Source organism: Streptomyces sp. 8N706 (assembly GCF_052245415.1).
Taxonomy (GTDB): Bacteria; Actinomycetota; Actinomycetes; order Streptomycetales; family Streptomycetaceae; genus Streptomyces.
The window spans coordinates 1-56,142 of record NZ_JBQQBW010000033.1; the positions used below are offsets into that span (position 1 = coordinate 1).

A 56,142-nucleotide genomic window follows, 5' to 3' on the forward strand; every position below is an offset into this window, starting at 1 on the left:
CCGTTCAGCCGTAGCTCCAGCCGTGCGATGGCGGCCCGGACGCCGTCCCCGTACTCGTCGTCCCCGAGCACTCCGGCGCTGTCCCGTGCCCGGTGGAGCTCGCGCCGGGCCGCGTCGGGCCGGCGCAGCTTCACATAGTCCGCGGCCAGGCTCAGATGGAGCGACGGGTAGAAGGCGCGCACCACCGGGGGCGCGTCACCCGCGGCGGCCGGAGGACCGCCGACGCTGTCGGCCGCATCGAGCGCGCGGACGTCCCAGGCCAGCTCGTCGGCCGGGTCGTCCTGGGTGTCGGCCATGTAGTGCGCCAGCGTGCAGCGGTGGTACGGATCGCCGCAGTCCCCGATCTCCTCCCACAGCTCCGCGAAACGGTTTCTCGCCTCTTCCCGGTCCCCCGCCCGGTGCAGCATGATCGCTTGGCCGATCCTGGTCATGACGGCGTCCTGCACCGCCTCCCCCTGCCGCTCCTCAGCCATCCGGCCTCCCGCGCTCTGGCGCCACCCGCCGGATGACGCCGGCCGCCACCGGCCGCCACCGGCCGTCGCGCTCAGACTCTCAGGGCCCGGGCCCGGCCGCCCGTGGAGAGATGCCAGTTCGGTGACCGCGCCCCCGGCCCGGGCGTCAGCCGAGAGCCGGGATCCGCCAGTCGACCGGCGCATGGCCCTGAGCCGCGATCGCCGCGTCGATCCGGGTGAAGGGACGGCTGCCGAAGAACTTCTTGGCGGACAGCGGCGAGGGGTGTGCGCCCTGGACGACGGTGTGCCGCTCGGTGTCGATCAGCGGGAGCTTCTTCTTGGCGTAGTTGCCCCACAGGACGAAGACCGCCGGATCCGGCCGGGCCGCGACGGCGCGGATCACCGCGTCGGTGAACTTCTCCCAGCCCTTGCCCTTGTGGGAGTTGGCCTCCCCGGCCCGGACCGTCAGCACGGCGTTGAGCAGCAGCACCCCCTGCTCGGCCCACGGCATCAGATACCCGTTGTCCGGCACCGGGTGCCCGAGCTCCTCCTGCATCTCCTTGTAGATGTTCCGGAGCGAGGGCGGAGTCTTCACCCCGGGCCGCACCGAGAAGCACAGACCGTGGCCCTGCCCTTCGCCGTGATAGGGGTCCTGCCCGAGGACCAGCACCTTCACCCGGTCGTACGGAGTCGCCTCCAGCGCCGCGAAGACCTCCGCGCGCGGCGGGTAGACCGGGCCGTTCGCCCGCTCCTTCTCGACGAACTCCCAGAGCTCCGTGAAGTAGGGCTTCGCCAACTCCTCGCCGAGGACACCGCGCCAGGACTCGGGCAGCATGTCGGTCACGTCAACAACCTCCGGGGTGCGATCCGTTCTTCTCCGCAGAACCTACCGGCGGCGACTGACAACGCCCCTCCCGGATGACCGGGAGGGGCGTTCTCGGCGGGTTCTGCCGTGCTCGGGCGTATCCTCAGCCGCCTCCGGCGTTGAGGAAGATACCGCCGTCGACGACGAGCGTCTGCCCGGTGATCCACGCGGAGCGGTCGGAGAGCAGGAACTCCGTGGCGCCGCCGATGTCCTCGGGAAGGCCGAGCCGGCCGAGCGGGTAGGAGGCCGCGACCTCCTCCTCACGGTTCTCGTAGAGCGCCTGGGCGAACTTGGTCTTGATCACCGCCGGGGCGATGGCGTTGACCCGTACGCCCGGCGCCAGCTCGTGCGCGAGCTGCACCGTGAGGTTGATCATGGCGGCCTTGCTGACACCGTACGCCCCGATGAAGGGCGAGGGCGAGAGACCGGCGACCGACGCGATGTTGACGATCGCGCCGCCGTTCTCCTTCTGCCACGCCTTCCACGTCTGCTGGGCGAAGCCCAGGGCCGAGATCACATTGGTCTCGTACACCTTGCGTGCCACCCCGAGGTCGAGCTCGGTGAGCGGCCCGTAAACGGGGTTGGTGCCGGCGTTGTTGACCAGGTAGTCGACCCGGCCGAAGGCCTCGACCGTCTGCTCGACGGCGGCCGCCTGGTGAGCCTCGTCGTGAGCCTTGCCCGCGATGCCGATCACTCGGTCCGCGCCGAGCTGTTCGACGGCCTCCTTGAGGGCCTCCTCGTTGCGGCCGGTGATGGCCACCCGGTCACCGCGGGCGACCAGCGCCTCCGCGATGCCGTACCCGATGCCGCGGCTCGCTCCGGTGACGAGCGCGACCTTTCCGCTGTCCTGCGCCTGTGCAGTCATCTGGTCCTTCTTCTGGGTCGGGCGGTGGGGCGTCAGTCGAGCGGGCCGCCGGCGACGTACAGGACCTGGCCGGAGACGAACCCGGCCTGGTCGCCCGTGAAGAAGGCGATGGCGTTGGCGACATCGTCCGGCACACCCGCGCGCTGCACCGGGATCTGGCCGGCCATGGCGGTCTGGAACTCGTCGAAGTCCGCCCCGATGCGGGCCGCGGTGGCGGCGGTCATGTCGGTCACGATGAACCCGGGGGCCACGGCGTTGGCGGTGACTCCGAACTTGCCCAGCTCGATGGCGAGGGTCTTGGTGAAGCCCTGCAGACCGGCCTTGGCCGCGGAGTAGTTGACCTGCCCGCGGTTGCCGAGCGCCGAGCTGCTGGAGAGGTTCACGACCCGGCCGAACTTCGCCTCGACCATGTACTTCTGGCAGGCGCGGGTCACCAGGAACGCGCCACGCAGATGCACGTTCATGACGGTGTCCCAGTCGGCGTCGCTCATCTTGAACAGCAGGTTGTCCCGGAGGACACCCGCGTTGTTGACGACGATGGTGGGAGCGCCGAGCTCCTCGGCGACCCGCGCGATCGCGGCCTCGACCTGGGCGGAGTCGGAGACGTCGCAGCCGACGGCGAGGGCCTTGCCACCCGCCGTCGTGATCTTCTCCACAGTGTCCTTGCAGGCGGCCTCGTCGAGGTCCAGGACAGCGACGGCGCGGCCTTCCTCGGCCAGGCGTACAGCCGTGGCGGCGCCGATGCCTCGGGCACCGCCCGTGACAACGGCGACACGCTGCTCGGTGGTGGACATGTGGGTTCTCCTCGCGTTCGGGATGCGGGTCCGTCCGGGTGCGGCTAAATTGAGCAACCGCTTAGTAGGTCGGTCGACGAAACGCTAGAAGCCGGAGAACCCCGTGTCAACGGTCCGTGACCGGGGGCGCCGCATGTCACAGGGCCGAAACAGCTGTTCAGCGTACGAGCACATCGAGCAGCCGCTCGGCCTCCGCCTCCGGGTCGGCGGTCAGACCCGTGTGCACCGGCCCCGGCTGGACGACGGTACTGCGCGGTGCGATCAACCAGCGGAAGCGCCGCCCCGCGTCGTCCGCGGAGGCCGGGCCCGCCTGCTCCCCGCCCCGGCAGACGCCCTCGACGGCGCGCAGGGCCGCGCGTACGCCGTCCACGTCCGCCGTCGGATCGAGGGCGCGCAGCCGCGCCTCGTCGAGATGCGTACGGGCGATCACCAGGGACCGGGCGCGGCAGTAGACCACCACGCCCGCGTTGATCAGCTCACCGCGCTCGACCCGTGGGACCACGCGCAGCAGGGCGTACTCGAAGACATCGCGCCCGTGGTGGAGCCCGGTCACGTCGCGGCCTTTCCGTCGACACGGACGCGCAGCCAGTCCGGAGCCTGCGAGGGCTTGTCGTCCCGGCGGGGGCCCAGGGTGATACGCGTGTGGATCGTGGCGGCCCGCTCCGCCAACGTCTCGACGTAGGCCCGGCGCAGGGCGTCCGGGGTGTCGAAGCCGGGCTCGTCGGCGAGCCACTCGTCGGGGACATCGGCCGCCGCCTCGGCGAGCAGCTCCTCGGTGACGCGCGGCGCGAGATCCGCGGTGGCCGCGGCCAGGTCCGGGCCGAAGGAGGCGAGAACGTGGTCGGAGGCGTCGTACGGCTTGCCGGCCGCGGCCGGTGCGGTCGGCCAGTTGTGGTGCCAGATCATGGTGGCGCCGTGGTCGATGAGCCACAGCCGTCCGTGCCAGACCAGCAGATTCGGATTGCGCCAGGAGCGGTCGACGTTGTTGATCAGTGCGTCGAACCAGACCACCCGCCCGGCCTCCTCCGGGCCCACCTCGAAGGCGAGGGGGTCGAAGCCGAGCGACCCGGGGAGGTAGTCCATCCCGAGGTTGAGGCCGCTGCTGGCCTTGAGCAGCTCCTGCACCTCCTGATCCGGTTCGCCCAGCCCGATCACCGGGTCGAGCTGCATCCGCACCAGCTCGGGCACCCGCAGTCCGAGCCGGTGGCCCAGCCGTCCGCAGATCACCTCGGCGACGAGCGTCTTGCGGCCCTGTCCGGCGCCGGTGAACTTCATGACATAAGTACCCAGGTCGTCGCCTTCAACGATCCCAGGAAGTGATCCACCCTCCCTGAGGGGTGTCACATATCGAGTCGCAATGACTTCTGTAAGCATTTGCCCAGGCTATCCGCCCCTCTGACCTGAGCAATCACGCCGGACCGACAAGCCCCTCCGACCCGCCGATCCGCCCTGAAACCCCCTTGGGGAGGCTCTGGGGCTCTGGGGAGTAGCTGGGGAGTTTCGGCCGCTGACGACGACGCCACTCTCCCCATCACCGAACAGAGCGTCGATGGCACCCCGCCCCCTATTTCCGGCCTCCGGCATGAAGTGCGCATAGTGGGCCCACGTAATGGTCGGCGACGAGTGCCCCAGCCACCGCGCGAGCGTAACCACCGACTCCCCCGCCTCCAGCATCACCGAGGAGTACGTGTGCCGCAGCACATGGAAGCCGTCCTTGGGCGCCGCCGCCCACTGCCAGGGCTTCGCCCCTTCGGCCTGCGGCGGGATGACGCCGGCCTTCGCGAGGGCGGGCTTCCACACGTAGGAGTTCCACGTGTTCACCGCGACAGCATTGCCGTAGCGAGAGGTCAGCAGAAGCGGAAACTTCTTGCGCTCCATGTCCTCGCCCGGCCCTCCCCACGGGAGCTCCACCTCGACCGGCGGGAAGCGCGCGATGTGCTGCCTCAGCTCTGCAGCCACCGAGGCGGGCATGTCCACACTGCGGGTCTTCCCACCCTTCGGAAGGGCGTAGTACAGCTTCCCGCCCAGAGGTCCCGGACGCGGAGTGCGGTCTCCAGCGACCATGCCTCGCGACGCTCCTTCGACGCCTTCGGCCATCGCACCGACTTCGACCGCATCGAATTCCTGACGATCCGCCGGTCGTCCACGGCGGTCTCCAGAATCGCGGACAGCTCGCCCAGAATCGCTCGCCGATAGTCGACCGACAAGACTGTCGCGCCAAACTCCGTTACGAACGCGCGCAGTTCGGCTGCCGTCACCTGCCTGGGAGGCAGATGCCCCAGGTGCGGAACGATATGGAGCCGAACCCGCCGCTCCTGACCCTGCCGAGTCTTCGGAGCCGCTCCCGCAGCCAGCGCCCAGTACTTGGCGATGTAGTCGGCGAGCGCAATGGACCCATCGCGCGGATCCACGAACTCGCCCCGCTCCTCATCCGTGGAAGACCGACGAAGCCACGCCTTGGCATCCTCCAAGGTCTCGAACGACCGATCGCGGACACCAGGGATGCCGGCGACCCCTTACGCCGCCGAGCACCTGATCCGCGACGCGCTCTACCTTTATCCCGAGCACGTGCTGATCGCCACGAAGGTCGGCATGGCCCGGCCGTCCCCCAACGTCTGGGGCCCTCATGGCCACCCCGCGTATCTACGAGCCAGCGTCGAAGCAGGCCTGCGCCGCCTCGGCGCGGAGCGGTTGGAGCTGTGCTACCTCCATCGCATCGACCCCGAGGTCCCGGCCGCCGACCAGCTCGGCACGCTTCGACCTCTGCAGGACGAGGGCAAGATCGGACACATCGGACTGTCCAAGGTCGCCTGCGAGGACATCCGGCTGGCGGGCAAGGAAGTCACCATCGCCGCCGTTCAGAACGTCCTCAACATGACCGACAGCTTCGACCCGGCACTGGAACTCTGCCGGGAACGGGGCATCCCCTACGTGCCCTACCGGCCGCTCGACGCCGGATACCTGGCCCGCGCAGCGGGAGTCCAGGCGCCGCTGCGCTGGCTGCTCGATCGGAGTGATCGCGTCGCCCCCATCCCGAGTACGAGCCGTCCGCAACACCTCGAACAGATCGTCGCGGCTGTGGCAGGCGAAGCCTGATGCCCACAACCACGGCACCAGCTCCCACCGCTCCGGTGCCAGCCCGGAAGGCAGCCCGCTACGAGGGCTGGCGGCCGCCGATCACCGGGGTGTCCTCGTCCCGGTGGGTGCGGTTCCGAGCTCGCGATGGAGATGCCGAGCCAGGGCACCGCCGGCTCACGCCTCGTTCCGGTTTCCGGGGTGTGGCCTGGCCGTGGCGATCGGCTCGCCGGCGGGAGGAGGGAGATTCGAGTGATCCTCCAGCCCCGTGGGCGAGGCTCGGTGCCACGGTACATAACCGCAGCTCAGGCACGTGCGGTCACCTCATTCCGGCGACCGTGTCGGGAGCGACGTGCCACGCCGGGTTCCTCGCCGGCCCGCTGACCAGGAGGACAGTTATGGGGGAAAGTCGATGAGACGGGTCGTCATTACCGGTATCGGAGTCGTTGCTCCAGGCGGTGTGGGCACCAAGGCGTTCTGGGAGCTGCTCACGGCGGGCCGGACGGCCACCCGCGACATCACCCTGTTCGATGCCTCCCCGTTCCGTTCCCGCATCGCCGCTGAGGTCGACTTCGACCCGGCCGCACACGGATTCACCGCTGAGGAGGCCGAGCGCCTCGACCGTGCTGCGCAGTTCGCCGTCGTCAGTGCCCGCGAGGCAGTCGCGGACAGCGGCGTCGCAGACGGGCTCGATCCGCTGCGTACCGGGGTCAGCCTCGGCAGCGCGGTCGGCTGCACCACCGGCCTGGACACCGAGTACGCGACCGTCAGTGACCACGGCCGCAAGTGGAACGTCGACCACACGCGGGCCGTCGCGCACCTCTTCGACTACTTCGTCCCCAGCTCACTGGCGGCCGAAGTGGCCAGGAGCACCGGTGCCCAGGGCCCGGTCTCGCTGGTTTCCAATGGCTGCACCTCCGGCCTGGACTCGATAGGCCACGCCGTCGACCTGATCCGCGAGGGCAACGCCGACGTCATGGTGGCCGGTGCCACCGATGCGCCGATTTCCCCGATCACGGTCGCGTGTTTCGACGCCATCAAGGCGACCAGCTCACGCAACGACGACCCGGCGACCGCCTCCCGCCCCTTCGACCGGACCCGTAACGGGTTCGTTCTGGGCGAGGGGTCTGCCGTCCTGATCCTGGAGGAGTTCGAGCGGGCCCGCCGTCGCGACGCACCGATGTACGCCGAGATCTCCGGCTTCGCCAGTCGGAGCAACGCCTACCACATGACCGGTCTGCGTGCCGGTGGCGACGAAATGGCCGAGGCGATCCGGGTCTGCCTCGACGAGGCGCGGCTCGCCCCCACTGCCGTCGACTACATCAACGCGCACGGCTCCGGCACGAAGCAGAACGACCGGCATGAGACAGCCGCCTTCAAGCGCAGTCTCGGCAGCCACGCCCACGAGGTGCCGGTGAGTTCCATCAAGTCGATGATCGGCCATTCGCTCGGCGCGATCGGCTCGTTGGAGGTGGCTGCCAGTGCGCTGGCCATCACCCACAACACCGTGCCGCCGACGGCCAACCTGCACGAACCCGACCCCGATTGCGACCTGGACTACACCCCGCTCACCGCACGCGAGCAGGACACCGGCACGGTGCTCAGCGTCGGCAGTGGTTTCGGCGGCTTCCAGAGCGCCATGATCCTCACCCGCCCGCGACTTGTGGAGGCAGTATGACCACCGTCATGTCGACAGGACGGGTACCGGGCGGAGCCCGTGCCGCCACGGCAGTCGTCACCGGGATCGGTGTCGCCGCTCCGAACGGCCTCGGTACCGCGGCGTGGTGGGCCACCGTACTTCGCGGCGAGAGCGGCATCCGCCCCCTCACCCGCTTCGAAGCTGCCGGCTACCCGGTCCGGCTCGCGGGCGAGGTGCCGGGGTTCGTCGCCGAGGACCACGTCCCCAGCCGGCTGCTGCCGCAGACGGACCAGGTGACCCGGTTGTCGCTGGCCGTGGCCAAGGAAGCCCTCGACGACGCCGGCGCCGATCCGGCGGATTTCCCCGCCTACGGCGCGGGGGTGGTCACCGCCAGCTCTGCGGGCGGCTTCGAGTTCGGGCAGCGCGAGCTGCAGGCGCTGTGGAGCAAGGGCGGCCAGCACGTCAGCGCGTACCAATCGTTCGCCTGGTTCTACGCCGTCAACACCGGTCAGATCTCCATCCGGCACGGCATGCGCGGCTCCAGCGGTGCCGTCGTCACCGAGCAGGCGGGCGGCCTCGATGCAGTCGCCCAGGCCCGGCGGCAGATCCGCAAGGGCGCCGGTCTCGTGATCAGCGGAGGCGTCGACTCGGCGTTGTGCCCCTGGGGTTGGACGGCGCATCTGGCGGGCGGGGGGCTGAGCACCGCCGACGACCCGGCGCGCGCCTATCTCCCCTTCGACCACGAGGCGTCCGGCCATGTGATCGGTGAGGGCGGCGCGCTGCTGGTCCTGGAGGACGCGGCCGCGGCCCGGGAGCGCGGTGCCCGCGTGTACGGCTCGTTCGCCGGTTATGCGGCCACCTTCGACGGACCCGGCACGCCGCGTCTCGGTGACGCGGCCGGGCTCGCCCTGGCCGATGCCGGTATGACGCCCGACGAGGTCGACGTGGTGTTCGCGGACGCCGCGGCCGATCGCGCCGCTGACCGCGCCGAGGCCGAGGTGATCACCCGCCTGTTCGGTGCCCACGGAGTGCCGGTCACCGCGCCCAAGTCCATGACGGGCCGCTTGCTGGCGGGTGGCGCCTCCCTCGACCTGGCGGCGGCGCTGCTGGCCCTGAGCGAGCAGGTCATCCCGCCGACCACCGGCACGGTGCGCCCCGCCGACGACTGCCCCATCGATCTGGTGACCGGCACCCCGCGCCGCGGCGTCCGGCTGCGCAACGCACTGGTCCTTGCGCGCGGCCGCGGTGGGTTCAACGCCGCAGCCGTGATCCGCGCCGCGGCCTGAGCCCCAGTGCACGTTCCCATGACACCCGTCCGACGATGCGCGTGCCCGGCACGCGGAGGAGACAGACCCATGAAGCACCTGGAACTGAGCGACCTGACCGCCCTGCTGCGCGAGTGTGCAGGCCAGGATGAGGACGTCGACCTGGAGGGCGATGTCCTGGACGCCCGCTTCTCCGATCTCGGCTACGACTCGCTGGCGATTCTCCAGACCACCGGGCGTATCGAGCGCGATTACGAGCTGAAGTTGGACGAGGTCATCGACGCGGCCGAGACGCCGCGGGAGTACCTCAGGCTGGTCAACCAGGCACTGTCGGCCCGGGAACGGGTCTGACCGACGTCCGTGCGCAACGGAGCGCTCACCTCATCCACCGAGAAAGGTGCATGATGACAGTACCAAGTCGTCGGTTCTCCGCAGCCGACGCGACAGCGGCCGGCGCCGCCGGGCACACCGCCAGTACCGAGGCTGCCGACATCACTCCGGGAGACCCCCGCTACGAGGACCTGGCGGTGCGCGGCAGTAATCAGCGATTCACCGCGCGACCTGCGGCCTTCCGGGTGGCCACCACCACCCAGCAGGTCGTCGCGGCCGTCGGTGAGGCTGCCCGGTCGGGCCGACGCATCGCGGTGCGCAGTGGTGGTCACTGTTACGAGGACTTCATGGGCGATCCGGCCGGGCGGCTCGTCATCGAGCTCGGGGAGATGAATGCCGTCTCCTACGACCCTCAGATGCGCGCCTTCATGATCGAGCCCGGTGCCCGGCTGATGGACGCCTACCGGAAGCTGTACTACGGCTGGGGTGTCACGCTGTCCGGTGGCGCCAACGCGGGTGTCGGGTTCGGCGGGCATGTGGCCGGTGGTGGGTACGGACCGCTGTCCCGCAGCTTCGGAATCGCGGCCGACCACCTCTACGCGGTCGAGGTGGTCATCGCCGAGGCGTCCGGTCAGGCCCGCGCCGTGGTGGCCACCCGCGAGCCGTCGGATCCACACCGTGAACTGTGGTGGGCCCACACGGGCGGCGGAGGCGGTAACTTCGGTGTGGTCACCCGCTACTGGTTCCGTTCGCCCGGCGCCACCGGTGACGACCCGGGGCAACTGCTGCCGCGCCCGCCGGCCACCGCTCTCTCCAACGCGGTGATCTTCCCCCGTGAGGGCATGGACCAGGCGGCCTTCCGCCGGCTCGTGCGCAACCACGGCCTGTGGCACGAGCGCAACAGTGCGGCGGACTCCCCGTTCAACGGGCTGTACGGCGGCCTTGTGCTGCTGGGCCGGCTCAAGCAGAACGACCCCGGTCACAGTGCCATCAGCTTCGCACACCTCGACGGCAGCCACCCCGACGCCGAGCAGCTGCTCAAGCAGTACGTGGCGGCCGTGACCAACGGCGTCCCCGTCACCCCGTACATCACCGGCATCACGAGCAATCCGTGGATGACCGCAACGCACACGCTCGCCGAGGCGCACGACCCCGAGCAGGGCCGCCAGAAGATCAAGTCGGCCTACCTGCGCCGCTCCTGGACCGAATCCCAGATCGACGCGCTGTACCCGCACCTCAACAACGTCGAGCACAGCGGCGATTCGGTGTCCGTGTCGCTCCAGTCCCATGGCGGGCGGATCAACTCCGTCCCGGCGTCGGACACCGCCACCTCGCATCGTGACGCGATCCTCAACGCCGTCTTCATCAACGCCTGGCAGGACCCGCAGGCCGACGACGAGAACATCGACTGGCTGCGCCGCGCGTACCGGGACGTGTTCGCTTCCACCGGAGGTGTCCCGGTGCCGGGAGACAGCAGCGACGGCTGCTACATCAACTACCCGGACACCGACATGGCCGACCCCGCGTGGAACACCTCGGGCGTGCCCTGGCACCACCTCTACTACAAGGACAACTATCCGCGGCTCCAGCGGGTCAAGGCTGCCTGGGACCCACGGAACATGTTCGGGCACCGCCCGCTGGGCGTACTGCCCGCCTGACCGTGCGCACAGCGAAGGAGGGACGGCGATCGAGCGCCGTCCCTCCTTGCTGCGCGGCCTGCGGTACACCGGCTCTCAGGGCGAGACGCGCTCCAGGAGCGGCGTGTAGAGGCCCGGCTCACTGCTGCTCAGTGCGCGCAGAGCGGTACGGTGCGCCGCGAACTCCGGCTGTTCCAGCGCTCGTCGGAAGGACTGCTCGTCTTCCCAATCGGCCACATTGACGTAGCGCCCCGACTCCTCCACATGGTGCAGCAGACGATGCCGGAGGAAACCCGGCTGGGCGGCGAAGAACGCCGACGTCCTGTCGAAGGCCTGCTCGAACTCGGCGGGCGACCCCGTGACATCGAACCGGTTGATGAACGTGATCACAGTGAGCTCCTTCGGGATACCTGCTCAGCGAATGTCCGCGCCTTCCCGGCAGACCCTCGGGGACACCGGAAAGCCCGGTAACCGTCGCAGGCGTCCCTCGAAAAGCCGTGGAAGGCAGATGGAACGCCGTCGGCGGCGGCGCTCGACCAAGGCTCCAGCAGGGCTCCAGCGGCATGCCCGAGGATCGGCCGAATGCCGTGTCGCGCGCTGTCCGCCGACCCGGCCACCGCCCCGGACCGTGAATCGTCCGGGCACTCTCCTGACACATGCACTCATCAGAGGAAGTTGACATGGCATCGACCGGAGCGGCAGTCCATGCGGAGGGAATGCGCAAGCGTTATGGCGACCGTTACGCGCTCGACGGGTTCGACCTCACCGTGGAACGGGGCACGGTCCACGGGCTGCTCGGTCCGAACGGCGCGGGCAAGACCACTGCGGTGGGAATCCTGTCCACGCTGGCCAAGGCGGACGAGGGACGCGCAGAGGTCGCAGGGTTCGATGTCGTCCGGCAAGCGGCCGAAGTCCGCGCCCACATCGGTCTCGTGGGCCAGTACGCAGCCGTCGACGAGGTGCTGAGCGGCCGGCAGAACCTGACGATGTTCGGCCGGCTCCACCACCTCCCGGCACGCAGCGCGCGCCGCCGCGCCGACGAGCTGCTGGAGCAGTTCCGGCTCGCTGACACCGGCAGCAAACCGCTCAAGGATTACTCGGGAGGTATGCGCCGCCGCCTCGATCTCGCCGCGAGCATGGTGCTGGCCCCGCCGGTCCTCTTCCTGGACGAGCCGACCACCGGCCTGGACCCACGCAGCCGCAACGAGGTCTGGGAAGCGGTGCGCGCCCTCGTCGAGGGCGGTACGACGGTGCTGCTCACCACCCAGTACCTGGAGGAGGCCGACCAGTTGGCCCACAACATCTCGGTGATCGACACCGGCAAGGTGATCGCCGATGGCACCCCCGACCAGCTCAAGAGCCAGGTCGGGGGCGACCGCGTCGACATCGTGGTGCGCCGTACCGACGAGCTGGCAACGGCCGCGTCCGTCGTCGCCCACGCCGGTGAAGGTGAACCGGAGACCGATCCCGACACCCGCCGGATCAGTCTGCGGGTGACGGAGCGTGGGAGTGCGCTCACCGAAGTCGTGCGCTCCCTCGACCACGCGGGGATCAGCGCCGAGGACATCGCGCTGCGTCGCCCCACCCTGGACGAGGTGTTCCTGCACCTCACCGGCCACGGTGTCGACCAGGACAACACAACGGCCGAGGCGGTGTCCCGATGAGCGTTTCCGTACCCCCGATTCCCCGCACCCCGCTCGCCCGGCTGCGGTGGGCCACCGCGGACGGATGGACCATCACGCTGCGCGGGCTCACTCACTGGTCACGCGAACCGGGCACGCTCATCGGCACCTTGGTGTTCCCGGTCGTCATCGTGTTGATGTTCGGCTTCTTCTTCGGCGGTGCGATGCAGGTGCCCGGCGGCGGAAGCTACCGGGAGTTCCTGCTCCCCGGCATGTTCGTCATGACGATGGTGTTCGGATTGGGCGAGACGGCAGCCGCCGTCGCTGCCGACAAGAACCGCGGGATCACCTCCCGGTTCCGCACCCTGCCCATGGCGCCCTCCGCGGTGGTCCTCGGGCGCGCGGTCATCGACATGGTGAGCTCACTGCTTGCCCTGGCCGTGCTCTTCGATGTGGGACTGCTGATCGGCTGGGACGTGCACCGCGGCGCGGGCAAGGCCCTGCTGGCCGTGGGCCTGTTGCTGCTGTTGCGCTTCGCGCTGGTGTGGGCCGGCATCTATCTCGGGCTGCTGATGAAAGGCCCCGAAGGCATCACGATGGTGCAGACCGTGGAATTTCCCGTCGGCTTCCTCACCAGCGCCTTCGTGGCACCGGCCACCATGCCGGCCTGGCTCGGAACGATCGCCGAGTGGAACCCGTTGTCCTCCACGGTGCTCGCCACCCGCCAGCTGTTCGGCAACCCCGGCTGGGGCGGCGACTCCTGGATCGCCCAGCACGCATTGCTGATGGCAGTGGTCTGGCCGGTCCTGCTCTGCGCGATCTTCTGGCCGCTGTCCGTACAGCGCTTCCGTAACCTGACGAACTGATCGCGTCGGGCGAGCGGAAGGCAGTAACCGGGCGAGAAGAGAACGCAGTACGGAAGAGCGGACGAGCGGAAGAGGGAGAATCCAGAACCCATGGTGTGGGTTGCGCGAGAGCATGCCAGCCAGCTGGCGCGGTGTGCGGTCGCCTTCGAGCCGGGCGATCCGGCCCGTACGGGACGGTTGGTCTTCTGGGACCCCGAGGGCCCGGGCCTGCCCGACCTGCCTTACGGTACGGCCGGTGAGGCCGGCCTCGTCACCGCCGACGGCCTCCGTACCGTACCCGTGTTGTGGGCCTCCGTTGCCGACGCACTGCCCGTACTGGCCCTGGCCCGCCGGGTGCACGGGGGCGGGGCCACCGCTCCCCCCGTCCACCCGGCGGCCGCGTTCTGGGGCGCCGCCACCGCGTTGTCGCTTCACCTGACCGCCCGGGGGCGGCTGTTGCCCGGTGTGTCGGCAGGTGGATACGACACCTGGCGCGCCGGCCCGCTCGATCCCGAGGATGTCGTGCGGCTGCGCGACCTGGCCGCCGCGGCGCCGCCCGAGGCGCTCGCCGTGCCGGTGACCGGCAGCACGCTGCTCCCCGAGCCGGAGGGGGTGCTGCGCGCCTTCCTCGACGCTGTCGCCGATACGCTGCCACGCACCGCGGCCGCCGCGACGGCCACCGGGCGCGCCGCGTTCGCTGCCGCGGAGCCCCAGCACGTACCGCAGCTGCGGGCCTGGGCGGACGAGATCTCGGTGGGCATCGACTCGGGCGTACGGGTATCGCTGCCGGTGCGCCTGGTCCATGGCAGTGACGGCAGGCCCGTGGGGCAGGTGGTGCCCCGTGTCTCCAGTCTCGCCGATCCGACCCTGGCCCTGGACGCCGGGGAACTTTTCGACGGCGCCCCGCACGCGTTGGGGCCGCATGCCCAGGCCGAGACGATCCTCACTGTACGGCGCGCTGCCGGCGTGTGGCAGCCGCTGGAGCGGCTGCTGCCCGTACCGCGCGCTCTCCGGCTCACGGACGGGGAGATCAGCGAGCTGCTCGGTGGTGCCACGTCCCGGCTGCGGGCACACGGCATCGACGTGCACTGGCCCGATGCGTCGGAACGCTCGCTGACGGCGCGGGCCGTCGTGGGCGCGGACCGCGTTGCGCCCACCGACATGCGCTCCTTCATCGGCGGTGACGGCACCGTGGACCTGCGCTGGCAGCTCCACCTCGACGGCGACCGGCTGACCGAGGAGGAGATGGCGGCCGTCACCGAGGCGGATCGCCCGGTGGTACGGCTCCGGGACCGCTGGGTGCTCGTCACTCCCGTACTCGCCCGCCGGGCCCGGGAACGCGCGCTCAAACCGCTCACGGCGATCGAGGCGCTGTCCGCCGCCCTGACCGGGTGCACGGAGATCGATGGTGAGCAGGTGCCGGTCGACGCCAGCCCCTGGCTGCTCGCACTCCGCGCCCGGCTCGCCGACCCCGACGGCGGCGACGAGCTCGTCGAGCCGCCGGCGGGGCTTGCCGCGGACTTGCGTGCCTACCAACTCCGCGGCCTGCGCTGGCTTTCCCGCATGACCTCGCTGGGCCTCGGTGGTTGCCTCGCCGACGACATGGGGCTGGGCAAGACGATCCAGCTCATCGCGTTGCACCTGTTCCGTCAGGCGCATGCGGACACTCGTGGTCCCACCCTTGTGGTGTGCCCTGCGTCGCTGCTGGGGAACTGGGAGCGGGAGATCCGCCGTTTCGCCCCCGGCACGGACGTGCGCCGCTTCCACGGTGCCGGTCGCCTGCTCGACGGTGCGGACACCGGCTTCGTCCTCACCACCTACGGCACGATGCGCCTGGAGGCCGAGCGGCTCGGCGGGCATCCCTGGAGCATGGTGGTCGCCGACGAGGCGCAGCACGTCAAGAATCCCTCGGCCGCCACGGCCAGGGCGCTGCGACTGATCCCGGCCGATGCCAAGATCGCGCTCACCGGCACCCCCGTGGAGAACAGCCTGTCCGAACTGTGGGCCGTCCTGGACTGGACGACTCCCGGGCTACTCGGCAGCCGCGGTCACTTCCGCCGCCGGTGGATGGCGCCGATCGAAGCCGAACGCGCCGGGACGGCCGGCACCGAAGCGGAGACCGGTTCCACCGTCCAGCGCCTGGCCGAACTGGTGCGGCCCTTCGTGCTGCGCCGCCGCAAGTCCGACCCGGGAGTGGCCCCCGAACTGCCGCTCAAGACCGAGACGGACCGCCCGGTGCAGCTCACCGCGGAGCAGACGGCCCTGTACGAGCAGCACGTGCGCGACGTCATGGCCGAAATCAGGTCGACCGACGGTATCGCCCGCAGCGGGTTGGTCCTCAAGCTGCTGACCGGCCTGAAGCAGATCTGCAATCACCCGGCCCAGTTCCTCAAACAGGACGAGCCGAAGCTGTCCGGCCGCTCCGGCAAGCTTCAACTGCTCGACGAGCTGTTGGACACCATCGTGGCGGAGGACGGTGCGGCCCTCGTCTTCACCCAGTACGTCGCCATGGCGCGTCTGTTGGAGCGCCACCTTCGGGAGCGGGGCATCCCCGTGCTGCTGCTGCACGGGGGGACGCCGGTGCCCAAGCGCGAGGAAATGGTGGAGCGCTTTCAGAACGGCGAAGTACCGGTGTTCCTGCTGTCGTTGAAGGCAGCGGGCACCGGGCTCAACCTCACCCGGGCCGACCACGTCGTGCACTTCGACCGCTGGTGGAATCCGGCCGTCGAGGCGCAGGCGACCGACCGGGCGTACCGGATCGGACAGACCCGGCCGGTGCAGGTGCACCGGATGATCGCCGAAGGAACGGTCGAGGACCGTATCGCGGCGCTGCTGTCGGCCAAGCAGGAGCTCGCGGACGCCGTCTTCGGCACCGGTGAGCAGGCGCTGAGCAGCCTCGGGAATGACGAGCTGGCGAACCTGGTGGAGCTGAGGAGCGCGGAATGAGCGACGGAGCGGACAGCGGTGCACGGGGCTTTCCCGCCTTCGCGGCACGCAAGGGCGGACGCGTTCGCGGTCAGTCCTGGTGGGGCAGGGCGTGGGTGGAGGCGATGGAGGACGGCTGGCCCGAGGAGGAGCCGCTGAAGAAGGGGCGGGCGTTCGCACGCTCCGGCCGGATCGGCCCCCTCACGGTCAGCGCGGGCCGGGTCGCGGCGCAGGTGTACGACGGTGCGGACGACCCGTACACGGCGGTCCTGACGGTCCCGGCGCTGGGTGACGACCAGTGGGACGCACTCTGGGAGAAGACCGCGAGCCGGCCGGCGGGGACCGAGGCGCTCCTGGCGGGGGAACTCCCGCCGGACCTGTTGGAGGCCGCCGAGGACGCCCGGCTCGGGCTGCTGCCCGGCTACGGCGACCTGGAGCCGGACTGCGACTGTGCGGAACCGGACCACCCGTGCGCGCACGCCGTGGCGCTCGGCTACCAATTCTCCTGGCTCCTCGATGCGGACCCGCAGGTGCTGCTGCTGGTACGCGGCCGGGAGTGGGCCGTGGCACTGGACGAGCTGAAGTCCGCCGTCCTGCTGCGGGCCATGTCCGACGCCCGTGAGGGCGAGGAGTACGGGGAAGCCGGCGAGGAGCACGAAGCGGACGCCGGGAAGCCTGCGGACGGGCACGAGGCCACGGCGGCGCGGGGAACGCCGGCGGCTGAGGCGTACGCACGTCCCGCCGTGCCACTGCCGGCGCTTCCGCCGCTGCCCGAACCGCCGGAACAGGCCGCCGAGTCGGTCACCGGCATCGCGGCGGACCCGCTGGAGCGGCTGGTCACCGACGCGGCCGTGCGCGCCCGAGACCTGCTCGCGTACGTCCAGGGGGTCGGCGCCGAGCCGCCGCAGCCGCTCGACGGCTGGCAGGACACCGTACGCCTCGCCGCCACCCACCCCGACCCGCGGGTGCCCCAGCGACTGCGGGAGGCGTGTGACGAGCCCGAGAGGCTGGACCGGGCCGCGGCGGCATGGCGCAACGGGGGCGCGGCCGGGCTCGAGGTACTGGAACATCGGTGGGAGCCCCCGCAGCCCGACGTCGCGCGGGCCCGCACGATGCTCGCCGCGGGCTGGGCCGAGGACGAGGTGCCCGAGCTCGTCAACAGCGGTAACCACTGGACGCTGACAGGCCGGGGACTACAGCTGCGCTACGGGCGCGACGGCCGGTGGTACCCCTACCGGGAGACGTCGGGCGCCTGGACGTCGGCCGGCCGGCCGACCGAGGACCCGGCCCTGGCGCTCGCGGAACTCCTCGACGACTGACCGAGACTCCCGCTGCCTGAACGGCGGTCGGCCCCACCCCTTCACCGGGGAACGGGCCGGCCGCCGTTCCGCTGTGCCCGGCACTCCCCTGGCCCGTACCGGCCCCGCCGTACAGCAAAGCTCCAACGATCCTCCAGGTGCCGGAACCACCATCGGTGAAACAGCAGGTACGGGAGGCGAGGAGCGGAAGGAGCGCCCGTGAACAACGCCGGCAGCACCACCGTCACGGCACGGCAGCATGCACTTGTCGACGGCATCCTGGACCACGCCCGGCGCGCCCCGGAGGCGACTGCCCTGGCGTGGCGGGACGAGGAGATCAGCTACGGCGCGCTGTTGCAGCGCGTGGAGCTGGAGCGGACCCGGGTCGCCCGGACACCCCCCGGCGGGCCCGTGGGCGTCCCCGCGGTCACCTCGCCACGGACGATCGCACTGATCCTGGCCTGTTTTCTGGAGCGGCGGCCGCTGCTGCTGCCCTCGCCGACACTCGGCAGGGAAGTCCTGGACCGGCTGTACGAACAGGCTCGGGTACGGCACGTCCTCACCCCGTGGGAAGGACCCGCGGACGCGGCGCTCACCGAAGCCCCGGCCGGTGGCCCGCACGACGAACGGCACTCGGTACGTCCCGATGGGGCGATCCCCGGTGGAGCAGGGCGCGACGCGCCCGCGTTGCTGCTCACCACCTCCGGCTCCACCGGGACTCCCAAGATCGTGCCGCTGGGCACGGCCGCCCTGGACCGCTTCACGGTCTGGGCCGGCGAGGCGTTCGATATCGGACCCGGTACCACCGTGCTCAACTACGCGCCGCTCAACTTCGACCTGTGCCTGCTGGACGTCTGGACGACACTCGCGCACGGTGGCCGCGTCGTCCTCGTCGACCCGGACCGCGCTACTCAGGGCGGTTACCTCCTCGACCTCATCCGCCGGCAACGGCCTGAGGTGATCCAGGCGGTACCGATGTTCTACCGACTGCTGGCCGACGCCGCCGGTGACGAGGGCCGCACGCTTCCGTCCGTCCGGCACGCCATCTTCACCGGGGACAGCATGCCCGCCCCCCTGCTGGCCACACTGCCGGGGCTGCTGCCCGGCGCCCGGCTGTACAACGTCTACGGCTGCACCGAGACCAACGACAGCTTCCTGCACGAGGTGACCGGTGTTCCGGCCCCCGGCAGCACGCTGCCGCTCGGGCACCCGCTGCCCGGTGTGGAAGCCCTCCTCGTCACCGGCGACGGCGCCGTGCTGGACGGGCCCGGCAACGGTGAGCTGTACGTCTCCACCCCCTACCAGAGCGAAGGTTACCTCGGCCCCGCGGCTGCCTCCGGCGCATTCGTCCCGCACCCGGCCGGGGCCGACCGGCGGCGTTGGTTCCGCAGCGGAGATCTGGTGCGCCGCTCCGTTGACGGTGCGCTCACCCTCGTCGGACGCACCGATTTCCAGGTCAAGGTCCGCGGGGTGCGGGTCAACCCCCAGGAGGTCGAGCAGCGGCTGCTGGCACATCCGGACGTCGCGGAGGCAGCAGTCCTGGCGCTGCCCGACCCGGTGGCCGGCCGGCTGCTGCATGCCGTGGTGGTGCGCACCACCGGCTCCGACCTCCGCAGCCTGGCACTCCGCGGGCATCTGGCACCCCTGCTGGCCAGGGCCGCGCTGCCCTCGACGCTGTTGGTCACCGACGAGCCGCTGCCCCGGACCGCCACCGGAAAGACCGACCGCGAACGTGTCGTACGGGACCACTTCACGAAGGAGAGCTGACATGCACCAGATCCAGACCATCAAGGAGTTCGTGGTCGAGGAGTTCATGCCGGACGTGCCCGCGCGGGAGCTGGACGCCGAGCTCGACCTGCTGGAGCACGGAGTCATCGACAGTCTCGGCCTGCTCAAGGTGATCGCCTGGCTCGAGGACCGGTACGGCATCAACACCGACGACGTCGACCTCGCACCGGAGTCGTTCAAGTCGGTTGCGGCCATCGACGCGTTCCTCACGCACGCGTCTCGGCACCGGACGGAGACCTGACAGCCGTGCATGACGCCGTAGCCGCGCTCATCGAACAGGACCGGCCCGTGGACCTGCCGGTATGGCGGTCGTTCTGGGACCGGCTCCACGAGGGTGCACTGCGCCGGGGCGAGACGGTGGCCCTGCTCGCCTCGCTGTCCACCCGGATGCCCGACCACGCCACCCTGACCGGACTGCTGGATTCGCTGGCCGAGCGGCGCCCTGCGGTCCCGTCCGACTTCGACGCCACGGTCAACATCGTCGGGACCGGCGGTGGCCCGCGCACCTTCAACATCTCCACCGCGGCGGCGTTGGTCGCCGCCGCGATGGGTGTCCGGGTGGTCAAGACCGGCTCGCGCGCGTACACCGGCAGTCTCGGCTCCGTCGACCTGCTGGAGCGGCTCGGAATCCCGCTGACCTCTTCCTACGAGGACACCCACGCGTCCCTGGAACGCTTCGGCATCGCGCTGGCCGGATATTTCGTCTACCCGCCCGAACTCGCGCTTCTCACCCGCAGCGTACTGCCGCTCGATGTCAGGAAGCTCGGCCGCTGCATCAATACGCTCGGTCCCTTCCTGGCCGGCATTCCCGTCTCCGCGCAGGTCACCGGTGTCGCCGACCCGCGAGTGGAGGCCGGGCTGCGGCAGGCGGCCGAGCACACCGCCCGGACCACCGGCCGATCGGTGTGGCTGTGCACCAACGAAGCGGGGGTCGACGAACTCCTCGGCTTCGCACCGAACCGGGTGTGCACCTACGAGGGCGACGGAAGCGGCGAGTTCCGCCTCGATCCGGCCGCGCTCGGACTGCGCCCGGGCTCCCTCGAGGAGTTGCGCCCGCGCTGCGACGACCCCGCGGGGTACTTCTGCGAGGTGTTGTCGGGGCAGGGCGCCCCCGTGGCCGAGGAGGCCGTCTGCCTGAACGCCGCCGCACTTGCTGTGGCCGGCCGGCTCACCGGCGACTGGCGAGCCGCACTGGACGCCGCCCGTGAGGTGCTCCGCGACGGCAGGGCTCTCGGTCTCGTCGGCCGGCTGCGCTCGGGGGCGACCGGCCATGCCTGACTTCTTCGCATCCCGCCGGCCCGGCCGGCCTGGGCTCGCGGTGTTCCTCAACGCCGGCGACCCGCCACTGGCCGCACTGCCCGACCTCGTCGCCATGCTCGACGAGAACGACGTCGACTGCCTGGAACTCGCCGTGCCCTTCCCCGGCTCCGCCACCGACGGACCGGTCATCCGGGCGTCCGCCGACCGGGCGCTGGCCGACGGGGTGACGCTGCGTGCCGTCCTGGACGCCGTCGCGGCCGTACGCCCCGGGCTGCGCAACCTGCGTATCGCGCTGCTCGCCGACTGGAGCTGCACCGTCCGGACCCTCGCTCCCGACGACTTCGCCGCGGCCGTCCGCGATGCGGGCTGCGACGGTCTGCTCCTGCACGGCGTACCGCCCCGGTTGCGGCTGCCCCACTACGAGGCTGCCCACCGGGCGGGACTGCCGCTCGTCACGACCTGCTACGCCGTCTCCGGTCCCGATGCCATGGCCGAAGCGGCGCGGCACGCCTCCGCCTATCTCTACCTGGTCGCCCACTACGGCCGCAGCGGGACCACCGCGGCCCTGGACCGGGAGCGGCTCGCGGAGGCGATCAGCACCCTGCGCTCTGCCACGCCAGTGCCCGTCGCCGTCGGCTTCGGGGTCACCACGGGCGCCGACATCACGCTCCTGGAGGAGCTCGGTGCCGATGCCGCCGTGGTCGGCAGCGCCGGGGTGGCCCACCTCGCACACGCCCGTGCCGCGGGTCACGACCCCGTCGAGGAGTTCCGCTCCTTCCTGCGGGAATTGCGTGCCCCCGGCACGGCGCCGACCATTCTCCAGAAGAAGGGAATCCACCCATGATCGTCCGCAAGCTCGAAGAGGTCACCTGCGTCGACTGGGGAAACGGCCTCAGCCGCAGATTTCTCACCGCGGCCGACGGAGTCGGCTACACGGTCACCGACACCATCGTCCGCGCAGGCACCAAGTCCCGCTTGGAGTACCGCAATCACCTGGAGAGTTGCTACTGCATCGAGGGCAGCGGCGAGGTGATCGACGCAGCGGGCACTTCCCACCCGATCACCCCCGGCACGCTGTACTCGCTCGACCGGCACGACGCCCACTGGCTCGTCGCCGCCCCGCACGAGGACCTGCGCCTGGTGTGCATGTTCACCCCCGCTTTGCGCGGCGACGAGCGCCACGACCTCGACTCGCCCGACTACTCCCACTACTGATGATCGAGTGGTCCGCCGACCAGCAGGCGCTGCGCGACGGCCTGGCGCCCTGGCTGGAGAAGCTGAATGCCGATCACATCGAGCGGGACGCCGCTGCCCTCTTCTCACGCGAGGGCTGGCGGACCCTCGCCGGAACCGGAATCCTCGGCCTGCCCTTCGACGAGAAGTGGGGCGGTCTCGGACAGTCGCTGCTGACCACGATGTACGTCCTGGAGGCGCTCGGTGAGGGCTGTCGGGACGCCGGGCTGAGCTTCTCCGCCTGTACGCACCTCGTCAGCACCGGGGTACCGCTGCACCGCTTCGGCTCCGCTGCGCTCAAGGAACGCTACCTGCCGGGGATCTGCTCGGGAGAGCTGATCGGAGCGCATGCCATCAGCGAGCCGGGCAGCGGTTCCGACGCACTGGCGATGCGGACCCGGGCGGTGCGCGACGGCGACGACTACGTGCTGCGCGGCAGCAAGGCGTTCGTCAGCAACGGGCCGGTCGCCGACCTCTTCACGATCTACGCCCGTACCAGCGACCGCCCCGGCCCGCTCAGCATGACCGCGTTCCTGGTGGAGCGGGACACACCCGGGCTGGAGGCCGGCGCACCGCTCGCGAAGATGGGGCTGCGCACCTCACCGCTGAGCGAGCTCTACCTCGACGACTGCCGGGTCCCCGCCTCCCGGGTCGTGGGCCGGCCCGGCGGCGGCTTCCTGGTACTCGACCATGTGATGCGTTGGGAGATCCTCTGCTCCTTCGTCATCAACGCGGGGGAAATGCGCGACCGCGTCACCCGCTGCGTCGAGTACGCCCGGACCCGCTCCCAGTTCGGCCGGCCGATCGGCGGCTACCAGGCCGTCTCCCACAGGATCGTGGACATGGAGCTCGGGGTGGAAACGGCCCGGCACTGGCTGTACGGCACCGCCGAGCGGATGGCGGCCGGGCACAACGTCACCCGGGACATCGCCATGGCCAAGCTCGTCACCAGCGAGGCGAACGTCGCCTCCGCCCTCGCCGCCGTGCAGATCTTCGGCGGCAACGGCTACATGGCCGAATACGGTATCGAGAAGGAACTGCGCAACTCGGTCGCCTCGACGATCTACTCGGGCACTTCCGAGATCCAACGCAACCGCATCGCAGCCCTTCTCGGTCTCTGACCCCTGTCACCGACAACCGGAAGCGACACACCAGCATGACGACCCAGCTCGGCAACGACACCGGCACCCTGCGCGCCACCGCCTTCCTCGATCACGGCTCGCCCGAGGTCCGGGCCTTCGTCGACACCGTGCTCCCGGCCGGCGCCACCACCCCCACCCAGCAGGCGGTCGCGCTCTATTACGCGGTGCGCGACTCCGTCCACTACGAGGTATACGGCGCCGACCTGTCCCCTGAAGGGATGCGGGCGAGCAGTGTGGCGCGCAGCCGCTCGGGCATGTGTCTGCACAAGTCCGTGTTGTACGCAGCCGCACTGCGGTCGCTCGGCATCCCCGCGCGGCTGGTCCTCGCCGACGTACGCAACCACTTGGCCTCCGATCGGCTGAAGCGGCTGCTCGGAGGCGATGTCTTCCACCAGCACTGCTTCACCTCGGTCCAGCTCGACGGCCGCTGGGTCAAGGCGACGCCGGTGTTCAACAAGACACTGTGCCGGCTGTACGGGATGGCCCCGCTGGAGTTCGACGGTACGGCCGACAGCATGCACCACCCCTTTGACCTCAAGGGGCGCCGGAACATGGAGTTCCTGTGCCTGCACGGGGAGTTCGACGACCTGCCGTACGACCGGGTGATCGCCGACCTGCGCACCGCTCACCCCCGGTTGCTGAGCGCGGACGGCACGGGAATCACCGAGGGCTCACTGGTGCGGGATGCCCAGCACCCGGCGGACGCGTAGTGCTCGTCAAGTTCTGCGGCGCCACCACCGTGGCCGAGGTGACGGACATGACCGCGGCCGGCGCAGACCTCGTCGGGCTGTGGTACGGGGTGCCGGGCGGCCGCTCCGAGCTGACGATCGGGCAGCTCGCCGACCTGTCCGCGGTCGCCCTGGGCACCGGACGGCTCCAACCGGTGCTGGTCACCTTCTCGTCCGATGCCCCGTCGCTGCTGGCGGCCGTGACGGCGGCCCGGGTGCTGCACGTCCAGCTGCACGGCTACCAGAGTCCGGGCGTGGTACGCGCACTCCGCCGGGCCGGACCCGAGCACCTCAAGATCATCAAAGTCCTGCACGTACAGCAGGGTGGTACGTGCGTGGAGGAGCGACTGGCCGGCGCGTACGAGCGGGCCGGCGCCGACTGGTTCCTTTGGGACGCGGTCACGGCCGACGGCCGGCTGGGCAGTACGGCACAGCCCCTGGACGACGCGGCCGTGACCGGGCTCGCCGACCGGACCGGTCTGCCCTTCCTGCTGGCGGGCGGCCTGCACGCCGGCAACAGGGCGGACTTCACGGGCGCGCGGGCGCACCCCCGCTTCCTCGGTATCGACGTCGACTCGGCGGCCCGCGGCAGCGACGGACTGCTGCGGACCGGCCGCGCGTCCGCCGTCAACCATGCCTGGAGGGCCGTATGACCGCACGCTTCACCGAGGCCCTGGCCGGGGCCGCCCGGCCACTGATCATGGAGGTCAAGCGGCAGGACGCCGATGGCCGGGAGCTGATGGGCGCCCGTGGGGTGGCCGAAACCGTCGAGCGCTTCGAGGCCGCGGGAGCGCCGTGCCTCTCGGTGGTCACCGGACGCTGGTTCGGCGGCACGGAAGACCTGCTGAGGGAAGTCGCTTCGTGTACCGGGCTGCCCTTGCTGCGGAAGGACTTCATCACCAGCAGACGCCAGCTGGAGCGCACCCGCGAGCTGGGAGCCTCCGCCGTGCTGCTGACCGCGAAGGTACTGCCCGGGCAGGTGCTCACCCGGCTGACCGACCATGCTCTGGAGCTCGGCCTGACCCCCTTTGTGGAGGTCGCCGACGAGGCGGACGTGGCAGCTGTGGAGCGGGGGCCCGAGAGCGTGGTCGCGGTCAACAACAAGGACATCACCACCCGCGAGCGGCTACCGGGTGACCCGGGCCGCGGTGCAGCGCTGCTGCCCGCCGTGCGGCGCTGCGGCACCCGGTACCCGGTCAGCGCGAGCGGCATCGCCGCCCCGGACACCGCGGCCGGGCTGCTGGCCGCGGGGTTCACCGGACTGCTCATCGGCACGGGCTTGTTGCGGGCGGCGAGCGTGGACGACTGGTGCGCCGCATTCGACGCCGCGCGTGGCACCCCGGCCGGTCCACCTGGCCGGGAACCGCCGACACGCCGATGACCTCCACACGGGCGGTGCGGTCGACCGGCACCCGCCCGTGCGGTGCGTGGGCACAGGCTCTCAGCGGCGCCTGGCGCCGGTCTGGATGCGGTGCCCGCGCGCGGTGCGTCCCCACGGCTTGTAGACGGAGACCACCGCGGCGACGGTGAGGAGCACGAACAGCGCGGGGACGCTCCACAGCAGGAAGTCGACGACCGGCCCGGGGTTGGGCGGGGCTCCGCCCGCGGTGGCCGTCCTCTCGGTGGCGATCGTGACCATCGGGTGGATGACGAACCACGCGAAGATCGTCATGAAGAGAGTGATCACCCATTTGACGACGATCCACCAGTGCAGCAGCAGGCCCCACTTGGTGCCGCAGGAGAGCAGGATCCCGGTGATCGCGGCGGCGAGGCTGAAGACCGTGACGCTGGTGTCGTCGAACACGTACATCGCGTAGTAGACGCCCTTGGCGATCGCGGCGTCGTCGGTCGAGAACCCCATGACCGCCAGGACGGCCATGGAGAGCGAGAGCCCGACCCAACCGACCGAGGTGACGACATGGATGGCCAGTACCAACTTCCGCATCCTGCGGCTCAGTTCGAACTTCTTGGCGGAACGCTGCCGGGGCATGACCGCGTCGGCGGCCTTCGTGGTGGCCCCGGCTGCGGGTGCCGGCGCGCGGTGATGGGCGGCGGGAGCGGACAATGCGACGCCTCGCTTTCTGCTGGTTCGGTGCCGGACCGATGCGGCGCAAAACTATTTACAGTGTACGGCGTAACTCAGTACAGCGTACAGTGTTAGCTCTCGGGAAGGAGCTCAGGGAACTCTCATGGCGAAAGACAATGGCCGTATGGACCCGGCGCGCACCCTCGCCCTGCTGTGGCGACAGGGGAACCAGCCCGCTCGGCCCGCCCGCGGCCCCCGCCAGGCACTGACCGTCGACCGCATCGTGCAAACAGCGATCGCTCTCGCCGACGCCGAGGGCCTCGCCTCTCTGTCGATGCGCAAAGTCGCCGAGCCGCTCGAGGTCTCCGTCATGTCGCTCTACACGTACGTGCCGGGCCGCGCCGAGCTGGTGAACTGCATGCTCGACGAGGTTCTCGCCGCATCTCCGTCACTGGAGGGCGCTGGCGACTGGCGCGCAGCCCTGGAGCAGTACGCCAGGGGTGGCAGGGACATTGCCCGGCGCCACCCGTGGGTGCCGCCGCTGGCCTCCGCACGGATGCTCATGGGCCCCAACGAGACCGCTGTGTGGGACGGCGTACTCGGCGCGATCTCGGGGGCCGGCCTGACCGAGCGGGAGATGCTCGGGGTCGTCCACCTGGTCAACGGCTATGTGCGCGGCGCAGTGCACCAGTCGGCGGACGCCGAGCACGACGAACGGCGCGCCGGCCTGAGCTATGACGAGTGGTACGAGCAGAGCGGCCCACTGCTGGAACGGATGATCTCCGTCACCCGGTTCCCCCACCTCACCAGGGTCTGGATGGCGGGCGTCTTCGAGGAACCCGGTGAGGGACTCGGGCCCGACGGCGGCTTCGAGTTCGGGCTCCAGCGGGTCCTCGACGGCATCGAGCAGTACATCGCCCACCGCTCCGTGTGACCGGGCCGCCCCGCCGGGCGGATCCTCCACCGAATCTCAGGGAGCCCTCCAGACCGGTTCACGAGTCTGGTGGCAGACCCGGCCGATGCGGCGGTCCGGGCTGAGACCGATGAGTGGAGTAGGCGTGACAGTTCTGGTGACAGGAGCGACAGGAACCGTTGGTCGACATGTGGTCGACCAGCTCCTCTCCGCGGGCGTACGGGTACGTGCGCTCACCCGCAACCCGGCCACCGCCGCGCTGCCGGACAGGGTCGAGGTGTTCGAAGGCGACCTGGAGCAGCCCGGCACCCTGCACGCCGCGCTGCACGGGGTGGAACGCCTCTTCCTCTTCCCGGTCCCGGAGACCGCCCGCGAGGTCGTCGCCGTCGCCGAGGAGGCCGGCGTGCGTCGTGTCGTCGTGCTCTCTTCGTCTTCCGTGCTCGACACCTCGGGGGACAACTACAGCGGTGAGCACCATCGCACCGTGGAACGCGCCGTGGAGAAGTCCGGCGTCGAGTGGACCTTCGTGCGCCCCGACGAGTTCGCAGCGAATGTGCTGTGGAAGTGGGGCCACTCCATCCGCACCGAGGGCGTCGTCCGTGCCCCCTACGGCAACGCCCGGCGCGTCCTGATCCACGAGGCGGACGTCGCAGCCGTGGCCGTGGCCGCGCTGCTCCAGGACGGGCACGCGGGACAGGCCTACCTCCTCACCGGACCCGAGGCGCTCTCCCAGGCCGAACAGGTACGGGTGATCGCCGAGACCACCGGACGCTCGATCCTCTTCGAGGAGATCACGCCGGACCAGGCCAGGGCGTCGATGGGACGGGCCATGCCGCAGCCGGTCGTGGAGATGGTGCTCGACTACCTCGCTGAGGCCGTCGCCCGTCCACCCGCCCCGGTGGACACCGTGGAGCGGATCACCGGACGCCCGGCCAGGACCTTCGCCCGGTGGGCGGCCGACCACGCCGGCGACTTCGCCGCGCAGCACGAGGGGCCGTCCGGAATTCGTCATGCGGAAAGGAAGGAAACCATGCCCGGCACCCTGTCCGAGCAGTCCGTCCAAGAGCGCAACAAGGAGCTCGCCCTGTCCATGGCCGCCGCCTGGAACCGCGGGGAGCTCCACGGCATCACCAAGCACTGGGCTGCGGACATCCAGCACTTCTCCGAAGACCGTCCGGTTCCCTCGGAAGCCATGGTCAGCGCGATGGAGGCCGGCCTGGCGGCCTTCCCCGACCTCCAGATGGAGGTCAAGAGCATCGTTGCAGAGGGGGACCGCGTCATCCTGCGCATCACCGTTACGGCGAGCCAGCAGGGCGAGTTCCTCGGGAAGGCCCCGACCGGACGCAAGGTGACCTGGTACATGCTGGAGGAGCTGCGTTTCAACGACGCCGGCCAGGTCATCGAGCACTACGACGTCTTCAACTACCTGCCGATGCTGAAGAAGCTGGACCTCGTCCCGGCGGACGTGCTGTGACCACGACAGCCCGGACTGCACCGCACGTCACCGAGGTCGCCGACGGGGTGTACGCGTACGTCCAGCCCGACGGCAGCTGGTGCCTCAACAACGCGGGCCTCGTCGTCGGCGACGACTCCCGGAGCCTGCTGGTGGACACCGCCGCCACGGAGCGCCGCGCGCGGCTGCTCCGTGACGAGGTGCTGCGCCGGTCCCCGCTCCCGCCGTGCGTCGTGGTGAACACGCACTTCCACGGTGACCACACCTTCGGCAACTCCCTGTTCCCCGAGGCGCTGGTCGTTGCGCACGAGCGCACTCGCGTCGAGATGTCGGCGGCGGGCCTGCACCTGACCGGCCTGTGGCCCGATGTGTGTTGGGGCGACATCGAACTGACGCTCCCTCACTTCACATACCGGGAATCCATGACCCTGCACATCGGTGGTGTGCGCGCGGAGCTGATGCACATCGGCCCCGCCCACACCACCAACGACACCGTCGTCTGGCTGCCCGAACAACGCGTTCTGTTCACCGGCGACCTCGTCATGTCCGGCGTCACGCCGTTCTGCCTGATGGGGTCGGTCTCCGGATCTCTGTTGGCCATGGAGCGGCTGCGCGCCTTCGGCGCCGAGACGGTCGTGCCCGGCCATGGCGCGGTCGGCGGGCCCGAGTTGATCGAGGACAACGCCGCGTACTTCCGGTGGCTCCAGGAGACGGCCCGGCAGGGCCTCGCCGCGGACCTGACCCCGCTCCAACTCGCCCACGAGGCCGCCCCGGGGCCATACTCAGAACTGCTCGACGTCGAGCGGCTGGTGCCCAACCTGCACCGCAGCTACGCGGAACTACGCGGTGCGGCCCCGGGCGCCCCCCTCGATGTCGGCGCGCTCTTCAAGGAGATGGCCGCATTCCACGGCGGCCTGCCCGCCTGCCAGGCCTGAGGGTGCATACGGAGAAACGCATCCCGTCGGGAAACGCCTCGCCCGTGCAGGTCGATCTGCACGGGCGAGGCGTTTCCCGACCGGGCCCCCACGGGTCCCGGCGCGTTCCTACTGTCTCGACGCCGGGCACCAGGCCGGAGCCGGCCCCACCGGGTGATGCTCGGTCTCGATGCCCTCGAGATACGCCGCGAAACTCTGCAGACCCGGGTGTTCGGCACGCAGTGCGGGGATGTCCGCACGGTAGCCGTACTCCTGGAACCACTCGAACATCAGCGAGATCTCCGGGGCGTGGGGAATGTAGGGGTTGCCGGCGACCGTATCCAGTGGCAGCTCTTCGAAACGGGCTGGCAGGCCGGTACGCTCCGAGAAGGCCTGTGCCAGCTCGGCCGCCGTCAGCTCGTCGCCCGCGAGCTCCACTGCCCGGCCCACGTACTTCGCCGGGTGGTCGAAGGCCTGCGCGGCGAAGAAGCCGATGTCGTCCACGGCGATGAGCTGTACCCGGGTGTCCGGTTTCAACGCCAGCTGCACCACCAAGGTGTTGTCGACCGCCAGCGGGCCGTGGGTGGCGAAGTTGTCCATGAAGAACGACGGGCGCAACACGGTCGTCGGCACACCGAGACGCCGGAGGTACCGCTCGATGCTGCGCTTGGAGTCGAAGTGGGGTACGCCGCTGTGCCGTTCGGCGCCACCGACCGAGCTGTAGACCACGTGCGCCACGCCGGTGTCCAGGGCCGCCCGGGCCACCGCACGCCCCTGACGGACCTCGCCCCCGAGCCCCGCAGGCGTCATGAAGTTCTGCACCGAGAAGACGCCGTGCATGCCGTCCATCGCCGCGCGCAGCGACGACTCGTCGTCGAGGTCACCACGGACCAGGGTCACCCCGAGCTCCGCCAGTCGCCGGGCCGCGGCCGAGTGCGGATCCCGCACCAGAGCTGCCGTGTCGCGACCCCGCCGGACCAGTTCGCGCGCCACGGCGCCGCCCTGCAGACCGGTCGCCCCCGTCACGAGGAGCGCACCGCCCGTCTCCCTCCCACCGGTCATGTGCTCTTCCCTTCGCCGGTGAACAGCGCCGCGTTGGCCTCCGCCCACTCGCGGTACGAGCGCGGCTCCCGGCCGGTGAGGTCACGCACCGCAGTCGTGGGCTTCGCCCACGGGACCTCGGGGCTGCGCAGCGCGGCGACATTGGTCACCGCGGTCGCACGGTCGCCGGTGATGCCGGTGAAGATCCTGACGACTTCCTCGGCCGGCGCGACCGAGAAGTCCAGTTCCCGGCCGAGGACCTCACCGAGAATCCGCGCCTGCTCCTGTGAAGTGAGCGTTTCCGGGCCGGTGAGCAGGTACGACCGGCCCTCGTGGCCGTTCTGGGTGAGCGCCGAGACGGCCACCGAAGCGATGTCGCACTCGTCGATGGGCGCCCCCGGGGTGTTGCCGATCCAGCAGCGCACGGAGCTGTTCTCGCGAATGCTACTGATCCACCAGGAGGTGTTCGCGTGGAACGGGCCCGGGCGCAGGAAGGTCCAGGCCGCGCCGGACCGGCGAATCGCCTCCTCTGCGGTCCGGTGCTCGTCCGCGATGCCGTGCGGTACCGGGTGCTGGACGCTCCCCGACGAGAGCAGCACGATCCGGCTGAGGCGTGCCTTGCGCGCGGCGGCCGTGATGTTGGCGGCCTCGCGCGCCACATCACCGGAGAGCACGATCAGCGCCGCGGACACGTCCTTGAATGCCACCTCCAGCGAAGCGGTGTCGGCGGGGCTGCCCGCGACCACGTCGACGCCCTCCGGCAGGTCGGCCTCCGCGGGGCTGCGGCTCAACGCCCGCACCGCGCACCCGAGGCCGATGAGCTGCCGGACGGCTTCGCGGCCGACCTTGCCGGTGGCTCCGGTGACCAGGATCATCGGTCGGACCTCCAACCCTGGGGCTCGGGCCACGGCGAACCGAGCTGGCGGTAGGTGCCCTGGTAGTCGGGCCAGTCGCGATGGTCGCGGATCTTGCCGTCGACGAACCGGAGGAGGTGGATCTGCTCGCCGGAGAAGACGCGTCCGGTCGGGGCCATGCCGACGAGCTCGCCGACGTGCCGCCCATACAGCACGAGATAGGCACGGACCCAGTCGCCGCGCTCCTCGATCTGCACCTCTTCGAGACGCGCCTCGTCGGAGAACGTCATGCGCAGCCATTTGACGGCCATCGCGAACGAAGACGGGCCGCGTAGATCCATGTGCTCCATCGATGCCGGATTCAGGTAATCCGAGTGAATGTACTCGCCGACATCATCGGTGACCCCGGTATTGTATGCCTTTATCATGCGTCGGACCGCGAGTATCTGACGGCTCATCGCCTTCCCTCCATATGCTGCCGGTTACCGCGCCATCCTGCGGCACTGCGCGACAGCGGACAAGTGGAAAAATCCCCGTTCAGGTTCACTGCAAAGAGAATTCAAGCGATCGCCGAGTTCCTCTTGAAGTATTTACTGCCGACACCCGTGCTGCGTACCTGACCATAGCTGTATGTACGTGTCCGCCATCCGGCATCGGAGTTGAACGTGGATAGCGCTGCCTACAAAACCAAAGTCACGGACGCCTTCAACGGGGCCGCTGCGACCTATGACCGATTGGGCGTGGAATTTTTCACCCCCATGGGCCGCCGGCTCGTGGAGCGGACCGCACCGCGTCCGGGGGAACGGGTGCTCGACATCGGCTGCGGTCTCGGTGCGACCCTGTTGCCCGCTGCCGAGCTGATCGGCCCGACGGGCCACGCCCTGGGCATCGACATCGCGCCCGCGATGATCGACGAGGCGGGCCGCGAGGCTGCTCGCCAGGGTGCCACCAATGTCGAGCTGCGGGTGATGGACGGTGAGCACCCGGACCTGCCCGCCCACTCCTTCGACCTGGTGCTCGGCAGTTACAGCGTGATCTTCCTGCCGGACGCGCGGGCCGCCCTCGCCCGCTATGCCGGTCTGCTGGGCGAGGGCGGCCGGATCGGCTTCACCAGCCCGGTCTTCAGCCGCGACACCTTCCCGTTCCTGCCGCCGCTGTTCACCGAGCTGATTCCGCTGTCCCTGCTACGTCACCTGCCCGAGTCGTGGCATCCGGAGCAATTGCACCGGCAGCTGCACTCCTGGCTGGAGGACCCCGCCGACCTCGAAGCCGCGCTGCTGAAGGCCGGGTTCACCGGCGTGGAGATCGTCGACGAGCCGGTACTGATGACCGCCGTGTCCGGTGCGGCATGGGTCGACTGGTCGCACACCCAGGGCATGCGACTGCTGTGGCAGCATCTGCCGGAAAACGACGCCCTGGCGCTGCGCGCCCGCCTCATCGGCGCGCTCGACGCGCTGCGCGACGGCGACGGTCCGGTGCTCATCGAGGTACCGGTGCGGTACGTCACCGCCGACGTGGGTCGCTGACGCGGCAGCCCCCGTACTGGTGAGGGGGCAGCGGGCGGGCCCCTGGTGGCGCAACGGCCGCTCACGCCGGACGCTCGGCTGGGAAACCCAGCCGAGCGTCCGGCCTTTCTCCGTTATCCGGTGCCGTCTCAGGTCACCGAGAGCGCGCCGTCCACCGCCAGCACCATGCCGTTGGCGTAGCCCGCCTCCGGGCGCGTCAGCTGCACCGTCCACCAGGCGATGTCCTCCGGGCGGCCGACCCGGCCGGCCGGTATCCGTTGTGCCATCTGCGCCAAGAACGCGTCGTACGCCTCCGCCGGCATCCCCGCCCGCACCCCGACGCCGGTGTCCACCACACCGGGGGCGATGCCCACCGAGCGGATGCCGCGTGGTGCCAGCTCCACCGCCCAGGTGCGCGTGAGGAAGTCCAGGGCGGCCTTGGCCATTCCGTACACGGAATTCTCCGGCCAGGCCCGGAGGCCGAGCGAACCCGCCGAGCCGACGTTCACCACCGTGCCCTGCGTGGCCTCCAACGCGTCCAGGGCGCGCTGGGTCAGGAAGAGTGGGGCGATCAGATTCGTGCCCAGCTGGCCATGGACAGCTGCCCGGTCGAGACCGTCCAGCGGAGCGAACCCGGTGACGGCCGCATTGTTGACCAGTACGTCGATCCGGCCGAATTCCCGCAGCGCGAAGGAGACGATCTCCTCCGGCGCGGCGGGATCGCCCACATCAGCGGCCAGGAAACGTATTCTGTCGTATCCCTCGGCGGTTTCTCTGAGGGATTTTTCCGAGCGACCGACTATCAGTACATGCGCTCCGTCGTCATGGAACGCCTGCGCCGTAGCACGGCCGATCCCACTGCCGCCGCCCGTGACGACGACCGCCTTTTGCGCCAACTCCGGCATGGCGCCGGCCCTCAGAAGCAGACGGCGGTGTTGACGCCCCGGATGACGGCCTGTTCAGCTTCCTTGGTGAAGTCCTTGTCCAGTGTGATCGAAAGCTGCACCCGAATGTCCAGGTCGGGTGTGGTGGCCGCGAAGGTGGCATAGCCGGGAATGCCCGCGCCGTGCCCCCACAGGTCCAGATCCTTGTCGTTCTGCAACTTCATCAGCCCCAGACCGTAGCCGATACCCATCGGCAGATCCCTGATCATCTCGCCGGGCAGCGGGGTGGTCATCTCCTTGAACTCCGCTTCACCGAGCAGCTTTCCGCTGAACAGCGCCACGAAGAAGCGGTCCAGGTCGGCCGTGGTCGAGATGATCTCGCCGGCGCAACCGGCCTCCGAGGGGTTCATCAGCGTGACGTCCTCAGCACGGCCGTCGATCTGCATGTAGCCGTGGGCATGCGGCTCGGGGATCTCCGGGTCGTCGCCCGGCAGTACGGTCTCGTTCAGGCCGGCCGGCTCCAGGACGCGCTCGCGGATCTCCTCGCGGTGCGAGCGGCCGGTCACCTTGCGGATGAGCAGCCCGATGATGAAGTAGTTGGTGTTGCAGTAGGCGAACTCGGTGCCCGGTTCGAACTCCAGCGGCTTCGCGGCCGCGATGGCGACCAGGTCCTCCGGCTCGTAGTGCTTGTAGCGGTCGCGCAGGAAGCGGTCGCCGGGCTTCTGGAAGGAATCGGCGTAGTTGTAGAGACCGCTGGTGTGCTGCAGCAGATTGCGTATGGTGATCTTCTCACCGTACGGCAGCAGCCCCGGGAGATAGCTCTCCACGGTGCGGTCCAGCTCGATCTTTCCCTCGGCGACCAGCTGCAGCACCACCACGGAGACGAACGGCTTGGTGATGCAGGAGATCCGGAACCGTCCGTTCTCGGGGACCGGTCGGTCCGTGCCCAGCTCGGCGGCGCCGGAGGTGACGACGAACGAGTGGTCCCCCCGGGTCACCCGGAACTGTACGCCCGCGGCTCCCGTCTCGATGAGTCTGTCGGCTGCGCGCTGTACGGCCTCCTCATGGGCCGTGGCCGCCGACCGAGCATCTGTCGTCCGAGCCATGTCGGTAAACCTCACTGTCATGTGGTGGTTGGTGCGTTTCCGTACGGGGAGAGACTGGCCGCCCGCGATGGAGAGGCGCACGGGCTCCGCTTGAGCCGCGCTCAGGCGAGGTCGTCGCGGCTGACCCTGCGGGTGGAGACCTGGAGTGCGCCGTCCACACGCACCAGCACGTCCTCACAGACGCAGACCCGGTGCACCCGCGATTCCCCGCCCGTCTGCGAGGCGTACACGATCGCGTACGAGCGGACGTCCAGCGCGCCGTCCGGGCGCTCCACGACGTCGAACATGCCGATGAAGTGCCTGTGCCGCTGCCCGGCCTCGGCCAGCTGGACCGTGCTGCGGCTGGTGGCCGCGACCAGGCCCGCGCGCCCGACCACCGGATCGGGCAGTGTCGGCACGGCGAAGGAGGCATCTTCGGTGAAGGTGGCCGCCCACCGCTCGCACTCGCCGCGGTCCAGCAGTTGCATCTGGTGGGCGTAGAACTGCTGCACTTCTGCGTACAGAGCGCCGAACGCGGTGGCCGCCTGCGGCTGGATACCGGACTGGATGGTCATGAAGGACTCCGTTCTGTCGGTCCTGCCACCCTCCGGGACCCAGGTCGAGCGGCCTTCGAAGACTCCTCAAGTCCTCAGGTCAGCCACCACTGCCGAGCGCCGCCCCGCTTCTCGAGCGGCGTTCATCCGGCCTTCGAGCGGGTCGGGACACGGTCGGACCCACAGTTGACGCTTCGGAGGTAAACCGATGACGACCATGACAAAGCCGGTGGCGCTGGTCACGGGGGGCACGAGTGGCATCGGCCTCGCCGTGGCCCGTGACCTGGGCCGGCGCGGACACCGGGTCTTTCTGTGCGCGCGCACCGAGCAGAAGGTCAAGAACACCGTCGAGGAACTCCGTGCGGAAGGCCTGGACGTGGCAGGCACGGAGGCCGACGTGCGCTCCCGGGAGTCCGTGGCCGCCCTGGTCCGTGCTGTGCTCGACGCCTTCGGCCCGGTGAGCATCCTGGTGAACAACGCGGGGCGCAGCGGCGGCGGTCCCACGGCCGGTATCACCGATGAACTCTGGTACGACGTCATCGACACCAACCTCAACAGTGTCTTCCTGCTGACGCGCGAGGTACTCAGCAACGGCGGGCTGACCGGCGCCGCGTACGGCCGGATCATCAACATCGCCTCGACCGCCGGCAAGCAGGGCGTTCTGCTGGGGGCTCCCTACTCCGCCTCCAAGCACGGCGTCGTCGGCTTCACCAAGGCGCTCGGCAAGGAGCTGGCCCCGACCGGCATCACCGTCAACGCGGTCTGCCCCGGTTATGTCGAGACTCCGATGGCCGAGCGCGTCCGCCAGGGGTACGCCTCGGCCTGGGGCACCACGGAGGAGCACGTCCAGGAACAGTTCGAGGCGAAGATCCCGCTCGGCCGCTACGCCACCCCCGAGGAGGTGGCAGGCCTGGTCGGTTACCTGACCACCGAGCACGCCGCCGCCATCACCGCTCAGGCGCTCAACGTCTGTGGCGGCCTGGGAAACTTCTGATCCGGAAAGAGGCTGTTGAGATGTCTGCTGAGCGAGTACACCGCACCACTCACACCATTGCCATCGCCGCACCTGCGGACGTGGTGTACGGGCTGATCTGCGACGCGGTCAAGTGGCCGTTGTATTTCCAGCCCAACGTGCATGTGGAACAACTGGAGTTCGACGGTGAGCAGGAGCGGCTGCGCATGTGGGCAGTGGCCAACGGTCGGACCAAGTCCTGGACGTCACGGCGGACGCTCGACTCCGAGCGGCGGCGAGTGGAGTTCCGTCAGGAGCTGTCCGCCGCGCCGCTGGCATCCATGGGCGGCACCTGGATCGTGGAACCGCTGGGCGCCGAGAAGACGAAGCTGACCCTTCTGCACGACTTCACGGTCGTGGGGGACTCCGCTGCGGATGTGGCCTGGGTGGAGCGGGCCACCGACACCAACAGCCGTACCGAGCTGGCGAACCTCCAGCGACTCGCCGAGCGCTGGACACGCCTGGATGACCTGGTGTTCTTCTTCGAGGACTCGGTACGGGTCAACGGGTCCGCCGAGTCCGTCTACGACTTCCTCTACCGGGTGCAGGACTGGCCGAAGCTGATCCCGCACGTCTCGCGCCTGGAGGTGACGGAGGACGAGCCCGGCGTCCAGTCGATGTCGATGGACACCCGCACCGCCGACGGTTCCAGCCACACCACCGAGTCGGTCCGTATCTGCTTCCCGCACGCCGGACGCATCGTCTACAAGCAGACGGTGACGCCCGCACTGATGACGGCCCACACCGGCGAGTGGTCGGTCGTTGCCGACGAGACGGGCGTGACCGTCACCTCGTACCACGGTGTCGTCCTGCGCGAGGAGAACATCGAGCGGGTGCTCGGCGACTCTGCCGGCGTTGCCGAGGCCCGCCAGTACGTGCGGGAGGCGCTCGGCCGCAACAGCACCGCCACGCTGAACCTGGCGAAGAAGTACGCGGAGGCCGCCGACCCCGTGCTGTGACCCCACAGGGCATTCACCCTCGCTCGGCTTACGTCCCCCGCCTGCCGGTGGCCGCATCCTCTGGATCAGTGCCGTCGACGTGCTGTGCCCTGCCTGCCGCCCTCCCGTCAACACTGCCGGAAACGCCGTGAACTGTCAGTCGGCCGAACTCGGCATACGCCAGCGAGGCCCATAATTGTCCCAGGAGATGGGCCCGCTCTCGCAATAGGGTGTATGGAGGACCGCTCGAGAGCCACCGGAGATCCGGGTGTGACGACGCTAATCCGGCTAACGTGCGTCACAGCGGTGTGCTTTGCGCCATCGGAGAACGACCGAATGACTTAGTGAGAAACGGGGAGGAAGCTGTGCAGGTTCAGGTTCTGGGTCCGCTGAGAGCTACCGTCAAAGGGGAATCAATCGTTCCGACAGCGAGTAAGCCGCGGCAGATTCTGGCGCTCCTCGCGCTCTACCCGGGGAAGGTTTTGCCGGTAGCCACGCTCATGGAGGAAATCTGGGGGACGGAACCGCCGCCGAGCGCGCTGACCACCCTCCAGACGTACATCCTTCAACTGCGGCGTCGCATAGGCACCGCGATGGGCCCGGACGCGCCGGGGACGGCGAAGGACGTGCTCGTCACCCGGCACGTCGGCTACCTGCTGCAGATCGAGCCGGAGTGCTCCGACATGCGCGAGTACGAGCGGCTGGTGGCAGCCGGGCAGAGCGCCTTCGAGGAGCACCGGGACGAGGAAGCGGCCGGCATGTTCCGGCAGGCACTGGCGCTGTGGCAGGGCCCGGCACTCGTCGACGTACGCGTCGGGGCGATCCTGGAGATCGAGGCGATGCGGCTCGAAGAGTCCCGTCTGGTCACCGTGGAGCGGCGCATCGACGCTGACCTGCGGATGGGCAGGCACGCCCAACTCATCGCGGAACTCGCGGACCTGACCTGCCGACACCCCCAGCACGAGGGGCTGCACTCGCAGGCGATGGTGGCGCTCTACCGCTCCGGGCGGCAGGCGTCGGCCCTTGATGTCTACCGCAAGCTGCGGATGCGACTGATAGAGGAGCTGGGCGTCGAGCCCTCGCCGCAACTGCAGCGGCTCCACCGGGCGATACTCACCGTCGACCCGCAGCTCGACGTCGCCGCGAACGCGCGACGTGGCTCAACATTCGACCTGTACGCAGCCTGACTCAGGCCCTCCGGTACAGCTCTGAAAACCGCCGGAATTGTTGTGCTGCTGGCCCCGCGCTTCTGCGCCGGGCCAGCAGCACGAGCGGTGAATGCATCAAGATGTCGAGCACCGGAGACCTGCGCGGCCACTCGTCGACCCGACAAGTCCTGCCTTCATGCGCACCCTCCCCCGAAGCTCTTCCGCCAGGTCGTGCATGTTCCCTTGCTCGCCAGTCGCATCGAGGGAACGCCTTCCGGCACGATCCGTGACGTCGAACGCCATGGGACCGATGCTGAGGCCGGACCGTTCAGGGAACAGCCCTGTGGAGGAGCCGGGCCGAGAGCTGAGCATACCTACCGCGACCTGCGGCAACACTGCTCAGAGGCCTACTGCCGGTCTCACCAGGAGGTACCCGTGAAGAGGCTGATGATCTTTACAGTCGGTCCTTCCAGCGCCCGGGGTGGGGCAACGACCTCGGCTGGCAAACAGCCCAATGCGCCGACAGTCGGCGGCCTCGACGCCCCGCTCGCCTTCCGGACATCGAAAAACCGGATCCGGAGTCCGGCCAGGGACTGTCGGTGTCGAACTACGGCCGCGCGGTGCAGCCGCCAACACTGACTCTGTCCAATGCCACCGAACCCAGCGGGACCGCCTCCTACTCGGAGCGGGCATGGCGGGGGCCGCCCTCCCACGGCCCTTGGGGAGTTTCTGGGGAGAACGGCCCCCGCTGGGGAGTCCACGGGGAGTTCCGGCCGCACGAACTCGTACGACACTGAAAGCCCCAGTAAGGGACGTCGTCGCAGGTCAGCAGCCTACTAACGGCTAAACTCGCAGGTCAGCGCCGTCCGCTGGGGAAGTACATGATACGTGCCGATCGTCGGCCTCGACGATCCCCGGCAGCGAACCGCCCTCCCGCAGGGGTGTGACATAGCGGGTCGCGGTGACTTCGGGAAGCATCCCCCCAGGTTAGAGGGGCGTGCCGGCACGGAGAACATCGCGCGGAGCCCAAGGGGCGGTGCCACGGGGGGTGGTGGGCACGCGAGGGCGGGGGCTCATCCCTGCGTACTCCCGGCTGCGCTGCCCGCCGGGAGCCTCCGCCCCCCTGTTCCCGCCGCCGGAGGCGCGCCGTACAGGGTGACGCACGAGGTGGAGCACGAGGAAATGGCCGAGAATCTCCTCCGACTCCCGTTCGACTTCCTCAGAAAAGGTGCTTCCTGAAGAAGGCACTGGAGATCTGAACGCGGGGGCACCACGCTCCGTACAGACCAACTGAACCGGTCGCCGCAGGGCCGGGGCACCTGGAAAAGCCCAGAGCAAAGGGGACATACCACTATGACGGGATCTGAGGGGACCGGGCGGACCGTCGGCCGCCGAGCCGTGATCGCCGCAGCCGGGGCCGCCGGTCTGACCACGGCACTCACCGCATGCGGTGAGTCGGGCGGAGAGAAGGAGGAGGGCCCCGCCAAGGATGTGTCCGCCCCCGAGGCCGGTGGCGACGGCGGCAGCGGCGGTGAGGGCGGGAGCGGCGGCGCGGGCGGCGCCGTGCTCGCGAAGACCTCCGACATCCCGGAGGGCGGCGGCATGGTCTTCAAGGACCAGAAGGTCGTGGTGACCCAGCCGACGGCCGGCGAGTTCAAGGCGTTCTCGGCCATCTGCACCCATCAGGGCTGCCCGGTCAAGGACATCAAAGGCGACGTCATCAACTGTCCCTGCCACAACAGCAACTTCTCCGTCACCGACGGCAGTGTGAAGAGCGGCCCCGCCAAGAAGCCCCTGCCGCCGGCGAAGATCACCGTGGACGGCGACTCGATCAAGCTGGCCTGACACCGGGGCGGGCCGGCGACGACAGCCCCTTGCCGACGTCCCCCTGACGTGACCGGCGCGGCCTCTTCCAGCAGGCCATGACCTCGTCGGCCGCAGTGACGGTGGCCACCAGGGCAAGGGTGTTGCGCACCATCGCGGGCGTGTACTCGGGGGGTACGCCCGCGATGGCGTCGGCGGGTACGACGGCGGTGGAGCCGAGGGTGACCGCGTCGAAGACGGCGTTGGGGATCGCGACATTCGCGGACACGCCGGTCAGACCAGCGTGCGGCAGCCGAGGTTGCGGAGCAGGGCGTCCACATCCGTGCCCGCGGCGCAGCGCACTTGCCGGGTTGCCACCGTGGGCCGCGACGGCTGTCTCTACTCGCTCAGCCGCAGCTCGCCGCCGGACGCAGCTGTGCCACGACGCCGACTGGCGGTGGGTGGATGACGGCGACGATTACGGCGAGCTGCGGGCGTCTTCGCGGTCCGTTTCTCCGCGGCCCGTTCTCCGCGGCCGGCTCTCCGACGGCCTCAGCGGCGGGCTCTCCCCACGGCTTCCGAGGTTCAGCTCTCCACGGTGCGGGCGGCTGTGCGGAGCGCGTCCACGGCGGCCCGGATCGAGGGCCGGCGGTCCGCGTCGTCCCGCCACACGGCGTAGATGTGCCGGCGCATGGTGTGCCGTACGGGCACCACGCGCACCCCGTCCGGCACCGGGCCGCGGCCCAGGCGCGGCGCGATGGCCACACCGAGCCCCGCGGCGACGAGAGCGAGCTGGGTGTGGTGCTCCTCGGCCATGTGGGAGAGGCGCGGCTCGATGCCCTTGCCCCGCAGGGTGAACATCAGCCAGTCGTGGCAGAACTCTCCTTCCGGCCAGGAGATCCAATCGTCGTCCGCGAACTCCTCGAGGTCGACCTCGGTGCGCTCGGCGAGGGGGTGGCCGGCGGGCATGGCCAGATCCACCGGGTCGTCCAGCAACGGGGCCTTGGCGAGACCGTCGGGCAGGGAGATCGGCTTGTTGTACCAGTCGAGGACGACGGCGAGGTCGATGTCTCCGCGCGCCAGCCGCGTCACCGACACATCGGGCTCCATCTCCTGGAGCCGCACGCGCAGCTGCGGGTGCTGAGTGCGCAGCGCCGCGAGGGCGGCCGGGAAGAGCCCGCGGGCGGAGGTGGGGAACGCGCCGAGGAACAGGTCGCCCACCGCCTGGCCCCTGTGTGCCTCGAGATCGGACTGCGCCAGCTCGACCTGGGAGAGGATGCGCGCCGCGTGGTCCGCGAGCAGCCGCCCGGCATCGGTGAGACGGATCCCGCGGCCGTTCTTCGCCAGCAGCTGCTGCCCGGCCTCGCGCTCGAGCTTCGCCAGCTGCTGGGAGACGGCGGACGTCGTGACGTGGAGCCCGTCCGCGGCCGCGCTCACCGAGCCATGGCGGGCGACGGCGTCCAGGGTGCGCAGTCGGTCGAGATTCATGTAAGCGATCCTAATCTATGGGCTTACGAATTCTCGCTTGTCCTACGAAGTTCAAGGTCCCATGGTTGGTGGTCATGAGCACTGCAGCCGCGTCTCGCACACCTTCCGCCCCGACTCCCGCGTCCCCCTCCTCCGCCTCCGGCTCCTCCGAGCCGGAGGTCCGCCGCCCCGCCCTGGACTGGCGGATCCGGTTCGCCGTGCTGTCCCTGATCTGGGGCTTCAGCTTCCTGCTGATCAAGGTTGGCACGCAGGCGTACGCACCGTTGCAGGTCACTCTCGGCCGCATGCTCTTCGGTACGGCGGTGCTGGCGGCAGTGGTCGCCGTGAGGCGGGAGCGGCTGCCGCGCGGCGCCCGCACCTGGGGCCATCTCACCGTCGCCGCCTTCTTCCTCAACGCGCTGCCCTTCTCCCTCTTCGCCTACGCCGAGCTGACCATTTCCTCGACGCTGGCCGGGATCTGCAACGCCACCACCCCGCTGTGGGGCATGGTGCTGTCGATGGTCGCCCTGTCCGAGGACCGGCCGACGCGGCGCCGGGTCGCCGGTCTGGGCGTCGGGTTCACCGGTGTGCTCACCGTCCTGGGAGCCTGGCAGGGCTTCTCCGGGCAGGACCTCGCGGGTACCGCGATGGCGCTGACCGCCTCACTCAGCTATGCGGTCGGCTGGATCTATGTGCGGCGCACGCTGGCCGGAGCGGGGAGCTCCCATGTGGCGATGTCCGGGTCGCAGCTGCTGCTGGGCACCGTCCAACTGGCGGTCGTCACCCCGATGTTCACCTCGTTCCCGGCGTCCTTTCCCGTCGTGCCGCTGCTCTCCGTGGTGGCGCTGGGCGCGCTGGGCACCGGATTCGCGTTCCTGCTCCAGTACGGGCTGGTCGCCGAGGTGGGACCGACGACGGCGACGCTGGTCACGTACTTCATCCCGGTCATCGCGACCGTGGCGGGCGTTCTGGTGCTCGGCGAGGAGCTGACCTGGAACACCCCGGTGGGTGCGCTGGTCGTCCTGGCCGGAGCGGCTCTGACACAGGCCCGCCCGCGCCTGCCCGCGCGTCGGTCGTAGGACGCGCTGGACGCAGGACCCGCGCCGTGGGTCGCGGCACCTCGCCGGACGCGGCACCCCCACCCGGTCGCAGCACCTCGCCGGACGCGGGTCGCAGCACGCCGGACGCGGCACCCCCTCAGTCGTAACGCCCCGAGGGGGCCGGGCCGGTCGCGGACGCCAGAGCGTCGGCGACCGGCCCGATGTCGTCGTCGGACAGCGGCGAGACGGTCACCCGCACACCGGGCGGCGAGGACATCCGGAAGCGGGCCCCGGGGGCGACGGCCCAGCCCGACTGCAGCAGCCGCGCGACGGCTGCCGTCTCGTCGGGCACCGGCACCCAGACGTTCATGCCGCTGCGCCCGTGCGCCACGGCGCCCCGGCCGCGGAGCGCGCGCACCAGGGCGTCCCGGCGCGCACCGTACGCGGCGGCGACCCCGCGCGCGTCGACCGCACCCGACCGCCACAGGTGCACCACGGTGTCCTGCAGCAGGTGGCTGACCCAGCCGGGGCCGAGCCGCTGACGGCCGCGCACCCGGTCGATGGTGACGCGGTCGCCGGTGAGCACGGCGAGCCGCAGGTCAGGCCCGTACGCCTTGGCGGTCGACCGGACCAGCGCCCAGCGCGCGGACCGCCCGGCGAGCGGGTGCAGCGGAAGATCGACGATGCCATGGCCGTGGTCGTCCTCGATGAGCAGGACGTCCGGATGGCCGGCCAGGACGGTCCGCAGGGCTTCCGCGCGCTCCGCGGTCACGGCGGCACCCGTCGGATTCTGCGCGCGGTCGGTGACCACGATCGCGCGGGCCCCCTCCCGCAGCGCACCCTCGACGTCCGGCGGCAGCGGACCGTCGTCGTCCACGGCGACGGGCACGGCACGGAGTCCGAGCGCGGGAATCAGGTCCAGGAGGCTCCCCCAGCCCGGGTCCTCGACCGCGACCGCGTCACCGGGCCGGAGGTGAGCGGCGAGCACCCGCTCGATGGCATCCAGCGATCCGGAGGTCACGGCGACGGGCCCCTCGGGCACGCCGTCCGCGGTGAACGCCTCGCGCGCCAGGGCCGCCAACTCCTGACCGACCGCGTCGTCGCCGTAGAGCGCGGGGCGGCGGGCGTTCCGGGCCGCGGCCGCGGTCAGCGCCTCGCTCAGCGAAGGCAACAGGGACGGGTCGGGGTTGCCGTCGGCCACGTCCCGGACGCCCGGCGGTACGTCGACGCGGATCATCTCGCGCGGGGTGCTGGCGGGCCATGAGCGCACCCGGCTGCCCCGTCGGCCCGCCGTTTCGATCACTCCGCGGTCGCGCAGCGTCCGATAGGCGGCCGCGACGGTGTTCGGGTTGACACCGAGTCCCTCCGCCAACTCCCTGAGAGGCGGCAGGAGCTGTCCCGGGCTCAGCTCCCCGGAACCGACACCCCGTTCGACACTCGCCGCGATCGCGGCTGCGCCGCGACCCGTGATCCGATATCCTCCTAGCACAAAACTGATTATGCACTAGTGCAAGAGGAGACCGCATGCCGGACGCCGCTTACGCACCCACCGAGCGCACCGTCCCGTCCCGTGCACGCGAGCGCGCCGCATACGACCGCGAACTCGTGCACGCGATACTCGACGAGGGTTACGTCTGCCACCTCGGGTTCGTCCGTGACGGTGCACCCGTGGTACTGCCGACGCTCTACGGCCGGGTGGGTGAGTGCCTCTACGTCCACGGCTCCACGGGCTCGCGGCCTCTGCGGATGGCGGGTTCGGCCGACCCCGGCCTCCCGGTGTGCCTCACCGTCACCCATGTCGACGGCCTGGTGCTCGCCCGCTCCGCCTTCCACCACTCCATCAACTACCGCTCGGTCGTGGTGCACGGCACCGCCCGGCAGGTGACGGACCCCGACGAGCGCACCGCGGCACTGGACGCCCTGGTGGACCATGTCCTGCCGGGCCGGGCGGAGGACTCCCGGCGGGCCGACGCCAAGGAGCTGGCCGCGACGGCCGTGCTCCGGCTCGACCTCGAAGAGGTCTCGGCCAAGGTCCGCACCGGCGGCCCCAACGACGAGCCGGAGGATGTCTCCCTCCCCTACTGGAGCGGCGTCCTCCCGGTCTCGCGCAGTTACGGGACCCCGGTTCCCGCCGACGATCTGGACCCCGCCATCCCACTCCCCGGCTACCTCACGCGCTGAGCCCTACGGCACGCCGACGTCCCAGCCGATCCGTGCGGCGCGCCGCCGTACACGACAGCACCGTTCGTGTCGCGCCCGCCGTACACACTGAGCACCGCGGCGTGACGCGCCGACCGTACGCGCCGGGCACCGCGACGCCGCGGCCCCGCGCGCCGAGTCCCGCGGCGTCCAGGCGGACACACCGAGCACCGCGACACGCCGACCGTACGCTGTGGGCGACGCGGCGCGCCCGCCGTAAGTACTGAGCACCGCCGCGCGCCCGCCGTACGCACTGAGCACCGCCGCGCGGTGGCAGGCCCCGCACGCCGAATCCCGCGGCGTCCGGCCGCACGCGCCGATCCGTACGGCAGGCCCGATAGAGCCCGCTCGGTCCCCGCGCTTGGGGCGCGCAGGGCCCGAGCCACGACCTGACGCGGCGGCTGCTCAGGCGGGCGCCGCCCGGCGCGCGACCGCGGACGGCCGCATCTCCGCGACGGCCAGGCCCGCCATCGCCGCCAGCAGGAGCACGGTGCCCAGCACCATGGCGGCCGTCAGCCGCTCCCCCAGGACGGCGACCGCGATCACCGCGGCACTCACCGGCTCGATCAGCATGATCACGGACGCGGTGGCCGCCCGGACGACCGCCGCGCCCGCGAAGTACAGGGCGTAGGCGAGTGCGGTCGGCACCGCGGCCACGTACACCAGCAGCACCAGCACCCGGCCGAGGTCCGCGGTGTCCGGAAGCAGCCCTTCCATGACTCCGAGCGGCAGCAGGCAGACCACACCGACGGCGAAGGCCCAGGCCGTTGTGGAGAGCGGATCCGCTCCGCCTCCCTCACGGCCCAGCCACCGGGTGAGCAGGGTGATCGCCGCGTATCCGGTGGCGGACACCAGCGCCAGGGCGACGCCGAGCGGCCGTACGACTCCTGCGCCGCTGCCGAGCGACAGCACGGCGAGCCCGCCGAGCGCTCCGAGGACGGCCGCCACCCCGGCCCTGCCGAGCCGCTCCCCCATGGTCAGCCGGGCGCCGAGCGCGATGAGCACCGGGCCGGCGCCGATGGTGACGACCGTGCCCACCGCGAGACCGGTGACCTGCACCGCCCCGAAGTAGGCGCTCTGAAAGACGGTCAGACCCACACCGGTGCCGACGATGCGCAGCAGGCGGCGCCCGCGCGATTCGGCCATGTCCGGGGCGGCCACGCGGCGTGGCTGTACGGCGCGCACCGCACGGACGGCCAGGAGCAGGGTGAGCCCGCCGACGTAGCGCCAGAAGGACAGGGCGACCGGTCCCAGATCACTGGACCGGTAGAGCATGGCGGCCGCCGCTCCGGCGGTTCCCCAGGCGGCACCGGCGACGATCAGACAGAACAGGCCTCGCCCGATGGGCAGGCCGACAGCAGTATGCGACACGTGAGTGTTCTCCGCGGAAGTGAGGACGTGGTCTCCGTCTGCGGGCAGCGGCGACCCCGTCCGGGAACGCCGGAGATCGGCCTTCCGGGGGTGCGGCCCGCCTTACGCGGCGGGAGGCGGGAGAACGAGAGCGGTCGCGTGCATGATCGTGACCTTATGTCGCCCGGGAAGGGGCGGGCAACTCCTCCCGCTCGGCCGGGCCGCCGGCCACGGCACCACCGGAGGGGGCCTTCGGCGTCGAGGTCTGGGCGATGAACGCCCCTGCCAGCACCAGCGCACCCCCGACGAGTTGCGGCGCCGACAGATGCTCACCGAGCAACACCCAGGCGCATACGGTCGCCACGACCGCCTCCAGGCAGGCCACGACCCCCGCGACCTGAGGCGAGAGCCGTCGTACGGACAGCACACCGGTGAGATAGGCGACCACGGTCGCGATCAGGACGACCCAGGCGAGCAGCAGCACCGCGGAGACGCGGGCACCGTGCATATCGGCCCGTCCGCCGAGCACCGACCAGTCCATGCCCCACGGCCGGGCGGCGATCGTGAGCACACCCGCGCCGATCAGCAGACCGTAGGCGATCACCCCCAGGGGGTCCGCCGCGTCCTCGTCGCTGCCTCCGTGGTCGGAGAGCACGAAGTAGGCGACCTGGCAGCACGCCGCGCCGAGCGCCAGCAGCAGCCCGGGAGCGTTGAACCCCAGCCCGGACCACACCTCGACGACACAGGCGAGACCGCCCACGGCGAGGACCACGCCCACGGCGGCGGCGCGGGTCACCGGCCGCCGCTGCACGAAGCGCACCCAGCCCAGCACCAGCGCGGGGGCCAGATACTCGACCAGCAGCGCGACCCCGACGGGAATGCGGGAGATCGCGGCGAAGTAGCAGGCCTGCACACCCGCCACGGCCAGGAGTCCGAACCCGGCGAGCAGTCCGGGGCGACGGCGCAGCAGGCCCCGGTGGATCCAGGCGACGGGCAGCAGGACGACGGCGGCGCCGGCGACGCGCAGCCAGACCACGTGCAGCGGGTCGAGGCCCGCTTCGATCAGCGGCTTGGCCGCGACGCCCGATCCTCCGAACGCAAGCGCCGATGCCAGGGCGAGCCCGAGGCCGGCGCTCCTCCCCTGAGGTACGTGCATCCGGCCATGATGTCAGCTGTCGACAGGAGCGTCACCCTGGATGACCCCTGACGCCGGGAAGCCTGCGAGCCGGGCCGACAGCCGCTCCGGATCGACGCCCGCCCGGTGCAGCACCTCCACGGCCCGGCAGTCCCGGTCGGCGGCCAGCGCGCCGAGCAGGTCCAGTCCCTCGGCGACCTCGCCACCACGGGCGCGAGCGCGTGCCCGTGCACCCTCCATGGCCGTCATCGCGGCCGGGGACCAACCCGGGCTGCGGGGCTCCTTCCCGACCGGTACGGCACCGGAGTCCTCGATGGAGCCCCGCCACCGGAGCCCGTAGCCGATGCTGCGCTGGACCAGGTAGCCGAGGAGCCGTGCGACCTGCGGCGGCCCCCCATCGAGGGCTGCCCGGACGTCGGGGTCGGATTCGAGGAGGGTGTGCAGCAGATGGGCCGTGTCGACCTGGCTGTCGCCGTCGCGTACGGCGCGCCGGCGGGCGCCGCTGGCCACCGACGCCAGCACGACACCGAGCTGGAGGCCGGACGCGGGGCGAATCGGTCCGATGGAACCGGACTGCGGCGTACCGTTTTGCACATCTCCCATCCCAGCAGTACCCGGCAGCACAGGCATCCCCGGTAGGCACCATTTGCGTGTCCCACCACGGTTGCGCGGGGATGACCGGCTTCTCATCCTTCGGGAGGAGCACGCGCGGGCGCCGTACACCCGAACGTGCGACGGCCGCACGGGACCGGGCCCGGCGCGCACACCCGCCTCCAGAACTGATGTGTCGTCAGCCTTGAATTGCCGTACGCGCCGGCAGAGGGCCCGCGGCGTCAGCGCACCGTCAGGCCAGCTTTCCGCCCGCCGGCCGTGAAGGTGTACGTGCCGCGTTCGACCCGGGGCGCCCCCGCGCCGTCGATGTCGCCCGGCGTGACGGCGAGCACCCGGGCCGGGACGGTCAGCGCCACGGTCCTCGACTGCCCCGGCCTGAGATGGACCCTGGTGAAGGCGGTGAGCCTGCGGGGCGGGGCCAGGACGTCGCTCGACGGGCGCGACACATACACCGGCACCACCAGGTCCCCCTCCCGCCGCCCGGTGTTGGACACCTTCACCCGTAGCCGCACCGGCTCGCCGGGCGCCACCGCGTCCTTCGCCACGCCGAGCGAGTCGAAGGCGAAACGGGTGTAGGAGAGCCCGGCCCCGAAGCCGTAGGCGGGATCGTACGCCGACTCCGCGCCGGCGTTGGTGCCCGGCAGCTGCTGGTAGGACATCGGCTCGTTGCCGATGCGCTTCGGCCAGGAGACCGGCAGCCGTCCGCTCGGATCGGCCGAGCCGAACAGCACATCCGCCACGGCATGGCCGCCCTCGGAGCCGGGCAGCCAGGACATCAGCAGCCCGTCCGTGCCGGCCGCGTCGCCCAGGGCGAGGGGACGCCCGGCGATCACCACGACCACGACCGGCCGTCCGCTCGACTTGAGCGACTTCACCAGCGACTGCTGTCCGGCGGACAACTCCGGCCGGGGTGTGTCGGCCCCGCCCTCCGCCGCGGCCTTCTCACCGACCACGACCACCGTGAGATCGGCGCCCTTCGCCTGCCGTACGGCATCCTTGGCCGACCGCGCGGACACGACGTCCGTACGGTCCGGCGCGGCCGCCCTGATGCCCTCGAGGACGGTGGTACCGGGGAGGTCGACGCCCTCCGGCACCCGCTGCCAGCCGACGGTCCAGCCGCCTGACTGGCTGTCGATGTCGTCCGCGTACGCCCCGGCGACCACGATCTTCCGCGCGGACGCGGGGACCGGCAGCACCCCGCCCTCATTGCGCAGCAGGACCTGCGATGCGGTGGCCGCGCGACGGGCCAGGTCCTTGTCGGCGCCCAGGACGGCGGCATCGGCCTCGTCCGCGTCGGCATACGGCTTCTCGAAGAGGCCGAGTTCGAACTTCAGCCGCAGGATCCGGCCTGCCGCCTGGTCGATGCGCCGCTCCCCGACGAGACCGCGCCGTACCGCGGTGAGCAGGCCCTCGGTGAACTCCCGGGCGTGGTACGGCTCCATGGCCATGTCGACGCCCGCGTTGACGGCGAGGGCGATGGCCTCGGGGTAGTCGGAAGCGATCTTGTACTTGGTCCACAGGGCGCGCACGTCCTCCCAGTCGCTGACCGTCACCCCCCGGAATCCCCACTGGTCGCGCAGGACCTCGGTCAGCAGATAGCGGGAGGACGTCACGGGAATCCCGTTCACCGCTCCTGAGTTGACCATCACGGTCCGGGCCCCGGCCTCGATGGCGGGGCGGTAGGGCGCGAGCAGGGTGTCCTGGAGATGGCGCACCGACACATCGGCGGGCACCCGGTCGTGTCCGTTGGAGGGCTCGGAGTAGCCGCCGAAGTGCTTGACGCTCGCCGCGACCTCCTTGGCCCCGTCCGCGCCCTCGATCCCCCGGGTCGCGGCTGCCGCCAGGGCGCCGGTGAGCAGCGGGTCCTCGCCGTATGTCTCGTAGTAGCGGCCCCAGCGCGCGTCACGCGCCAGATCGGCGACGGGTGAGAAGTTCCAGTCGATGCCGGTGGCGGCGACCGCGCGGGCGGTGGCCGCGGCGGAGTCTCGTACGATTCCCGGGTCCCAGGTCGCGCCGAGCCCGATCTGGTGGGGGAAGACCGTGGCGCCGAGCACGTTGTTGTGTCCGTGCACGGCGTCGACGCCGTAGAGCACGGGAATGTGGAGGCGGGTCTTCTCGACGGCGTACCTCTGCACGGCGTTGACCATGCCGGCCCATGCGCGCGGGGTGTTCCGCGGCGGGCCCATTCCGCCGCCGGAGACTACGGAGCCGGCCGCGTAGTCGTCGAGGACCGTCTTCATACAGCTCGTGGCGAGCGCGCCGCCGCTCCACTCGCAGTCGCCCTGCATCCGGACCACGGCGATCTGGTCCATCTGCCCGGCCTTCTCCTCCAGCGTCATCCGCCTGAGGAGGTCATCGACCCTCTGTGCGACCGGGGCACTCGCGTCGAGGTACGCCGGACCATCGGATTCGGCGGGCGCCGAGGCCAGCGTGGCCACGCATGCCGTGACGGTCACGAGCGCCGCTGCACTGCGGCTGCGGCGACCGGCGGCCCGCAGACGTGCGGGCACCGCCGCGGACCAGTACGAGAGCGGCATGGAGAACTCCGTTCCTGTGGGGAGAACGGAGGGAGTCTTCCGACGTCGTGACAGCCCGTCAAGGCCGCCCGGAAGCCGCGGTCCCACGCCCCCGGAGCGGGTGCGGATACGCGCCGGCGGCCCCCGCGTACCGCCGCGGGGGCCGCCGTGTTCCGCCGTGTCACTCATCTTCGGCGAGGATCAGATACAGCTCCTTCCGGGCCTTGTTGACCACGGCGATGGCCTTCTCGCGCTGGTCGGGCGTACCGGTCGCCCAGACCTGCCGGAAGGCCTCGACCAGTCCGCCCCCGGCCTTCCTGATCTCGTTCATGGCGTCCCAGTCGACGCCGCGCCCGGCCTCCTCCCAGGGTGCGTCCGGCCCGGCGTCCGCCTCGGCACGCCCCGTCCCGGTGAGCTCGAACAGCTTCTTGCCACCGTCGCTGGTGCTGCTGATCAGCCCCTCGTCCTCGAGCAGCTGCAGCGTCGGGTAAACGGAGCCGGGGCTCGGCTTCCACGCGCCGCCGCTGCGCTCGGCGATCTCCTGGATCATCTCGTAGCCATGCATCGGGCGGTCCTTGAGCAGCGCGAGGATCGAGGCGCGCACATCGCCGCGCCGCGCCCTGCCGCGCGGCCCTCCCCGCCCGCGGCCGCCGAACGGCGGGCCCCCGAAAGGCGGCCCGAACGGTCCGAACGCGGCGCGCCGCCAGTCGAAGTCGCCCTGCCCGCGCTGGCCGGGGCCGCAGGGTCCGTGTCCATGGGAACGCATGCTGACACTCCTTTCAATGATCTGTCGCGATGCCTCAACGATATATCGCTACTGTTCCGCCGACAAGGGTGACGGCCGTTCTTCCGGGGCCGCCCGTACGAAATTGGCCATGGTCCGCCGCGGCCTCGGCGCCCTAGGCTCGTGATCATGAGAATTCGTATCGTCGACGCCTTCACCGACCGGCCGTTCAGCGGGAACCCGGCCGCCGTCCTGCTCCTCGAGCGCGGGGAGTTCCCGGACGACGACTGGCTGCAGCGGGTCGCCGCCGAGGTCAATCTCTCCGAGACCGCCTTCGCGCACCCGCTGCCCGAGGGCGGCGACGCCGACTGGGCGCTGCGCTGGTGCACCCCCACCACCGAGGTCGACCTGTGCGGCCACGCCACCCTGGCCACCGCGCACGTCCTCCACACCACCGGAGCGGCCACCGGGACCATCCGCTTCGCCACGCGCGGCGGCGTCCTCTCGGCGACCGCCGCCGACGACGGCTCGATCACTCTGGATTTCCCCACCGCCCCGCTGACCCCTGTCGATGTGCCGCGGGACGCCGTCGCCGCCCTCGGCGCGGACATCGTCTCGGCTCAGGACACCGGCCCGGTCGTCGGCGATCTGCTGGTCGAGATGGCCGACGAGAAGACCGTGCGCTCCCTCGCCCCCGACGCCACTGCCGTCGCCCGGCTGGGCCACCGGGGGGTCATCGCGACCGCCCGCGCCGACGACCCGTCCCTCGGCCACGACTTCGTCTCACGCTTCTTCGCCCCGGCGGTCGGGATCTATGAGGACCCGGTGACCGGCAGCGCGCACACCGCACTCGCCCCGTTCTGGGCACCACGGATCGGCCGCGACGACCTGACCGGTCTGCAGGCCTCGGCCCGCACGGGTCTCGTCCGCACCGCGCTGCGGGGCGACCGCACCCTGCTGACCGGCACCGCCGTCACCGTCATCGACGGCGACCTGCTCGTCACGGGCTGACGCACCCGCACATCGAAACGGCCGTACAGGGGGTGGGCGCGGCCGTACGGGATCGGAGCGGCCACAAGGGGTCGGCGCAGCCGGTAGGAGTCGGCGCGCCCATAGGGGCCGGCGCGGCCGCAGGGGTCTGCGCGGCGGCTCGCTCAGGCCGTGGGCAGCCAGCTCACCTCGCCCGCCAGCAGCGCGTAGCCGACGAACGCCACGGTGTCGATCAGTGCATGCGCGGCCACCAGCGGCCCCACCCGCCCCCACCGTCGGTAGAGGAGGACGAAGACCACTCCCATGACCATGTTGCCGATGAGCCCGCCGATGCCCTGGTACAGGTGATACGTGCCGCGCAGCGCGGAGCTCGCGACCAGCGAGGCCGCGGGGGTCCACCCCAGCTGCCCGAGCCTGCGCAGCAGATAGCCGACCACGATCACCTCCTCCAGCAGCGCGTTCTGGAGAGCGGAGGCGACCAGGACCGGAATCTTCCACCAGACGTCCGGAAGCGACTCCGGCACCACGGTGAGATTGAAACCGGCGGCCCGCACGGCGAGATAGAACAACAGCCCGGTGCCCCCGATCGCCGCCGCGATGCCCGCCCCCGCCCCCAGGTCGAAGGCGGGCCGTCGACGGTCGAGACCGATGACGCGCAGACCGCCCGCGCCTTCCCGGAGCAGCAGATGCGCCACGAGCAGGACCGGCACCAGCGCGGTCGCGATGTCGAAGACCTGCCAGGCGAGGTCCAGCCATGGACGGCCGGGAGCCGCGGAGGCGTTGAGGGTCGCCGCCTGGCTCTTGAGGCCGCCCCCTTTCGTGACCGAACCGACAAAGCTGATCAGCGCGGACACCGCGCTCGCGCCGACGGAGAGGGCGAGAACGAGGAGCATCTCGCTGCGCACGATCCGCGGCGACAGCCGCTCTCCGGGAGGAGAACCGGCCACCTGGCCCGACTCCGACTGCACACCTGCCTCCAGTTCCACCAGTCCGCCCCGTTCCGTGTCCCGCGCCGCGCCCGCGCCTCGGAGCCGAACACCGCGCTCGCGCGCGACACGCCGTGGAACCGGCACCGCCCCGAGGCGGACCACTGCCCGTTCTCCGCCGCGGACTTCCGCACCACCGCGGACAGGCGCGATCACCATTGGACGTCATAGCTTGCCCGACGGCTCCCCCGTACCGGGCACGGGGGTTCCAACGGCACGTCGGAGGCGGGACGGCCGGGGGCCGGTACGGGACGGGTGCGATGGGGCCGGGCTGCGTGCGATCGAGGCACGTCGGGGCCGGCCCCGTCGAGGCCGGGCAGCGTCCAGAACAGGGGGGGACGGAGCGGGACCGGACGGGGCAGCGGCTCAGCCGGGGAAGGCCACGGGCCAGGTGTGCACCGGATCGCCGCCCCGCATCAGTTCGCCGTACCGCCGGGTGGTCGCGGCCAGCGCGGATTCCCGGTCCAGGCCCCGGTCCAAGGCGCGGTGGAAGGTGGCGGCCTGCCAGGAAGCACCGTTCATCCGCCGCCTGCAGCGCTCCTCGATGACACCGAGGTAGAAGTCCCGGTCGGCCGGTTCGACACCCCAGGCGTCGAGCCCGGCCGCGGCCAGCGGCAGCAGCTCCTCCCGTACGAGCCGTACGGCCGACTGCTCGGCCACGGCCCCGGAGCGCCCGGGCCGCGGCCAGCGCAGGGTGGCGTCGATGCCGTAGCGGCAGGCGGTGTCGAAGTTGTCCGAGGCCTCGGCGAAGGACAGCCGGGTCCAGACGGGCCGGGGCTCCTCGGCCAGGGCCCGCACCAGCCCGTAGTAGAAGGCGGTGTTGGCGATGACATCGGTGACCGTGGGGCCGGCGGGCAGGACCCGGTTCTCCACCCGCAGATGCGGCGAGCCGTCGGCGACCTCGTAGACGGGCCGGTTCCACCGGTAGACGGTGCCGTTGTGCAGCACCAGCTCCTGCAGGTCCGGGATCCCGCCCTCGTCGAGGACGCGCAGCGGGTCGTCCTCGCTGCAGATGGGCAGCAGCGATGGGAAGTAGCGGACGTTCTCCTCGAAGAGATCCCGCGCGGAGTCGATCCAGCGCTCGCCGAACCAGGTGCGCGGTCGCACCCCCTGCGCCCTGATCTCCGGTGAGCGTGTGTCGGTGGCCTGCTGGAACAGCGGCGGCCGGGACTCGCGCCAGAGCTCGCGGCCGAAGAGGAAGGGGGAGTTGGCCCCCATGGCGATCTGTACGGCGGCCATCGCCTGCGCGGCGTTCCACACGGCCGCGAACCGCCCGGGCGTCACCTGGAGATGGAGCTGCACGGACGTACAGGCGGCTTCGGGCGCGATCGAGCGGCTGCTGTACGTCAGATGCTCGACCCCCTCGATGTCGAGGTCGATCTCCTCACCGCGGGCGGCCAGGATCTCGTCGTTGAGCAGCCGGTAGCGGTCCACCTCGGAGAGGTTCGAGAACACGAGGTCGTCGGCGCCGAGGGTGGGCAGGATGCCGATCATCACGATCTCCGCCGACACTTCCCGGGCCTTGCGGTCGGCATACCCGAGGCCCGTCCGCAGCTCCTCCGCCAGCTGGTCCAGAACCCGGCCGGACAGCCGGTGCGGCACGATGTTCACTTCAAGGTTGAACTGCCCCAGTTCGGTCTGGAAATCTCCGCTGGAGATGCGCTCCAGGACTTCTGCATTCATCATCCGCGGCATCCCGTCGTCACCCGCGAGATTCAGCTCGATCTCCAGGCCCATCAAATTCTTCGGCCGGTCGAACCGTCGCTCCTTCAGCAGCCGCTCCAGCGCCTCGAGGCACTGCTGCAACTTACGGCGGTAGTGCTGCCGATCGGACAGGTCGAACCCGCCTGCCTCGACCTTCTCCCCCATCGAAGCGTCCCTCCTCGAGTGGGTCGCCCGCGGCGCAGGAGCCGCCGGTGTCACGGTCGATGATGCCCAGGCAATGTGATCGATAACGCCCGGCGGACACCGCATGCCCAGTAAGCTGCTCCCTACACTCCGTGCGGCACATTCCATCGGCATAGCGTGGCGTCCCGGGCCCGGCGCATTGCTGTCGTGAAAAACGCCGACGGGAATCGGCCTACCGTTCTCGGGGCATAACACAAGGCAGCGGACCGGGCCAGGCGGACAGAATGGGTGTAACCCACTCGCAGTAAAGACCGATTACGACCTTGCCCGCAATACCCGCGTCAGCTAGACGAAACACCACGTGAACACATGTCGTATAAACTTTGCGAACGAGGCAGAGAGTGTGCGCCGCCGGTATTCGAGTTCTCCGGCCCCCTCTGACCTCGCTTGCTGACACCGCCGTCCGCATCTGCCCCGCTCCACGTGTCTCCGAAGTGAGAGGCGACCCACCATGCCGCTGCATGTCCCCCCGGCACCCAAGCCCGCCCTGCGCAGCGCCCTCGCGGCCCTCGGTTCCCCCACCGCCGTCCGCGATCCGCGTACTCCCGCCCTGCGGACCCTGCCCGGCCCGCTCAGTCCCGACCTCCCGCTGCCCGTCCATGTCCTGGACCGCGTCACCACCCGGGGCGGCACCCCGCGCACCCGGCTCACGGGCTGGCGCTTCCTGATCCGCAGCGGCGACCGGGCGGTGGCGGCGGCCGAGACCATGCTCACCCCGGACGGCTGGGCGTTCTCACACTTCTTCGAGGGGCCCTACGTCGCCTCCACGGAACTGGCGCTACGGCAGGCGGAGGCCTTGACGGCGCCGTACCAGCCCCGGCTGCTGTCCGTACCCGAGCTCTACATGCTCACGCTGTGGCTGCACGGGGACGCGGCCGCTGACCCCACCAAGGGCCGGCCCGCGCCGAGCGATCTTCTGGTGCCGCTCGCCCCGGCGCCGCCCGGCATCGCGGCGCACCGGACGCACCGGGTCGCCGACCTGCTGCCCGTGCTGACCCTCCGGCTCGCACCGCCCCCGTTGATGGGCATGGCGTCCCCGGCCTGACTTCTCACCGACGCACGGCATGGTGCGCCCCGCGGCCCGGCGGCCGCGGGGCGCAGTGCTGCCGCCGGTCCCCACCCGTGCGGACCAGTGCCCGTCAGCCGCGGTGCGCCCGGTAGCGAGGTGACCTGACGCGGCCGGCCGCAAGGCGCCGGACCGGCCTCTGGGGTCCCACACCGAAGGCAGGGAGGGCGTGTGCTCGGCCGATCGGCAACGCGGCTGGGGGAAGGCCGTGCCAGGGCAGCCAGCGGGGTGCACCTTGGCCGACGCGGTACAACTA

Annotated in this window: 54 protein-coding genes and 2 pseudogenes; 30 read left to right on the forward strand and 26 right to left on the reverse strand. The window is 70.7% G+C overall.

The window, feature by feature from the left end; genetic code table 11:
* The 7 genes from ACTWQE_RS14850 to ACTWQE_RS14880 form a co-directional block, all read right to left on the reverse strand.
* The coding region (locus ACTWQE_RS14850) for a hypothetical protein (protein WP_443329397.1) at positions 1-473 on the reverse strand (473 nt) is incomplete at its 3' end.
* A gap of 145 nt (positions 474-618) precedes the next feature.
* Positions 619-1,287 carry a uracil-DNA glycosylase gene (gene ung, locus ACTWQE_RS14855; protein WP_443329460.1) on the reverse strand — a complete coding sequence of 223 codons (669 nt, stop codon included), beginning with the start codon at positions 1,285-1,287 and terminating at the stop codon, positions 619-621.
* Between the two features lie 133 nt (positions 1,288-1,420).
* Complete coding sequence (locus ACTWQE_RS14860; protein WP_443329398.1) at positions 1,421-2,182, reverse strand: SDR family oxidoreductase; 762 nt, start codon at positions 2,180-2,182, stop codon at positions 1,421-1,423.
* Positions 2,183-2,214: 32 nt separating this feature from the next.
* Complete coding sequence (fabG, locus tag ACTWQE_RS14865) at positions 2,215-2,976, reverse strand: 3-oxoacyl-ACP reductase FabG (protein WP_443329399.1); 762 nt, start codon at positions 2,974-2,976, stop codon at positions 2,215-2,217.
* 157 nt (positions 2,977-3,133) lie between these two features.
* A complete protein-coding gene (locus ACTWQE_RS14870) occupies positions 3,134-3,529 on the reverse strand; it encodes a DUF3037 domain-containing protein (RefSeq protein WP_443329400.1) in 396 nt (131 codons plus the stop codon).
* Complete coding sequence (locus ACTWQE_RS14875) at positions 3,526-4,350, reverse strand: HipA family kinase (RefSeq protein WP_443329401.1); 825 nt, start codon at positions 4,348-4,350, stop codon at positions 3,526-3,528. The genes ACTWQE_RS14870 and ACTWQE_RS14875 overlap by 4 nt, the downstream gene beginning before the upstream one ends.
* Before the next feature lie 9 nt (positions 4,351-4,359).
* Positions 4,360-5,040, reverse strand: coding sequence for a tyrosine-type recombinase/integrase (locus ACTWQE_RS14880; RefSeq protein ID WP_443329402.1), 681 nt, complete (start codon positions 5,038-5,040; stop codon positions 4,360-4,362).
* Positions 5,041-5,478: 438 nt separating this feature from the next.
* On the opposite strand from ACTWQE_RS14880, the gene ACTWQE_RS14885 reads away from it, so the two are divergent.
* From ACTWQE_RS14885 to ACTWQE_RS14905, 5 genes are all read left to right on the forward strand, one after another.
* Entirely contained in the window at positions 5,479-6,072 is a 594-nt protein-coding gene (locus tag ACTWQE_RS14885; RefSeq protein WP_443329403.1) for an aldo/keto reductase, read from the forward strand.
* Positions 6,073-6,463: 391 nt separating this feature from the next.
* The gene (locus tag ACTWQE_RS14890) at positions 6,464-7,729 is read left to right on the forward strand and encodes a beta-ketoacyl-[acyl-carrier-protein] synthase family protein (RefSeq protein ID WP_443329404.1); all 1,266 of its coding nucleotides are present in this window, start codon (positions 6,464-6,466) and stop codon (positions 7,727-7,729) included.
* Positions 7,726-8,976, forward strand: coding sequence for a ketosynthase chain-length factor (locus tag ACTWQE_RS14895; protein ID WP_443329405.1), 1,251 nt, complete (start codon positions 7,726-7,728; stop codon positions 8,974-8,976). The genes ACTWQE_RS14890 and ACTWQE_RS14895 overlap by 4 nt, the downstream gene beginning before the upstream one ends.
* Before the next feature lie 69 nt (positions 8,977-9,045).
* Positions 9,046-9,306 (forward strand): acyl carrier protein, encoded by a 261-nt coding sequence (locus ACTWQE_RS14900; protein WP_443329406.1) that lies wholly within the window; start codon positions 9,046-9,048, stop codon positions 9,304-9,306.
* Positions 9,307-9,359: 53 nt separating this feature from the next.
* A complete protein-coding gene (locus tag ACTWQE_RS14905) occupies positions 9,360-10,943 on the forward strand; it encodes an FAD-binding oxidoreductase (RefSeq protein WP_443329407.1) in 1,584 nt (527 codons plus the stop codon).
* A 75-nt stretch (positions 10,944-11,018) separates the two neighbouring features.
* Here ACTWQE_RS14905 and ACTWQE_RS14910 read toward each other — a convergent pair whose 3' ends face one another.
* Entirely contained in the window at positions 11,019-11,312 is a 294-nt protein-coding gene (locus ACTWQE_RS14910; protein ID WP_443329408.1) for an antibiotic biosynthesis monooxygenase family protein, read from the reverse strand.
* 290 nt (positions 11,313-11,602) lie between these two features.
* On the opposite strand from ACTWQE_RS14910, the gene ACTWQE_RS14915 reads away from it, so the two are divergent.
* From ACTWQE_RS14915 to ACTWQE_RS14975, 13 genes are all read left to right on the forward strand, one after another.
* A complete protein-coding gene (locus tag ACTWQE_RS14915; protein ID WP_443329409.1) occupies positions 11,603-12,586 on the forward strand; it encodes an ATP-binding cassette domain-containing protein in 984 nt (327 codons plus the stop codon).
* The gene (locus ACTWQE_RS14920) at positions 12,583-13,410 is read left to right on the forward strand and encodes an ABC transporter permease (protein ID WP_443329410.1); all 828 of its coding nucleotides are present in this window, start codon (positions 12,583-12,585) and stop codon (positions 13,408-13,410) included. Before ACTWQE_RS14915 ends, ACTWQE_RS14920 begins: the two co-directional genes overlap by 4 nt.
* Positions 13,411-13,500: 90 nt before the next feature.
* Entirely contained in the window at positions 13,501-16,335 is a 2,835-nt protein-coding gene (locus tag ACTWQE_RS14925) for a DEAD/DEAH box helicase (RefSeq protein WP_443329411.1), read from the forward strand.
* Entirely contained in the window at positions 16,332-17,633 is a 1,302-nt protein-coding gene (locus ACTWQE_RS14930) for an SWIM zinc finger family protein (protein WP_443329412.1), read from the forward strand. The genes ACTWQE_RS14925 and ACTWQE_RS14930 overlap by 4 nt, the downstream gene beginning before the upstream one ends.
* Before the next feature lie 198 nt (positions 17,634-17,831).
* Positions 17,832-19,379, forward strand: a complete 1,548-nt coding sequence (locus tag ACTWQE_RS14935) for an AMP-binding protein (protein ID WP_443329413.1) — start codon at positions 17,832-17,834, stop codon at positions 19,377-19,379.
* Position 19,380: 1 nt separating this feature from the next.
* Positions 19,381-19,641, forward strand: coding sequence for an acyl carrier protein (locus ACTWQE_RS14940; protein ID WP_443329414.1), 261 nt, complete (start codon positions 19,381-19,383; stop codon positions 19,639-19,641).
* Positions 19,642-19,646: 5 nt separating this feature from the next.
* Complete coding sequence (locus ACTWQE_RS14945; protein ID WP_443329415.1) at positions 19,647-20,678, forward strand: anthranilate phosphoribosyltransferase; 1,032 nt, start codon at positions 19,647-19,649, stop codon at positions 20,676-20,678.
* Positions 20,671-21,504: a tryptophan synthase subunit alpha gene (gene trpA, locus ACTWQE_RS14950; protein WP_443329416.1), complete on the forward strand. Its 834-nt coding sequence runs from the start codon at positions 20,671-20,673 to the stop codon at positions 21,502-21,504. Before ACTWQE_RS14945 ends, trpA begins: the two co-directional genes overlap by 8 nt.
* Entirely contained in the window at positions 21,501-21,875 is a 375-nt protein-coding gene (locus tag ACTWQE_RS14955) for an ectoine synthase (protein ID WP_443329417.1), read from the forward strand. Before trpA ends, ACTWQE_RS14955 begins: the two co-directional genes overlap by 4 nt.
* Positions 21,875-23,014, forward strand: coding sequence for an acyl-CoA dehydrogenase family protein (locus tag ACTWQE_RS14960; protein ID WP_443329418.1), 1,140 nt, complete (start codon positions 21,875-21,877; stop codon positions 23,012-23,014). Before ACTWQE_RS14955 ends, ACTWQE_RS14960 begins: the two co-directional genes overlap by 1 nt.
* Before the next feature lie 35 nt (positions 23,015-23,049).
* On the forward strand, positions 23,050-23,745 hold the full coding sequence (locus ACTWQE_RS14965) for a transglutaminase-like domain-containing protein (RefSeq protein WP_443329419.1): 696 nt from the start codon (positions 23,050-23,052) through the stop codon (positions 23,743-23,745).
* Positions 23,745-24,416 (forward strand): phosphoribosylanthranilate isomerase, encoded by a 672-nt coding sequence (locus ACTWQE_RS14970; protein WP_443329420.1) that lies wholly within the window; start codon positions 23,745-23,747, stop codon positions 24,414-24,416. Before ACTWQE_RS14965 ends, ACTWQE_RS14970 begins: the two co-directional genes overlap by 1 nt.
* On the forward strand, positions 24,413-25,144 hold the full coding sequence (locus ACTWQE_RS14975; RefSeq protein ID WP_443329421.1) for an indole-3-glycerol-phosphate synthase: 732 nt from the start codon (positions 24,413-24,415) through the stop codon (positions 25,142-25,144). The genes ACTWQE_RS14970 and ACTWQE_RS14975 overlap by 4 nt, the downstream gene beginning before the upstream one ends.
* Before the next feature lie 60 nt (positions 25,145-25,204).
* On the opposite strand, the gene ACTWQE_RS14980 is transcribed toward ACTWQE_RS14975, so the two are convergent.
* A complete protein-coding gene (locus ACTWQE_RS14980) occupies positions 25,205-25,828 on the reverse strand; it encodes a hypothetical protein (RefSeq protein ID WP_443329422.1) in 624 nt (207 codons plus the stop codon).
* 124 nt (positions 25,829-25,952) lie between these two features.
* Between ACTWQE_RS14980 and ACTWQE_RS14985 the strand changes: the two genes are divergently transcribed.
* The 3 genes from ACTWQE_RS14985 to ACTWQE_RS14995 all read left to right on the forward strand — a co-directional run bounded on the left by ACTWQE_RS14985 (position 25,953) and on the right by ACTWQE_RS14995 (position 29,090).
* Complete coding sequence (locus ACTWQE_RS14985; protein WP_443329423.1) at positions 25,953-26,723, forward strand: TetR/AcrR family transcriptional regulator; 771 nt, start codon at positions 25,953-25,955, stop codon at positions 26,721-26,723.
* A 124-nt stretch (positions 26,724-26,847) separates the two neighbouring features.
* Positions 26,848-28,176, forward strand: a complete 1,329-nt coding sequence (locus ACTWQE_RS14990; RefSeq protein ID WP_443329424.1) for an NAD(P)H-binding protein — start codon at positions 26,848-26,850, stop codon at positions 28,174-28,176.
* Complete coding sequence (locus ACTWQE_RS14995) at positions 28,173-29,090, forward strand: MBL fold metallo-hydrolase (RefSeq protein ID WP_443329425.1); 918 nt, start codon at positions 28,173-28,175, stop codon at positions 29,088-29,090. Before ACTWQE_RS14990 ends, ACTWQE_RS14995 begins: the two co-directional genes overlap by 4 nt.
* Before the next feature lie 108 nt (positions 29,091-29,198).
* Here the strand turns inward: ACTWQE_RS14995 and ACTWQE_RS15000 are convergent, their stop codons facing one another.
* From ACTWQE_RS15000 to ACTWQE_RS15010, 3 genes are read right to left on the reverse strand one after another with little or no spacing between them, the layout of a single operon-like run.
* Complete coding sequence (locus ACTWQE_RS15000) at positions 29,199-30,131, reverse strand: NmrA/HSCARG family protein (RefSeq protein ID WP_443329426.1); 933 nt, start codon at positions 30,129-30,131, stop codon at positions 29,199-29,201.
* A complete protein-coding gene (locus ACTWQE_RS15005; protein WP_443329427.1) occupies positions 30,128-30,985 on the reverse strand; it encodes an SDR family oxidoreductase in 858 nt (285 codons plus the stop codon). Before ACTWQE_RS15005 ends, ACTWQE_RS15000 begins: the two co-directional genes overlap by 4 nt.
* The gene (locus tag ACTWQE_RS15010) at positions 30,982-31,422 is read right to left on the reverse strand and encodes a SnoaL/DnrD family polyketide biosynthesis methyl ester cyclase (RefSeq protein WP_443329428.1); all 441 of its coding nucleotides are present in this window, start codon (positions 31,420-31,422) and stop codon (positions 30,982-30,984) included. Before ACTWQE_RS15010 ends, ACTWQE_RS15005 begins: the two co-directional genes overlap by 4 nt.
* 207 nt (positions 31,423-31,629) lie before the next feature.
* Between ACTWQE_RS15010 and ACTWQE_RS15015 the strand changes: the two genes are divergently transcribed.
* Entirely contained in the window at positions 31,630-32,490 is an 861-nt protein-coding gene (locus ACTWQE_RS15015; protein ID WP_443329429.1) for a class I SAM-dependent methyltransferase, read from the forward strand.
* 128 nt (positions 32,491-32,618) lie between these two features.
* On the opposite strand, the gene ACTWQE_RS15020 is transcribed toward ACTWQE_RS15015, so the two are convergent.
* From ACTWQE_RS15020 to ACTWQE_RS15030, 3 genes are all read right to left on the reverse strand, one after another.
* Positions 32,619-33,374: an SDR family NAD(P)-dependent oxidoreductase gene (locus ACTWQE_RS15020; protein WP_443329430.1), complete on the reverse strand. Its 756-nt coding sequence runs from the start codon at positions 33,372-33,374 to the stop codon at positions 32,619-32,621.
* 11 nt (positions 33,375-33,385) lie between these two features.
* The gene (locus ACTWQE_RS15025) at positions 33,386-34,459 is read right to left on the reverse strand and encodes a serine hydrolase domain-containing protein (protein WP_443329431.1); all 1,074 of its coding nucleotides are present in this window, start codon (positions 34,457-34,459) and stop codon (positions 33,386-33,388) included.
* A 101-nt stretch (positions 34,460-34,560) separates the two neighbouring features.
* Positions 34,561-35,013, reverse strand: coding sequence for a nuclear transport factor 2 family protein (locus ACTWQE_RS15030; RefSeq protein WP_443329432.1), 453 nt, complete (start codon positions 35,011-35,013; stop codon positions 34,561-34,563).
* 187 nt (positions 35,014-35,200) lie between these two features.
* Here ACTWQE_RS15030 and fabG (ACTWQE_RS15035) point away from each other — a divergent pair, with 187 nt between their 5' ends.
* From fabG (ACTWQE_RS15035) to ACTWQE_RS15045, 3 genes are all read left to right on the forward strand, one after another.
* Positions 35,201-35,986 (forward strand): 3-oxoacyl-ACP reductase FabG, encoded by a 786-nt coding sequence (gene fabG, locus ACTWQE_RS15035; RefSeq protein ID WP_443329433.1) that lies wholly within the window; start codon positions 35,201-35,203, stop codon positions 35,984-35,986.
* A gap of 20 nt (positions 35,987-36,006) precedes the next feature.
* Positions 36,007-36,963, forward strand: a complete 957-nt coding sequence (locus tag ACTWQE_RS15040) for an aromatase/cyclase (protein WP_443329434.1) — start codon at positions 36,007-36,009, stop codon at positions 36,961-36,963.
* Between the two features lie 344 nt (positions 36,964-37,307).
* A complete protein-coding gene (locus ACTWQE_RS15045; protein ID WP_443329435.1) occupies positions 37,308-38,129 on the forward strand; it encodes an AfsR/SARP family transcriptional regulator in 822 nt (273 codons plus the stop codon).
* 855 nt (positions 38,130-38,984) lie between these two features.
* On the opposite strand, the pseudogene ACTWQE_RS15050 reads toward ACTWQE_RS15045, so the two are convergent.
* Positions 38,985-39,068, reverse strand: a pseudogene (locus ACTWQE_RS15050) (HipA family kinase); the annotation flags it as partial.
* Between the two features lie 375 nt (positions 39,069-39,443).
* Between ACTWQE_RS15050 and ACTWQE_RS15055 the strand changes: the two are divergent.
* Positions 39,444-39,935 (forward strand): Rieske (2Fe-2S) protein, encoded by a 492-nt coding sequence (locus ACTWQE_RS15055; protein ID WP_443329436.1) that lies wholly within the window; start codon positions 39,444-39,446, stop codon positions 39,933-39,935.
* On the opposite strand, the pseudogene ACTWQE_RS15060 reads toward ACTWQE_RS15055, so the two are convergent.
* Together ACTWQE_RS15060 and ACTWQE_RS15065 are read right to left on the reverse strand one after the other, a co-directional pair.
* Positions 39,922-40,244: pseudogene (locus ACTWQE_RS15060) on the reverse strand (isochorismatase family protein); the annotation flags it as partial. The gene ACTWQE_RS15055 and the pseudogene ACTWQE_RS15060 sit on opposite strands and share 14 nt — an antisense overlap.
* A gap of 234 nt (positions 40,245-40,478) precedes the next feature.
* On the reverse strand, positions 40,479-41,381 hold the full coding sequence (locus ACTWQE_RS15065) for a LysR family transcriptional regulator (protein ID WP_443329437.1): 903 nt from the start codon (positions 41,379-41,381) through the stop codon (positions 40,479-40,481).
* A gap of 74 nt (positions 41,382-41,455) precedes the next feature.
* Here ACTWQE_RS15065 and ACTWQE_RS15070 point away from each other — a divergent pair, with 74 nt between their 5' ends.
* On the forward strand, positions 41,456-42,439 hold the full coding sequence (locus ACTWQE_RS15070) for a DMT family transporter (protein WP_443329438.1): 984 nt from the start codon (positions 41,456-41,458) through the stop codon (positions 42,437-42,439).
* A 118-nt stretch (positions 42,440-42,557) separates the two neighbouring features.
* On the opposite strand, the gene ACTWQE_RS15075 is transcribed toward ACTWQE_RS15070, so the two are convergent.
* The gene (locus tag ACTWQE_RS15075) at positions 42,558-43,889 is read right to left on the reverse strand and encodes an aminotransferase class I/II-fold pyridoxal phosphate-dependent enzyme (protein ID WP_443329439.1); all 1,332 of its coding nucleotides are present in this window, start codon (positions 43,887-43,889) and stop codon (positions 42,558-42,560) included.
* A gap of 35 nt (positions 43,890-43,924) precedes the next feature.
* Here ACTWQE_RS15075 and ACTWQE_RS15080 point away from each other — a divergent pair, with 35 nt between their 5' ends.
* Entirely contained in the window at positions 43,925-44,581 is a 657-nt protein-coding gene (locus ACTWQE_RS15080) for a pyridoxamine 5'-phosphate oxidase family protein (RefSeq protein ID WP_443329440.1), read from the forward strand.
* 423 nt (positions 44,582-45,004) lie between these two features.
* On the opposite strand, the gene ACTWQE_RS15085 is transcribed toward ACTWQE_RS15080, so the two are convergent.
* The 5 genes from ACTWQE_RS15085 to ACTWQE_RS15105 all read right to left on the reverse strand — a co-directional run bounded on the left by ACTWQE_RS15085 (position 45,005) and on the right by ACTWQE_RS15105 (position 50,978).
* The gene (locus ACTWQE_RS15085) at positions 45,005-45,970 is read right to left on the reverse strand and encodes a DMT family transporter (RefSeq protein WP_443329441.1); all 966 of its coding nucleotides are present in this window, start codon (positions 45,968-45,970) and stop codon (positions 45,005-45,007) included.
* 154 nt (positions 45,971-46,124) lie between these two features.
* Positions 46,125-47,105, reverse strand: coding sequence for an EamA family transporter (locus ACTWQE_RS15090; protein WP_443329442.1), 981 nt, complete (start codon positions 47,103-47,105; stop codon positions 46,125-46,127).
* 12 nt (positions 47,106-47,117) lie between these two features.
* Complete coding sequence (locus ACTWQE_RS15095) at positions 47,118-47,687, reverse strand: Clp protease N-terminal domain-containing protein (RefSeq protein WP_443329443.1); 570 nt, start codon at positions 47,685-47,687, stop codon at positions 47,118-47,120.
* A 230-nt stretch (positions 47,688-47,917) separates the two neighbouring features.
* Positions 47,918-50,233, reverse strand: a complete 2,316-nt coding sequence (locus tag ACTWQE_RS15100; RefSeq protein ID WP_443329444.1) for a glycoside hydrolase family 3 N-terminal domain-containing protein — start codon at positions 50,231-50,233, stop codon at positions 47,918-47,920.
* Positions 50,234-50,393: 160 nt separating this feature from the next.
* Complete coding sequence (locus tag ACTWQE_RS15105; RefSeq protein WP_443329445.1) at positions 50,394-50,978, reverse strand: PadR family transcriptional regulator; 585 nt, start codon at positions 50,976-50,978, stop codon at positions 50,394-50,396.
* 147 nt (positions 50,979-51,125) lie between these two features.
* On the opposite strand from ACTWQE_RS15105, the gene ACTWQE_RS15110 reads away from it, so the two are divergent.
* On the forward strand, positions 51,126-51,947 hold the full coding sequence (locus ACTWQE_RS15110) for a PhzF family phenazine biosynthesis protein (RefSeq protein WP_443329446.1): 822 nt from the start codon (positions 51,126-51,128) through the stop codon (positions 51,945-51,947).
* A gap of 143 nt (positions 51,948-52,090) precedes the next feature.
* Here the strand turns inward: ACTWQE_RS15110 and ACTWQE_RS15115 are convergent, their stop codons facing one another.
* Both ACTWQE_RS15115 and ACTWQE_RS15120 read right to left on the reverse strand, forming a co-directional pair.
* Positions 52,091-52,894 carry a CPBP family intramembrane glutamic endopeptidase gene (locus tag ACTWQE_RS15115; RefSeq protein WP_443329461.1) on the reverse strand — a complete coding sequence of 268 codons (804 nt, stop codon included), beginning with the start codon at positions 52,892-52,894 and terminating at the stop codon, positions 52,091-52,093.
* A gap of 384 nt (positions 52,895-53,278) precedes the next feature.
* A complete protein-coding gene (locus tag ACTWQE_RS15120; RefSeq protein WP_443329447.1) occupies positions 53,279-54,781 on the reverse strand; it encodes a glutamate-cysteine ligase family protein in 1,503 nt (500 codons plus the stop codon).
* A gap of 490 nt (positions 54,782-55,271) precedes the next feature.
* Here ACTWQE_RS15120 and ACTWQE_RS15125 point away from each other — a divergent pair, with 490 nt between their 5' ends.
* Complete coding sequence (locus tag ACTWQE_RS15125; RefSeq protein WP_443329448.1) at positions 55,272-55,865, forward strand: hypothetical protein; 594 nt, start codon at positions 55,272-55,274, stop codon at positions 55,863-55,865.
* Positions 55,866-56,142 lie beyond the last annotated feature (277 nt).

Bases quoted from the DNA above. Each gene is read 5' to 3' on its own strand.
- ung (WP_443329460.1), bottom strand. From the start codon at position 1,287: ATGCTGCCCGAGTCCTGGCGCGGTGTCCTCGGCGAGGAGTTGGCGAAG.
- ACTWQE_RS14860 (WP_443329398.1), bottom strand. From the start codon at position 2,182: ATGACTGCACAGGCGCAGGACAGCGGAAAGGTCGCGCTCGTCACCGGA.
- fabG (WP_443329399.1), bottom strand. From the start codon at position 2,976: ATGTCCACCACCGAGCAGCGTGTCGCCGTTGTCACGGGCGGTGCCCGA.
- ACTWQE_RS14875 (WP_443329401.1), bottom strand. From the start codon at position 4,350: ATGCTTACAGAAGTCATTGCGACTCGATATGTGACACCCCTCAGGGAG.
- ACTWQE_RS14880 (WP_443329402.1), bottom strand. From the start codon at position 5,040: ATGGTCGCTGGAGACCGCACTCCGCGTCCGGGACCTCTGGGCGGGAAG.
- ACTWQE_RS14885 (WP_443329403.1), top strand. From the start codon at position 5,479: ATGCCGGCGACCCCTTACGCCGCCGAGCACCTGATCCGCGACGCGCTC.
- ACTWQE_RS14890 (WP_443329404.1), top strand. From the start codon at position 6,464: ATGAGACGGGTCGTCATTACCGGTATCGGAGTCGTTGCTCCAGGCGGT.
- ACTWQE_RS14895 (WP_443329405.1), top strand. From the start codon at position 7,726: ATGACCACCGTCATGTCGACAGGACGGGTACCGGGCGGAGCCCGTGCC.
- ACTWQE_RS14900 (WP_443329406.1), top strand. From the start codon at position 9,046: ATGAAGCACCTGGAACTGAGCGACCTGACCGCCCTGCTGCGCGAGTGT.
- ACTWQE_RS14905 (WP_443329407.1), top strand. From the start codon at position 9,360: ATGACAGTACCAAGTCGTCGGTTCTCCGCAGCCGACGCGACAGCGGCC.
- ACTWQE_RS14915 (WP_443329409.1), top strand. From the start codon at position 11,603: ATGGCATCGACCGGAGCGGCAGTCCATGCGGAGGGAATGCGCAAGCGT.
- ACTWQE_RS14920 (WP_443329410.1), top strand. From the start codon at position 12,583: ATGAGCGTTTCCGTACCCCCGATTCCCCGCACCCCGCTCGCCCGGCTG.
- ACTWQE_RS14925 (WP_443329411.1), top strand. From the start codon at position 13,501: ATGGTGTGGGTTGCGCGAGAGCATGCCAGCCAGCTGGCGCGGTGTGCG.
- ACTWQE_RS14930 (WP_443329412.1), top strand. From the start codon at position 16,332: ATGAGCGACGGAGCGGACAGCGGTGCACGGGGCTTTCCCGCCTTCGCG.
- ACTWQE_RS14940 (WP_443329414.1), top strand. From the start codon at position 19,381: ATGCACCAGATCCAGACCATCAAGGAGTTCGTGGTCGAGGAGTTCATG.
- trpA (WP_443329416.1), top strand. From the start codon at position 20,671: ATGCCTGACTTCTTCGCATCCCGCCGGCCCGGCCGGCCTGGGCTCGCG.
- ACTWQE_RS14955 (WP_443329417.1), top strand. From the start codon at position 21,501: ATGATCGTCCGCAAGCTCGAAGAGGTCACCTGCGTCGACTGGGGAAAC.
- ACTWQE_RS14960 (WP_443329418.1), top strand. From the start codon at position 21,875: ATGATCGAGTGGTCCGCCGACCAGCAGGCGCTGCGCGACGGCCTGGCG.
- ACTWQE_RS14965 (WP_443329419.1), top strand. From the start codon at position 23,050: ATGACGACCCAGCTCGGCAACGACACCGGCACCCTGCGCGCCACCGCC.
- ACTWQE_RS14975 (WP_443329421.1), top strand. From the start codon at position 24,413: ATGACCGCACGCTTCACCGAGGCCCTGGCCGGGGCCGCCCGGCCACTG.
- ACTWQE_RS14985 (WP_443329423.1), top strand. From the start codon at position 25,953: ATGGCGAAAGACAATGGCCGTATGGACCCGGCGCGCACCCTCGCCCTG.
- ACTWQE_RS15000 (WP_443329426.1), bottom strand. From the start codon at position 30,131: ATGACCGGTGGGAGGGAGACGGGCGGTGCGCTCCTCGTGACGGGGGCG.
- ACTWQE_RS15005 (WP_443329427.1), bottom strand. From the start codon at position 30,985: ATGATCCTGGTCACCGGAGCCACCGGCAAGGTCGGCCGCGAAGCCGTC.
- ACTWQE_RS15010 (WP_443329428.1), bottom strand. From the start codon at position 31,422: ATGAGCCGTCAGATACTCGCGGTCCGACGCATGATAAAGGCATACAAT.
- ACTWQE_RS15020 (WP_443329430.1), bottom strand. From the start codon at position 33,374: ATGCCGGAGTTGGCGCAAAAGGCGGTCGTCGTCACGGGCGGCGGCAGT.
- ACTWQE_RS15025 (WP_443329431.1), bottom strand. From the start codon at position 34,459: ATGGCTCGGACGACAGATGCTCGGTCGGCGGCCACGGCCCATGAGGAG.
- ACTWQE_RS15030 (WP_443329432.1), bottom strand. From the start codon at position 35,013: ATGACCATCCAGTCCGGTATCCAGCCGCAGGCGGCCACCGCGTTCGGC.
- fabG (WP_443329433.1), top strand. From the start codon at position 35,201: ATGACGACCATGACAAAGCCGGTGGCGCTGGTCACGGGGGGCACGAGT.
- ACTWQE_RS15040 (WP_443329434.1), top strand. From the start codon at position 36,007: ATGTCTGCTGAGCGAGTACACCGCACCACTCACACCATTGCCATCGCC.
- ACTWQE_RS15055 (WP_443329436.1), top strand. From the start codon at position 39,444: ATGACGGGATCTGAGGGGACCGGGCGGACCGTCGGCCGCCGAGCCGTG.
- ACTWQE_RS15065 (WP_443329437.1), bottom strand. From the start codon at position 41,381: ATGAATCTCGACCGACTGCGCACCCTGGACGCCGTCGCCCGCCATGGC.
- ACTWQE_RS15070 (WP_443329438.1), top strand. From the start codon at position 41,456: ATGAGCACTGCAGCCGCGTCTCGCACACCTTCCGCCCCGACTCCCGCG.
- ACTWQE_RS15080 (WP_443329440.1), top strand. From the start codon at position 43,925: ATGCCGGACGCCGCTTACGCACCCACCGAGCGCACCGTCCCGTCCCGT.
- ACTWQE_RS15090 (WP_443329442.1), bottom strand. From the start codon at position 47,105: ATGCACGTACCTCAGGGGAGGAGCGCCGGCCTCGGGCTCGCCCTGGCA.
- ACTWQE_RS15095 (WP_443329443.1), bottom strand. From the start codon at position 47,687: ATGGGAGATGTGCAAAACGGTACGCCGCAGTCCGGTTCCATCGGACCG.
- ACTWQE_RS15100 (WP_443329444.1), bottom strand. From the start codon at position 50,233: ATGCCGCTCTCGTACTGGTCCGCGGCGGTGCCCGCACGTCTGCGGGCC.
- ACTWQE_RS15105 (WP_443329445.1), bottom strand. From the start codon at position 50,978: ATGCGTTCCCATGGACACGGACCCTGCGGCCCCGGCCAGCGCGGGCAG.
- ACTWQE_RS15110 (WP_443329446.1), top strand. From the start codon at position 51,126: ATGAGAATTCGTATCGTCGACGCCTTCACCGACCGGCCGTTCAGCGGG.
- ACTWQE_RS15120 (WP_443329447.1), bottom strand. From the start codon at position 54,781: ATGGGGGAGAAGGTCGAGGCAGGCGGGTTCGACCTGTCCGATCGGCAG.
- ACTWQE_RS15125 (WP_443329448.1), top strand. From the start codon at position 55,272: ATGCCGCTGCATGTCCCCCCGGCACCCAAGCCCGCCCTGCGCAGCGCC.